This is a genomic window from Pseudonocardia sp. EV170527-09 (assembly GCF_008369905.1).
Lineage (GTDB): Bacteria > Actinomycetota > Actinomycetes > Mycobacteriales > Pseudonocardiaceae > Pseudonocardia.
The window spans coordinates 1-45,733 of sequence record NZ_VRMC01000048.1; the positions used below are offsets into that span (position 1 = coordinate 1).

Genomic DNA, 45,733 nt, shown 5'->3' on the forward strand with positions numbered 1-45,733 from the left:
GAGCTATTTACACCGCGTCCACCGCCGATGCCGCTGCAGCCGCGCTGGATGATCTCGATGACGAGTGGGGGCGAGCCTATCCGGCGATGATACGTTTGTGGCGTAACGCCTGGACCGAGTTCATGCCGTTCCTCGACTACGACATCGAGGTCCGGAGGGTGATCTGTACGACGAACGCGATCGAATCGTTGAACGCCCGCTACCGGCGAGCGGTCCGAGCGCGAGGGCATTTCCCCAGCGAGCAGGCCGCGATGAAATGTCTGTACCTTGTCACCCGCAGCCTCGACCCGACCGGACGAGGCCACACCCGATGGATGATGCGCTGGAAGCCAGTCCTCAACGCCTTCGCCATCACTTTCGGTGACCGCTGGCCGGGCGCCGAGCACTACTGACAACATCGCCGGAACCACCGTTCTCGTTACAGACCCCAAGAACTGAAGCCCGACTACGTCAAGGCCTGGTGGAACGTCGTGAACTGGGCCGACGCCGCGGAGCGCTTCGCCCTGGCGCGGGCGTGACCGTCGCGGATCCGGCGGGGGGCCTGCGGACGGCGTTCCGCGGGCACCCCGCCGGGATCGCGGTGCTCACCGCGACCGGGCCCGACGGGCCGGTCGGGATGACGGCCTCGTCGGTCGCCTCGGTCGGGGTGGACCCGCCGGCGGTGTCGTTCTCGACCGCCCGCGACTCACGGTTGGCCCGTGCGCTCGCCGGGGGCGGGACGGTCGTCGTGCACCTGCTCGACGACGCCGACACCGGGCTCGCCGCGGCGTTCGCCGTCCCGGGCGCGCAGCGTTTCGGAGCCGGTGTCCGGTGGGTGACCCTGCCGACCGGGGAGCCGTGGCTGGTCGAGGTGGGCACCGCACTGCGCTGCCGGGTCCTGTCGGTCACCGAGGTCGGCGCGTCGTTGCTGGTCGCGGCCGAGGTCGTCGAGCTGCTCGGGCTGCGCCGCCGCGGCCGTCCGCTGGTGTGGGTCGGGCGGTCCTACCGCGCCGTCCCCGTCGGGGACACCGACGCCGTCACAGTGGCTGCGGATGCACGTCCAGCGCCTGGTCGATCACCGTGCGCAGGCGGTTGAGCAGCTCGTCGGCCTCGCTCCAGGTGACCGCGCCGGTCGCGACGCCGTGACGCAGCTCCTCGGCGATGGTGCGGGCGAATCCGGTGGACCAGGTGTGACGGGGGTCGTTGCTCCGCATGGACGAATTTTGCCCTATGCGACCTGCGGTGTTCACCCCGGGTGCTCGAACTGTTCACAGCGCGTGTGCGAGCGGGTGGGCGAAACCGGTGACCTCTGACGATGCTCGACGCAACGATGTGGGCGGTCCGCGCACCGGCCGATGACCCAGCGGCGACGACGGTGGTCCGATCGGCCGGATCCGGCGCACCCGCGGGTGGTCCCGCCGCGTCGTCCCCGGAGGGTCGGATCGACGAGCGTCCCGGGGTGCGACACGATGATCGCCCGGCCCCCGGGCGAATCGATCCAGACGGAGCGTGCGCGTGACCACCTCGGAGTACGGCAGCATCACCCCCGGGGACCTGGCCATCGACACGCTCGGCCCGGCCCGCATCACCTCACCGCTGGCACCACTGCTCGACGCCCGCCGCACCACCGAGCACTACGTCGACGCCGGTGACCGGGTCCTGCTCGACGACACCGCCGCCGGGATCCGCGCCCGGGGCGTCGAACCGGAGGAGCTGCCGGGGCTGGAGCCGTGCGGGCCCCGCCGGCAGATCTACTTCGACCCGTCGAAGACCCGGGCCGGGATCGTCACCTGCGGTGGCCTGTGCCCGGGCCTGAACGACGTCATCTCCGGCCTGGTCCGCACCCTGACCTACCACTACGGCGTGCGCCGGGTGGTCGGGTTCCGCAACGGCTACCGCGGCTTCGTCTCCTCCTACGGCCACGACGTCGTCGAGCTGAGCCCGGAGTCGGTGCGCGACATCCCGGTCGACGGCGGCACCTTCCTCGGCACCTCGCGCGGCCCGCAGGACCCCGAGGAGATCGTCGACTGCCTCGAGCAGATGCACCTCAACGTGCTGTTCGTGATCGGCGGCGACGGCACCATGCGCGGCGCGATGGAGATCGCGCGCGTGGTGGGGGAGCGGGGGTTGCGGATCGCCGTCGTCGGGATCCCGAAGACGATCGACAACGACATCCCGTTCATCGACCAGTCCTTCGGCTTCCAGACGGCGTTCTCCCAGGCCAGCGAGGCCATCCGGTCGGTCACCGTGGAGGCCAAGTCCACCCCCGGCGGGGTCGGGCTGGTCAAGCTCATGGGCCGCCACTCCGGCTTCATCGCCTGCTACGCCTCGCTCGTGCGCTCCGACGCCGACGCCGTCCTGATCCCCGAGGTGCCCTTCGAGCTCGACGGCGAGACCGGCCTGCTCCACCACCTGCGACGACGGGTGTCCCAGCGCGGGCACGCGGTCGTCGTCGTCGCGGAGGGGGCGGGGCAGGAGATGCTGCCGCCGGTGGGGCGCACCGACGCCTCCGGCAACGCCAAGCTCTCCGACATCGGACCGTGGCTCAAGGAGCGCATCGCCGACTCCTTCGCCGAGGCCGGGATGGAGACCACCGTCCGCTACGTCGACCCCAGCTACATCATCCGCAGCGTCCCCGCGAACCCCTACGACAGCGTCTACACCGTCCGGCTGTCCCAGGCCGCGGTGCACGCCGCCATGTCCGGGCGCACCGCGATGGTCGTCGGACGGGTGCGACGCCGGTTCGTGCACATCCCGATGAGCCTGGCCGTCAGCCGTCGCAACCAGGTCGACCCGCACGGCGACCTGTGGATGGCCGTGCTGGAGTCGACCGGGCAGCCGTGGCGCTTCGGCGAGGACTCCGGCGCGCCGACCCGGGCCCCGCACACCTGATCAGTTCAGGTGGGCCCGGTGCCGCATCGCCTCGGTGCGCACCTCGTCCAGCACCTCGGCGCCCGAGCGCGACCCGCGCCCCGGACCGTCCACCCAGGACTCCATCAGCCGGGCCGCCTCGTCCCACCTGGCCTGCGCGGCGAGCACCTCGCCGAGCTCGCGGATGAGCTCCGGGCCCTGGTGCCGCAGGCCCAGCCGCATCCGGAGCACCCACTCCAGGCCGTCGTGGTCACGGGCACGGCCGTAGGTCGCCCGCAGGTTCTCCAGCATCCGGGCGAGGATCTGGCGGGTCGAGCTGCGCGGCAGCATGCCGGCGTCGAAGGGCACCTCCGGGCCGGCACCCGTCGTCGCGCGGAAGAGCTCCTCGCAGCCCGCCGGGTCCAGGCGCCTGCCGCCGTCGAAGGCGTCGACGAGGCGTTGGGTGCCAGGGACCCGCACGAGGAAGTGCCCGGGCATGCCGACGCCCTCCAGCGGCACCCCGGCCCGGCGGCCGACCTCGATCGCGACGACCGACAGCGTGATCGGGATGCCGGTGCGGCGTTCGAGGACGTCGGGCAGGAAGGAGTTGCGCGGGTCGGCGTAGTCGGCGGAGTTGCCGCGGAACCCTGCCTCGGTGAACAGTCGGTGCAGCAGCGACTCGAACCCGGTCACGCCGTCGGCGAGCTCGTCGAGCGTCGCGCGGGCCCGCGCGGTGGACAGCGCCGCGACCTCCGGGTCCGGGGCGCCGCCGGCGGCGATCGCCAGTGCGGCCTCGTCGAGCGGCGGTTCGGGCCCGGTCACCATCCGCAGGAAGCGGGACACCGGGTCGGCGCGGTCGTGCCGGGTCACCCCGGGACCGTACCGGGATTCACGGGGGCGACATCGTGACGCGCACGACCGTGCCCGTCACCTGACCGGGATCGTCCTCCGCGGTCCACACCTGCAGCACGTCCGACAGCTCCGAGGCCAGCCACATCCCGCGGCCACGGTCCCCGGAGACCGGCGGCGCGGCCAGCCCGGGGAACGCGAGCCGGCACGTCGCGGCGTCGCTCATCTCCGAGACCAGCCCCGCCTCGGTGCGCCACATCCGCAGGACCGGGTGGCCCGACCCGTGCTCGACGCCGTTGCTGATCAGCTCGTTGACCGCCAGCACGAGGTCGGAGACCCGGGTGGGCCCCAGCCCGGACAGCTCGGCCTGCCGCTCGACGATGCGCCGCATCGACCCGAGGTCGTCCAGGGTCACCGGGAGCGTCATGATCGGCGGCCCCAGCTCGTCCGGCGGGCGCTGCGGGTTCTCCGCCAGCAGCTCGTGGTCGTCGCGCCGGCAGTCGCTCGGGACCGGGACGCCGTCGACGAGGAACTCGTCGTGCAGGGCCCCTGCGCGCGCCCGGTCGGCCTCGGCGTCGGGGAAGCAGCACAGCAGCTCGACGGGCAGCGCGCGCAGGGCGTGGGAGAGGGCGAGGTCGAGGCGGGTCCAGTAGGCGGGGTCCGCATGGGGCAGCTCGACCGGCTGGCCGACCGTGCAGACCCCGGACGCGCCGTCGGCCAGTGCCTCGCGCACCGCGCGGCTCCAGCGCCCCGCGACCGTGAACGGCGGGGCCGAGTGCATCCGGTCCGGCGAGCGGAACTCCACCCCGGCGTCGTGGCCGAGGGAGCGGCGCAGCACCGCCGCGCACCGCGGGTCGACGATCACCAGCGCACGGCGCCCCGTCTCCAGCGCCTCGGTCACCGGCCCGGCGATCGCGACGGCCTGGTCCTCGGGGTCCCGGTACGGCACGGCCCGGTGGACGAGGCCGTCCGGGCCGGGAGGTGGGGCGGTGGTGCTGGTCATCGGCGGCGGGCGGTCGGGGTCATGGGGCGTCGGCCTTCCACGTCGAAGCGGTGCCCGTCTGCTCAAGGCGGCTCCTGACGAGGTGACCATAACCAAGCTGCACCGGTCGTGTGGTGCGGGGCATGTGTGTTCGACGACGTGGCGCACCCCGGACGGCCCCCGGTGCGGTAGGGAGAGCGGGAGACAGATCACCGACCACGCACCACGAACGGAGTGACAGATGCGCGTCTTCGACGGAGTGGACGAGCTGCGGGCGGCCAAGGGGACCGAGATCGGGACCTCGCCCTGGCTGACCGTCACGCAGGAGCGGATCGACGGCTTCGCCGACGCCACGGACGACCACCAGTGGATCCACGTCGACGCCGAGCGGGCCGCGTCCGGCCCCTTCGGCACCACGATCGCCCACGGCTTCCTGTCCCTGTCGCTGCTGCCCACGCTGGTCCAGTCCGTCTACAAGGTGGACGGGGTCAAGATGGGCGTGAACTACGGCCTGAACAAGGTCCGGTTCACCAGCCCGCTGCCGGTGGGCAGCCGGATCCGCGCCAGGGTCGAGCTGACCGACGTCAGCGACGTCCCCGGCGGTGTCCAGCTCACCATCGGCGTGACCGTCGAGGTCGAGGGATCCGAGAAGCCCGCCCTGGTCGCCGAGTGGCTGACCCGGCAGTTCGTCTAGAAGGAGAGACCCCATGCGTGATGCGGTGATCTGTGAACCGCTGCGGACCCCGGTCGGCGGGTTCGGGGGGTCGCTGCGCGACGTCCCGGCGCACACCCTGGCCGCGACGGTGATCCGCGCGGTGATGGACCGGACCGGGCTGGACCCCGACCTGGTCGAGGACGTCGTGCTGGGCCACTGCTACCCGACGATGGACGCCCCGGCGATCGGCCGGGTCGCCGCGCTCGACGCGGGCCTGCCGGTGACCGCGGGCGGCATCCAGATCGACCGTCGCTGCGGCTCGGGTCTGCAGGCGGTGCTCTACGCGGCGGCCCAGGTGCGGACCGGCGCGGCGGAGGTCGTGCTGGCCGGCGGCGCCGAGTCCATGTCGGGCGCGTCGTTCTACTCCACCGGGATGCGGTGGGGGGTCAAGGGCGGCGGGGTCATGCTGAACGACTCGCTGGCCCGCGGCCGCGTCACCGCGGGCGGGAAGAACTTCCCGGTGCCGGGCGGGATGCTGGAGACCGCGGAGAACCTGCGCCGGGAGTACGCGATCCCGCGCGCCGAGCAGGACGAGTACGCCGTCCGCTCGCACCGGCGGGCTGCCGCGGCCCAGGAGTCCGGGGTGTTCGGCGAGGAGATCGTCCCGGTGACCGTGCCGGGCCGCAAGGGCGACACCGTCGTGGAGCGCGACGAGCACGTCCGCCCCGACTCGACGGTCGAGAAGCTGGCGACGCTGCGCCCGATCCTGGGCAAGGACGACCCGGACGCCACGGTGACCGCGGGCAACGCCTCGGGCCAGAACGACGGCGCCGCGATCTGCGTGGTGACCAGCCCGGAGAAGGCCGCCGAGCTGGGGCTGCGCCCGCTGGCGAGGGTCGTGTCCTGGGGGCTGGGCGGTGTCCCGCCCAAGACGATGGGCATCGGCCCGGTCCCGGCGACGGCCAAGGCCCTGGACGCGGCCGGGCTGACCCTGGCCGACATCGACCTGATCGAGCTGAACGAGGCGTTCGCGGCGCAGGTGCTCGCCTGCACGCGGGAGTGGAAGTTCACCGACGCCGACTTCGAGCGCACCAACGTGCACGGTTCGGGGATCTCGATGGGCCACCCGGTCGGTGCGACCGGCGGCCGCATCCTGGCGACCCTCACCCGCGAGATGCAGCGCCGCGACGCCCGCTACGGGCTCGAGACGATGTGCATCGGCGGTGGCCAGGGCCTCGCCGCGGTGTTCGAGAAGGTGTGACCCGGTGTCCGGGGCGGCCGGTGACGGCCGCCCCGGCGACCGATCAGTGCCCGGCGCTCTTCGCGCGCTCGTAGGACGCCTTGATCTCGCGCTCGGCGTCGGCCCGGCCGACCCAGGACGCGCCCTCGACGCTCTTGCCCGGCTCCAGGGTCTTGTAGATCTCGAAGAAGTGCTGGATCTCCGCCCGGTCGAACTCGGCCAGGTGGTGGATGTCGCGCAGGTGCTCCTGGCGGGGGTCGTCCGAGGGAACGCAGAGGACCTTGTCGTCGCCGCCCTTCTCGTCCTTCATCCGGAACATGCCGATCGCGCGGGAGCGGATGACGCACCCCGGGAAGGTCGGCTCCTGGACCAGGACCAGGGCGTCCAGCGGATCCCCGTCCTCGCCCAGGGTGTCGTCGATGAACCCGTAGTCGGCGGGGTACTGGGTGGCGGTGAACAGGGTGCGGTCGAGCCGGATGCGTCCGGTCTCGTGATCGACCTCGTACTTGTTCCGGCCGCCCTTGGGGATTTCGATGGTGACGTCGAAGTCCACGGTTCGTTGCTCCTTGAAGAGGGTCAGCGGTCTTGTGTCACGGCTCCACCGGATCCGGGGCGGGGCCGCTGGCCCGCCCGCTCCGGCGGTGTCGGTGCTGCCCCCTAGTGTGAGGGACCGGGTGGGCACGGGTGCACGCCGGTGAGGGCGGAGCGGGCCGATGTGGCCCGCGTCGCACCCCCGTGCGGGCAGGTCGGCCGCCGGACGAGCAGGTACAGGAGGGTCCGTGGGACGCAGGCATCGCCGGCCGGAGCGCAGCTACCGGCGGTTCGCCGTGGTCGCCGTCGCGGTGATGGCACTGGCCTCGCTGTTCGGTGCCGTCGCACTCGCGGGGCCGGACGCCCGCAGCTCGTTCGGGCTCGGCACCACCGCCGCCCAGTACCCGCCGGTCCCGATGCCCGCCCTGCGCCCGCTCACGCCGACGGCGCCGGTGCCGAGCGCCGCCGGGATCACCCAGGCCCTGTCCTCCCAGCTCGACGCGCCCGAGCTCGGCGAGGTCACCGGGGTCGTCATGGACTCCGCGGCCCCGCGCGGGGTGAAGCCGATCTGGGAGCGCGACGGCAACCGCGGGATGGTCCCCGGCTCGACGACGAAGCTGCTCACCGCCGCGGCCGCGCTGCTGTCGCTGAACCCGACCGACCGGCTCGCGACCCGGGTCGTGCCCGGCCCGACCCCGGACTCGGTCGTCCTCGTCGGGTCCGGCGACCCGTCGCTGACCGCGCTGCCCGACGGTCAGGACGGGCTCTACCCCGAGCCCGCACGGATCGCCGACCTCGCCGAGCAGGTGAAGAAGGCCGTCGGCCGGCCGATCACCACGGTCTACACCGACGCGAGCCTCTGGAAGGGCCCGGCCGAGTCCCCGGGCTGGGGGCCCACCGACGTCGCGGACGGCTACGTCGCCCCGATGTCGGCGCTGATGCTCGACGGCGGCCGCACCGACCCGCTGCAGCAGGACGGCCCGCGCAGCACCGACCCCGCCGCGGCCGCCGGGAGGGCGCTGGCCCGCGCGCTCGGCGCCTCCGACGTCCGCGAGGGCGTCGCCGCGGCGAACGCGCCGGTGCTCGGCAGCGTGTCCTCCCCACCGGTTGCGAGCCTCATCGAGTACATGCTCACCGCCTCGGACAACGTCACCGCCGAGGCGATGGCCCGCCAGGTCGCGGTGTCCAAGGACGCCGAGGCCTCCTTCGACGGCGCCTCGAAGGCGGTCACCGAGGCCCTGGTCCAGGCCGGCTACGACGTGTCCGGGCTCCGGCTCGCCGACGGCAGCGGCCTGTCCCGGGACAACCTGATCCCGGCCCGGCTGCTCGGCGCGGTGCTGGCCTCGGCCGCGGCCCAGTCCGACAGCCCCACCGACGTGCAGTTCCTGCGCCCGATCCTCACCGGGCTCCCGGTCGCCGGTGGTGGCGGCACACTCGCCGACCGCTTCGGCGACCCGCGGACGGTCGCCGGGCGCGGCGTCGTGCGCGCGAAGACCGGCACCCTGTCCGGCGCCTCCAGCCTCGCCGGGGTCGTCACCGACGTCGACGGCAGGCTGCTGGTGTTCGCGTTGCTGTCCAACGGCACCTCGCCGGCCGACGCCCGGCCTGCGCTGGACCGCATCGCGGCGACGTTGTCGCGCTGCGGCTGCCGCGGCTGACCCGGTCTCACGCACCCGGCGTCGCGGGTAGCGTGGGCCGCATGGAGACCGAGACGACCGGCCCGGTCACCGGCCGCAGCCCCGCCCGTCCCGGCGCCGGGCTGCCGGTGAACTGGTCCCTGGCCGCGTCGACGGCGGCCTCGCTGATGCCCGCCGGGCCCCGCACCACCCCCGCGGTGGCGGGTGCGCTGGTGGAGCGCCTGCGCGCCGACTCCGCCCGCGCCGAGGGGCACGTCCGCGAGGTCACCGGCCTGGGGGCGGACCTGCCGCTGCTGCCCGCCGACGTGCTGGACCGGCCCGCCTGGGCGCGTGCCGCCGTCGGAGGGATGGAGGCGCTGACCTCCGGCGCCCGGCTGCCCGACTCACCGTGGCCGCTGCGCACGGTCACCGCCGCCGGCTCCGGGGTCCAGCTCGGCGCGCTGCTCGCCTACATGGGCGCCCGCGTGCTCGGCCAGTACGACCCGTTCGGCGGGCCCGGCGGGGCGGGCCGGCTCGTCGTCGTCGCCCCGAACGTCTACGCCGCCTCCCGATCGCTCGACGTCGACGGCGACCAGTTCGGCCTCTGGGTCTGCCTGCACGAGGCCACCCACCGGCTCCAGTTCACCGCGGTGCCCTGGCTGCGCGACCACTTCGCCGGGCTGGTCACCGAGCTGCTGTCGCTGCAGGAGCCCGACACCGCGCGGCTCGCCCGGCTGCCCGACGCGATCCGCGCGCTGCGCGGCGAGGACGGCCGCAAGGCCGATGTGCTCGCCCTGGTCGAGCTGCTGCAGGGCCCCGAGCAGCGGGCCGTGCTCGACCGCCTGCTGGCTCTGTCGACACTGCTGGAGGGGCACGCGGACCACGTCATGGACGCCGTCGGGCCGGACGTGGTCCCCGACGTCGCGCTCATCCGGCGCCGGTTCACCGAGCGCCGCCGCGGTGGCGGGCTGATCGACCGGATCCTGCGCGCGCTGCTCGGGGTCGAGGCGAAGATGCGCCAGTACGCCGTCGGCGCCGCGTTCTGCCGGGCCGTCGAGCGCGAGGCCGGGATGGCCGGGATCAACCGGGCCTGGGAGTCGCCGGAGACGCTGCCGACCCGCGCCGAGCTGGACGACCCGCCCGCGTGGCTGCGCCGCGTCGCCTGACGGGTGATGAGTCCGCCGCGGCGGCCCGGGTCCGGCGGGCGGTGCGGGCGGCACTGACCCGGCTGCCCGCCGTCGCGGCCGCCGCCCCGCCGCTGGTCGGCTGCTCCGGTGGCGCCGACTCCACCGCGTTGCTGCTCGCGGTCCGGGAGGTCGTCGCGGGGCCGGTGCACGCCGTCGTCGTCGACCACGGTCTGCAGGACGGGTCCGCCGGGCGGTCGGCCGCACTCGCGGCGTGGCTGCGCGGGCTCGGCGTGACGGCGTCGGTGCGCCCGGTCGTCGTCGGTGAGGCGGGCGGCCCCGAGGGCGCGGCCCGGACCGCCCGGTACGTGGCGTTGCGGGCGGCGCGGCCGTCGCCGTCGTCCCCGGTACTGCTCGGGCACACCCTCGACGACCAGGCCGAGACCGTGCTGCTGGGCCTCGGCCGGGGCTCCGGGGCCCGGTCGCTGTCCGGGATGCGCGCGTGGTCCGAGCCGTGGCTGCGCCCGCTGCTCGGGGTGCGCCGGGCGGACACGGTCGCGGCCTGTGCGGCCGCGGGCGTCGAGGTGTGGGCCGACCCGCACAACGCCGACCCCCGCTTCGCCCGCTCCCGGCTGCGGCACGAGGTGCTGCCGCTGCTGGAGGACGTCCTGGGCGGCGGGGTCGCGGCCGCGCTGGCGCGCACCGCGGACCAGCTCCACGACGACGACGCCGCTCTCTCCGCCGCCGCTGCCCGGTTGCTGTCCGCGGCCCTTGTGGCCACGGACGGTGAGAGGGCCGCACGGGCGGGGGGGGCCGGGCCGGGTGATTCCGGTGACAACGGGCCACCGCCGGGTGCCGCCGTGACGGAGTCGGCCGGGCCCGGGCCGGGGGCCGGTGAGGTCGTCGGCACCCCGCTCGACGCCGGGGTCCTGGCCGGTGCCGAGCCCGCCGTACGACGCCGGGTCCTGCGGGAATGGCTCGCCGGGGCGGGCGCGCGGGCACTCACCGACGCGCAGCTGCGCGCCGCCGACGACCTCGTCGGGGCCTGGCGCGGACAGGGCGGACCGGCGCTGGGCGGCGGCTTGGTGCTGACCCGCGCCCGTGGCAGGCTCGTGCTGCGCCGCCACAGTCGGCCGCGTGACCGGGCGTGACCGCGGACCCGGTGGAGGCGTCGACCGGACCGGCACACGGTCCGTGCGAGGGGGTCGGGTGTACGACGGGGACATCTCCTCGGTGCTGGTCACCGAGGAGCAGGTGCGCGAGAAGACCGCGGAGCTGGCGCAGCAGATCGCCGGTGACTACGCCGACCTCGTGCGCGACGGCCGCGAGTCCGACCTCGTGCTGATCGGCGTCCTCAAGGGCGCCGTCATGTTCATGACCGACTTCGCCCGCGCGCTGCCCATCCCGGCCCAGCTGGAGTTCATGGCGGTCAGCTCCTACGGCTCGTCGACGTCGTCGTCGGGCGTCGTGCGGATCCTCAAGGACCTCGACCGCGACATCGCCGGACGGCACGTGCTGATCGTCGAGGACATCATCGACTCGGGGCTGACCCTGAACTGGCTGCTGGGCAACCTGCAGACCCGCTCGCCCGCGTCGCTGGAGGTCGTGACGCTGCTGCGCAAGCCGGACGCGGTGAAGGTCGACGTCCCGGTCCGCTACGTCGGCTTCGACATCCCGAACGAGTTCGTCGTCGGCTACGGCCTCGACTACGCCGAGCGCTACCGCGACCTGCCCTACATCGGGACGCTCGACCCGTCGGTCTACGCCTGAGGGCGGCTCAGCCGAGCCCGGGCCCGGCTGGGGTGGCCAGCGCCCGCGGGTCCACCCCGGGCGGGGCGGCGGTGAACGCGTGCCCGCCGGCGAGCGCGAGACCGGCCGGGCCGTCGGTGCGGGCGGCGTAGTCCAGCGCCTTCGCCAGGTCGGTGTACTCGATGCTGGGCAGGTCGTCGGTGGTGGTGAGGCTGGACAGCACGCCGACCGCGCGGCCCTGCGCGTCGAGCAGCGGGCTGCCCGACTCCCCGGCCACACCGTCCTGCACGGCGAAGATCGCGTGCCCCCAGCCGCCGCCGACCTCGGCGGCGGCCGCACCGGCGCGCACCCCGACCGTGCGGACGCCGTCGGCGTCGGGCGGGTTGGTGAGGCCGAAGACCGGGGTGCCTGCGGGCAGCGGCGCGGTGCGGACCGCGCCGGGGCCGCCGAAGAACGGCACCGCGGCACCCACCGAGGGGCCGGCGCCCGCGGGCAGCTCGACGAGCGCGAGGTCGTTGTAGGCGCAGACGTCGGGGTTGCGCTCGCCCCGGGCCTGCATGGTGTTCCACGAGCTCCAGGCCAGCGTCCCGGTGACGGTCCCGCCGCGGCCGTGCACCAGCACCGGGGTGCCCAGCGGCACCGCGGCGGAGGTGCAGCCGTCGGTCTCGGTCTCGTCGCCGGTCCCGCCGCAGTGCGCGGCCTGGCCGAGGAAGGTGCGCTCGCCCGCGGTGAACACGAACCCGGCGGTGCACAGGCCCGCGCCGGTGGTCTCGGTGACGGTGCCCGGCCCGATCGATCCCGGCCCCGCGACGACGGCCGGGCGCGACGCGAGCGGGCCGGCGTCGGCCCGGGCGGTGGTCGCCGGCGGCGCGGTGACCACCGGCGGCGCCGGTGCGGCGGCCGCGGGCGGCGCGGTCACGGGCACGGCGACGGCCGCCCCCGCCGGCGCGGTGAAGACCGCCAGTGCCGCCGCGGCGGCGAGTCCGGTGGCGAGCAGCGACACCGTCCGCCGAGGTCCGGCCACCGTGTCGAGCGCCATCCGATCGTCCCTCCCGGCCCGCAGATCGTCGCCGCTGGTCCGGACGGAGCAGGGCGCCGCTGCCCTCCGCCGCCGTCCGGGTACCGAGCGTGTTGCACAGTTGTCCCACACGACGGTGCCGACGTGTGCGTCGGGACACCCCTGTGGGGGAACCGGGCAGCTCGCCGGTTCGTTCACCGGACGTCCGCCCGCACACCGGGCGGTCCGGCCAGGTCCGTCCGGAGCACTCCACCCACCGTGGGGCTATCCTGACGGGTCAGGGCCCTCCGGCGGGGCGGTACACCGTCCGCCGCCGCTGCCGAGAACCACTCCCGGGAAGGTGAAGGCCACCCAGGCCGACGTTGCATGGACCGCAAGCGCCTGCTCCGCAACCCGCTGATCTGGATCCTCGTCGCGCTCCTGATCTATCTCGGGTTCAGTCAGCTGTTCGACGACACCCGTGGATACACCGAGGTCACGACGTCGGTCGCGCTCTCCCAGGTGCAGTCGGGCAATGTCAAGGACGCCCTCGTCGAGGACCGTGAGCAACAGCTCCGTCTCACGCTGGACCGCCCGATCGAGGTCAACGGCAACGAGACCACCCAGATCCTCACCCAGTACCCGGCGCAGATCTCCGGCCAGATCTTCGACCAGATCCGCCAGGTCCCGGGGATCGCCGAGTACGACACCGTCGTGCGCCAGGACTCCTTCCTGTCCACGCTGCTGATCACGATGATCCCGCTGGCGCTGGTGCTGATCCTGCTGTTCTGGTTCCTGAACAACGCCCAGGGCGGCGGGAACCGGGTCATGAGCTTCGGCAAGTCCAAGGCCAAGCAGCTGAACAAGGACATGCCGAAGAACACGTTCGCGGACGTGGCGGGCGCCGACGAGGCGGTCGAGGAGCTCTACGAGATCAAGGACTTCCTGCAGAACCCGGGCCGCTACCAGGCCCTGGGCGCGAAGATCCCCAAGGGCGTCCTGCTCTACGGCCCGCCCGGCACCGGCAAGACGCTGCTGGCCCGTGCGGTCGCCGGCGAAGCGGGCGTGCCGTTCTACACGATCTCGGGCTCCGACTTCGTCGAGATGTTCGTCGGTGTCGGTGCCTCCCGTGTGCGTGACCTGTTCGAGCAGGCCAAGCAGAACGCGCCCTGCATCATCTTCGTCGACGAGATCGACGCGGTCGGCCGCCAGCGCGGTGCCGGCCTCGGCGGCGGTCACGACGAGCGCGAGCAGACCCTGAACCAGCTGCTCGTCGAGATGGACGGCTTCGACGCCCGCGGCGGCATCATCCTGATCGCCGCGACGAACCGGCCCGACATCCTGGACCCGGCGCTGCTGCGTCCCGGCCGGTTCGACCGGCAGATCCCGGTCGGTGCCCCCGACCTGGCGGGCCGTCGCGCGATCCTGGCCGTGCACTCCAAGGGCAAGCCCTTCGCCGACGACGTCGACCTCGAGTCGCTGGCGAAGCGCACCGTGGGCATGTCCGGCGCCGACCTGGCCAACGTGATCAACGAGGCCGCCCTGCTGACCGCGCGCGAGCACGGGACGCTGATCAACGGCGCCGCGCTGGAGGAGTCGGTCGACCGGGTCGTCGGCGGCCCCCGGCGCAAGTCGAAGATCGTCTCCGAGCGCGAGAAGAAGATCACCGCCTACCACGAGGGCGGGCACGCGCTGGCCGCGTGGGCGATGCCGGACCTGGAGCCGGTCTACAAGCTCACGATCCTGCCGCGCGGTCGCACCGGTGGGCACGCGCTCGTCGTCCCCGAGGACGACAAGGGCCTCATGACCCGCGCCGAGATGATCGCGCGGCTGGTGTTCGCGATGGGCGGCCGCTCGGCCGAGGAGCTCGTCTTCCACGAGCCCACGACCGGTGCGTCCTCCGACATCGACCAGGCCACCAAGATCGCCCGCGCGATGGTCACCGAGTACGGCATGAGCGCCAAGCTCGGTGCCGTCCGTTACGGCCGGGAGCAGGGTGACCCGTTCCTCGGCCGCTCGATGGGCAACCAGGCCGACTACTCGCTCGAGGTCGCCCACGAGATCGACGAGGAGGTGCGCAAGCTCATCGAGGCCGCGCACACCGAGGCGTGGGAGATCCTCAACACCTACCGCGACGTGCTCGACGACCTGGTGCTGGAGCTCCTGGACAAGGAGACGCTGAACCGCAAGGACCTCGAGCGGATCTTCGGGTCGGTGGAGAAGCGGCCGCGGATCACCGCGTTCGACGACTTCGGCGTGCGCACGCCGTCGGAGAAGCCGCCGATCAAGACCCGGCGCGAGCTGGCGTACGAGCGCGGCGAGGTGCTGCCTCCCGAGGAGGAGGAGCGCACCCCGGCCGAGGTCGGCTCGGGCTCCGCGAACGGCTACGGCGACGCGCCCGGCACGCCCGGCGCCTCCCCGTTCCCGGCCGGCGGCCCGGTCCCGAGCCGCCCGGACGCCCCGAACGACGGCGGGTACGGCTCCGGCAATGGTGCCGGCAACGGCAACGGCAACGGCAACGGCTACGGCGCGCCCGGCAACGGGCACGGTGCCCCGGCACACGGCTACGGCCGGGCCGGCTCCTACGGCGGCCCGGGGCAGCCCCCGCCGCCCGCCGTCGCCCCGAACTACGGTGCCCCGCCGGACTGGCGGCCCGCGACGACCCCGCAGGGGCAGAGCTGGCCGCCGCCGAACTGGGCGCAGCCGCCGCAGCAGGGCGGCCCGCAGGGGCCGGCCCAGGGCGGCCCGTGGTCCGGGTCCGGACCGGGTACCGGCGGCAACGGCAGTGGCAGCAGCAGTGGCAACGGTGCGCACGGCAACGGCGCGCCGGGTGGTGCGGACGACTCCGGCGCCGGCGAGCAGCGGCGCGGACACGACCCGGAGGCAGGACACTGAGCACGTCGACGACGGACGGACGCCTCGGTCCGGTGGAGTCCGCCGCGGTGGCGGCCGGGGTGACCCAGGCCGTGCCCGGCGGGATCGACCTGGACCGTGCGGAGCGCGCCGTCCGCGAGCTGCTGATCGCGGTCGGGGAGGACCCGGACCGCGAGGGCCTCAAGGAGACCCCGGCCCGGGTCGCGCGTGCCTACGGCGAGATCTTCGCCGGGCTGTTCGTCGACCCGGACTCGGTGCTGGAGAAGACGTTCGACGAGGGCCACGGCGAGCTCGTGCTGGTCAAGGACATCCCGATGTTCTCCACCTGCGAGCACCACCTGGTGCCCTTCCACGGGGTGGCCCACGTCGGCTACATCCCGGCCGTCGACGGGCAGGTCACCGGCCTGTCCAAGCTGGCCCGGGTGGTCGACCTGTACGCCAAGCGCCCGCAGGTGCAGGAGCGGCTGACCGCGCAGATCGCCGACGCCCTGGTGCGCAAGCTGAACCCGCGCGCGGTGATCGTCGTGCTGGAGGCCGAGCACCTGTGCATGGCCATGCGCGGCATCCGCAAGCCGGGGTCGCGCACCACCACCTCGGCGGTGCGCGGGCTGTTCAAGAGCTCGGCGTCCTCCCGCGCGGAGGCGTTGTCGCTGATCAGGGGGCGCTGACGTGGTCGCCCCGGGCGGGGCGCTGCCCGAGCTCGGCCGCTGCGCGGTCATGGGGATCCTGAACGTCACCCCCGACTCGTTCTCCGACGGCGGCCGCTACGTCGACCGGTCGCACGCCGTCGCGCACGGCGTCGCGATGCGCGACGCCGGTGCCGACCTCGTCGACGTCGGCGGGGAGTCGACCCGGCCCGGCGCGCAGCGGATCGACGCGGAGACCGAGCGGGAGCGCGTGCTGCCGGTGGTGCGCGAGCTCGTCGCCGCGGGCGTGCGGGTCAGCGTCGACACGACCCGGTCCGAGGTCGCCCTGGCCTGCGTCGAGGCCGGTGCGGCGATGGTCAACGACGTCTCCGGCGGCCTTGCCGACCCGCGGATGGCCGCGGTCGTCGCCGAGTCCCGGACGCCCTGGGTGATCATGCATTGGCGCGGGCACAGCGCCGGGATGGCGCAGCTCGCGGGCTACGAGGACGTGATCGGCGAGGTCCGGTCCGAGCTCGTCGCCCGGGTCGACCACGCCGTGATGGCCGGGGTCGACCCCGGCCGGATCGTGCTCGACCCCGGCCTCGGGTTCGCCAAGAACGCCTCGCACAACTGGGCGCTGCTGCGGCGGCTGGACGTGTTCGTCGACCTGGGCTTCCCGGTGCTGGTCGGGGCCTCGCGCAAGCGGTTCCTCGGCGAGCTGCTGGCCTCGGCCGACGGCGAGCCGCGCACGCCGGCGGGCCGCGACGTCGCGACCGCCGCGATCAGCGCGCTCGCGGCGAACGCGGGCGCCTGGGGCGTGCGGGTGCACGACGTCGAGTCCACGATGGACGCCATCGCGGTCGCGGCGGCCTGCCGGCTCGGCGCCTCGCGTGCCCGCTCCCCGCGGGAGACCGGGCGGTGAGCGACCGGATCGAGCTGCGGGGGCTGCGGGTCCGCGGCCATCACGGCGTGTTCGACCACGAGCGCCGCGACGGCCAGGAGTTCGTCGTCGACCTGGTGGTGCACGCCGACCTCGCGCCCGCCGCGGCCTCGGACGACCTGGCCGACACGCTGCACTACGGCGAGCTCGCCGAGCTGGCCGCGGGCATCGTCGGCGGCCCGGCCCGCGACCTGATCGAGGCCGTCGCCGGGGAGATCGCGCAGGCGGTGCTGGACTTCGACGCCCGGATCGCCGCCGTCGAGGTGACGCTGCACAAGCCGTCGGCGCCGATCCCGCTGACCTTCGACGACGTCGCGGTGGTCCTGACCCGGAGCCGGGCGTGACCCGCGCGGTCCTGTCCCTCGGCTCCAACCTGGGCGACCGGGCCGCGCACCTGCGCACGGTCGTCGCGGACCTGGGGTCGGCCGTCGTGGCGGTGTCGCCGGTGTTCGAGACGGCGCCGTGGGGCGTGACCGACCAACCGGACTTCCTCAACGCGGTGCTCGTCGCCGACGACCCGGCACTCGACGCCCGGGGCTGGCTGCGCCGCGGGCAGGCCCTCGAGGACGCCTCGGGCCGGGTCCGCGAGCAGCGGTGGGGGCCGCGCACCCTCGACGTCGACATCGTGCAGGTGACCGACGACGGCGCCCCGGTGACCTCGGACGACCCGGAGCTGCTCCTGCCGCACCCCGGCACCCCCGACCGGGCCACCGTGCTGCTGCCGTGGCTGCTCGCCGAGCCCGGCGCCGTCCTGCACGGGCACGGCCCGGTCGCCGACCTGCTGGACCGGCTCGGCCCGGACGGCTGCGCGGGCGTGCACCGCCGCGACGACGTCGTGCTGCGGGACCCGGCATGACCGCGCCCGGACCGGGCGGTCGGCGCCCCGGGCGCGGCCCGGACGACGACCCGCGCCCGACCGTGCGCCCGACCCGGGTCCGCGACGTCGCCGCGATCGCGGTGGTCGCGGCCCTGCTCGGCAACATTCTCGTCCAGCTGACCTACGGGATGCTGCCGACGTTGCCGGTCGCCGCGGCGGTCGTCGTCGCGGTGCTCGCCGCCGCCGAGGCCGCGGGCGGGGTCGTGCTGCGGCGCCGGATCGACCGCCGGAACGGGGCCGCGCCGGTGCCGCCGCTCGTCGCGGCCCGGGCGGTGCTGCTCGCGAAGGCCTCCGCGGTCGGGGGTGCGGTGGTCGCCGGGTTGTGGGTGGGCGTGCTGATGCACACGCTGCCGCGGGCCGCGGTCGTGGTGGCCGCATTCCGGGACAGCGTCGTCGCCGGGGTCGGCGTGGTCAGCGCGCTGCTGCTGGTCGGCGCCGCGTTCTGGCTGGAGTACTGCTGTCGTTCCCCCGACGAGCCGGACGACACCGACGGTGGGATCCGTGCCGGCTGAGGCGCGTCCCCCCGCGCAGCGGGGGGCGGTTCTCTACGCTGGAGGGTCATGACGTCCCCGACGCTCGGCCGCCCGTACGCCCCGGTGCCGGCGCCGTCGGCCAAGCGACGGGGCGTGCTCCTGCCGGTCGTGGGCCTGGTGGTGCTGGCCCTGCTCGCGGTGATCACGCTCGGGGTGCTGCAACGCGCGATCGGGACGCCGGGAGTGGTCGTCGGGACCCTGGCCGCGCTGCTGCCGGTCGTGCCGGTGGTGGCGGCGTTCCTCTGGGTGGACCGCTGGGAGCCCGAGCCGCCGCGGATGCTGATGGGTGCGTTCCTCTGGGGCGCCGGGTTCGCCGCACTGGTCGCCCTGCTGATCAACACGAGCGCCTCGGCGGTGCTCGACGCGGCCGCCGGGCGTGGCGCGGGTGACCTGTTCGGCCCGGTCGTGGTCGCCCCGGTCGTCGAGGAGTTCACCAAGGGGCTGTTCCTGATCGGGCTGCTGCTGTTCCGGCGCCGTGAGTTCGACGGGATCGTCGACGGCGTCGTCTACGCCGGGATCGTCGCCGCCGGGTTCGCGTTCAGCGAGAACATCCTCTACCTGGGCCGCGCGGTGTCCGAGCCGGAGTCGGCCGGGGTCCTCGCGACGCTGTTCGTCCGCGGCGTCGCCTCGCCGTTCGCGCACCCGCTGTTCACCTGCATGATCGGCATCGCCGCCGGGATCGCGGCGGCCAGCCGCAGCATCGGGGTCCGGGTGCTGGCGATGATCGCCGGCTACGTCGCCGCGGTGGTGCTGCACGCGCTCTGGAACGGCGCGTCGGTGCTGGCCGCGACGCCCGGCGGCTTCTACCAGATCTACCTGTTCGTGATGGTCCCGATCTTCGTGGGGCTGATCCTGCTCGTGGTGTTCGCCCGTCGCCGCGAGGCGCGGATCGTCGCCGCACAGCTGCCCGGGTTCGCCGCCGCGGGGTGGATCGCGCCCAGCGAGGTGCCCCTGCTGGCCCGGCTGTCCCGGCGGAGGGGCTGGCGCACGCTGGTGCGGCGCCGCTCCGGCCCGGCCGCGGCGAAGGCCGTCGCCGACTACCAGTCCGCGGTCACCGAGCTGGCGTTCATGCGGAACCGGATCGCGCGCGGCGCGGTGCGGGAGAGCGCCCACGCCCTGCACGACGAGAAGCTGGCCGCGCTGCTGCGGGCCCGCGCCGTCGCCGTCGGGGTGCCGGAGGCGCTGGTCGCGGCCTGGGCACGGCAGCGTCCGTCGGACTGGGAGCCGCCGCCCCCGGCCGCGGCGGACGGCAGCTTCTCGGGCCAGTTCCGCATCCCGACCTTCCCCGACGGCGGCGGCTCGGCCGCCGCCGGCCCGCCCGTACCGCCGCTCCCGCCCGGCCCCGTCACGCTGGCGGCCGCCGCGCCGTGGGGGCGGCCCGACGAGCTGCGCCCGCCCCGGTGGGCGGAAGCCCATCGGAGCACCACCCCGCCGGCGCCGGATGTCAGGCCCGCCGGGGGCCCGGGGGCTCCCGGTCGCCCACAGGACCCGACCGCGCGCCCCGGCCTCGGCAGCGGCCCCGGCACCGGCTCCCGGGCCCCCGGCTCTCCGGGCGCTCGGTCCGCGCAGTCCGGCTCCCCGGCCCCGGCTTCCCCGGCGTCGGGCTCCGGAGGGCCCGGCTCGGGAGGGCCTGGCTCAGGGGAACCCGGCTCGGGAGGATCCGGTTCCACCACGGCCCGGTCCGCCGGGCACGACGGCGCTGCCCGTGGGTTCCGCCCCGGCACGTCCGGGCCTCCCGTCCCCGGTCCGGGGCCAGGGACCGGGCCGGGTCCGGCGAGCCCAGGTCCGGGCCCGGGAGAGGACGTCACCCGGCCCGTCGGCCGCCCCGAGTCCCCGGCCACGGAGCACCGGGGCCGCCACCACGACGACCCGTCCGACCCCGGCCCGACCCGCCCGATGCGCCGCCCGGACGACGAGCCGGACCGCCCCCGCTGACCGGCCGTCGGTGACCACCACCCGGTGATCACCGGTTGTGGAGCCCTGCGCCCGCCTTGCGAACGCTCCGCTCCACAACCGTCGATCACGGGCGGGGCCGGGGTGAGGCCGGTCTCAGGAGCGCGCCCCGGACCCGGGGCCCGTCTACCCTCGCGTCCGGCGCGCGGCCACCGGAGGTCGCGCCGACCGCGGATTGCCCGACCGGTACCCCACCAGGACCGGAACGGGAGGAAACGGATTCTCGTGATGGACTCTGCGATCGATGGCGGTCGCCCCGCGCGGCTCGCGGTCGGGGTGGTCTCGGCCGGTCGGGTCGGTGCGGTGCTCGGTGCGGCGCTCGCCCGCGCGGGCCACGTCGTCGTCGCGGCCTCGGGGGTCTCGCAGGCCTCGGTGCGCCGAGCGGAGACCCTGCTCCCCGACGTGCCCCTGCTCCCGCCCGACGAGGTCTGCTCCCGTGCCGACCTGGTCCTGCTCGCCGTCCCCGACGACGTCCTGCCCGGCCTGGTCCGCGGCCTCGCCGCCGCCGGCTGCTTCCGCCCGGGCCAGATCGCCGTCCACACGGCGGGGTCGCGCGGCGTCGCGGTGCTGGACCCGGCGACGGAGCAGGGCGTACTGCCGCTGGCGCTGCACCCGGCGATGACCGTGACCGGCCGCCCCGAGGACGTCGAGCGGCTCGCCGCCTGCTGCATCGGTGTCACCGCACCCGGCGACCCGGAGCACGGCGACCCGCGCGACGCCGTCGGCTGGAGCGTCGCCGAGGCGCTCGTGCTGGAGATGTCGGCCGAGCCCGTCCGCATCCCGGAGGCGATGCGTCCGCTGTACCACGCCGCACTCGCCCACGGCGCCAACCACCTGACCACGCTGGTCGGGGACTGCGTGCAGCTGCTGGAGACCGCGGGCATCGCGCCCGCGGAGCGTCTGGTCGCGCCGCTGCTGTCGGCCGCGCTGGACAACGCGCTGCGCCACGGCGACCGCGCGCTGACCGGACCGGTCGCCCGCGGCGACGCCGGCACCGTCCGGACCCATCTGGCCCGCATCGGCGACGCCGACCCCGACCTGGCCGCCGTCTACCGCGCGCTGGCCGGGCGGACCGCCCACCGCGCCGCCGCCGCCGGGCTCCTCGGCCCCGACGGTGTCCGCGACATCGAGACCGCACTGGAGGAGAAGTGAGCACCCCCGGCTCCACCCGGAACGGGTACGGCACCGGCCGGCTGACCGTGCACAGCGACCCGGCGAAGCTCGCCGCGGTCACCCGTGCGCTGCGCGGGGCCGGCCGCAAGGTCGTCCTCGTCCCCACCATGGGCGCGCTGCACGAGGGCCACCGCGAGCTGATCCGGCACGCCAAGCGGATCCCCGGCGCCGTCGTCCCGGTCGTGTCGATCTTCGTGAACCCGCTGCAGTTCGGCGCGGACGAGGACCTCGACCGCTACCCGCGCCCGATCGAGGCCGACCTCGACGTCTGCCGCGACGAGGGCGTCGAGCTGGTGTTCACCCCGCAGGTCGAGCACATGTACCCGCCGGGCTCGCAGACCCGGGTCACCGCCGGACCGCTCGGCGACGAGCTGGAGGGCGCCTCCCGCACGGGCCACTTCGACGGCGTCCTCACCGTCGTGTCGAAGCTGTTCCACATCGTCGGCCCGGACGTCGCGCTGTTCGGCGAGAAGGACTACCAGCAGCTCACGCTGATCCGGCGGATGGTGCGCGACCTGGACTTCCCGACCCGGATCGTCGGCGTCCCGACCGTCCGGGAGGACGACGGACTGGCCCTGTCCTCGCGCAACGTCTACCTCGACCCCGGTCAGCGTCGCGCCGCCGCCGTGCTGTCGCGCGCGCTGGCCGCTGGTGCCGCGGTGTCGGTCCGCGGGCACGACGCGGTGCTGGAGGCCGCCCGCGCCGAGCTGGCGACCGAGCCGGAGGTCGACGTCGACTACCTGGAGCTGCGCGACGCCGACCTCGGCCCCGCTCCCGCTCCGGGCGGCGGGGACGGCCGACTGCTCGTCGCCGCCCGGGTCGGCACCACCCGGCTCATCGACAACGCCCCCATCGCGTTCTGACCGCCGCCTCCCGAGGAGAACCGCCGTGAACCGCACGATGATGAAGTCCAAGATCCACCGCGCCACCGTGACGCAGGCCGACCTGCACTACGTCGGCTCGGTCACCGTCGACGCCGATCTGATGGCGGCCGCCGATCTCCTCGAGGGCGAGCAGGTCAGCATCGTCGACATCACCAACGGCGCCCGCCTGGAGACCTACGTGATCACCGGTGAGCCCGGCTCCGGGGTGATCGGCATCAACGGCGCCGCCGCGCACCTGGTGCACCCCGGTGACCTGGTCATCCTGATCTCCTACGGCTCCTACGACGAGGCCGAGCTGCGCGACTACAGCCCGCGCGTCGTCTTCGTCGACGCCGACAACCGGATCGCGGACCTGGGCGCCGACCCGGGGCACGCCCCGGCGGGCTCGGGTCTGCTGACCAGCGCGGCCCGGTAGGGACGACGCGGTGCTGCTCTGCATCGACGTCGGGAACACCCACGTCTCGCTGGGGCTCTACCCCGACACCGGGACCGATGCGGAGGGGCTCGACCCGGTGCCGGAGCGGCGCTGGCGGCTGCGTACCGACACCTCCGCCACCGCCGACGAGCTGGACCTCACCGTCTCCGGGATGCTCGGCGCGCGCTTCCCCGAGGTCACCGCGGTCGCCGCGCTGTCCACGGTGCCCGGCCCGTCGCGGGAGCTGCGCACCCTGCTCGCGCGCTGGTCGGACCGGATGCGGACGCTCGTCGTCGGGCCGGGGGTGCGGACCGGCGTGCCGCTGCTGGTGGACCACCCGCGCGAGGTGGGCGCGGACCGGGTGGTGAACTCGCTCGCCGCGCACCACCTGTTCGGCACCACCTGCATCTGCGTCGACCTCGGGACCTGCACGAACATCGACGTGGTCACCGCGAAGGGCGAGTTCCTCGGCGGCGCGCTGGCCCCGGGCGTCGACATCGCGATGCAGGCGCTGGCCGAGCGCGCGTCGTCGCTGCGGCCGGTGGACCTGGTCGAGCCGCGCTCGGTGATCGGCCGCACGACGGTCGAGGCGGTCCAGGCCGGGGTGCTCTACGGGGCGGCAGGACAGGTCGACGGGCTGGTCCGCCGGATCCTGGCCGAGCTGGGGCCGGACGCGCTGCCGGTCAGCGTGATCGTCACCGGCGGGCTCGCGGAGCTGGTCCACGGGCGCGCCGACACCGTTACCCACCACGTCCCGGACCTGACCCTGCACGGGCTGCGGCTGACCCACCTGCGCCACCACCGGACCCGCTGACGGGCTGCCGACGGGGCTCAGGCGCGCCGGGCCCGCCAGACGATGGTGCGCATCGGCATCGTGAACCGGCCGTCGGCGTCGGCGACCCGCTCACGTAGGAAGCCGCGCACGGCGGCGAACACCGCGTCGCGCTCGTCGGGGGTGCTCAGGAGCGCCCAGGAGTGGGTGGCGATGTCGGCGACGTGCTCCTCGACGCCGGTCGCCCGCGACCAGGTGACCCGCTCCTGGTGCGCGTCGGTGAACCAGGGCGCGCCAGGTAGTCGGGTGGGGCTGCCACCTCCGGCCGGGTTGTCGGGCACCCGCCGTCCGTGCACGCTCAGCTCGCCGAGGTCGCGGATCCATGCGACCCCGTCGTCACCACCGTTCCACAGCCCGGCCAGCACCCCGCCGGGGCGCAGCACCCTGGCGATCTCCGGTACGGCCCGGTCCAGGTCGAACCAGTGCAGGGCCTGCCCGACCAGCACGGCGTCGACGTCGCCGTCGGGCAGCGGGATCGTCTCCGCGGACCCGGCCCTGGCGTCGGCGCCGGGGGTGCGTGCCCGCAGCACCGCGAGCATCTCCGGGTCCGGTTCCACCGCCACGACGTCGAGCCCGCGCGCCACCAGTGACCGGGTCAGCTTCCCGGTCCCCGCGCCCAGGTCGAGGACCCGCACCCGCCCCGGGCCGGTCCCGGCCAGCGCCAGGTCGACGGCGGCGTCGGGGTAGGAGGGCCGGTGGTCGTCGTAGGCAGGGGCGACGGCGCCGAACGTGCGGCCGTGGTCCACCTCGTCGTCGGGCACCGTCCCACGGTAGGCCGGTGATCGGCCGCCGCGCGAGGTCCCGACGCCCCGCCGCGTGCGCCGGTCGCCGGGCAGGGGGGTGACGACGGGCGCTCCCGGGTACCGCCGATAGCCTGACCTGCCGTGAACACTCCCGGCACCCCGACCGACCCGGCGACCGAGGCCGACCTCCCCGAGCAGATGCGGGTGCGCCGGGCCAAGCGCGCGGAGCTGATCGCCGCGGGCACCGACCCGTACCCCGTCGAGGTCCCCCGCACGCACTCGCTGCGCCAGGTCCGCGAGGCCCACCCGGACCTGCCCGCGGACACCGCGACGGGCGAGACCGTGGCCGTCGCCGGCCGGGTGATCTTCGTGCGGAACACCGGCAAGCTCTGCTTCGCGACGCTGCGCGAGGGCGACGGCACCGAGCTGCAGGCCATGCTCTCCCTCGACCGGGTCGGCGCCGACGCGCTGGCCGGCTGGAAGGCCGTCGTGGACATGGGTGACTTCGTCGCGGTGCGCGGCGAGGTCATCACTTCGCGGCGGGGCGAGCTCTCGGTGATGGTCGACGAGTGGTCGGTCGCCGCGAAGTCGGTCCGGCCGCTGCCGACCGTGCACAAGGAGCTCTCCGAGGAGAACCGGGTCCGGCAGCGCTACGTCGACCTCATCCTGCGTCCGCAGGCCCGCGAGACCGTGCGCGCGCGGTCCACCGTGCTGCGGACCGTCCGCGAGTCGCTCACCGGCCGCGACTTCATCGAGGTCGAGACGCCGATGCTGCAGAACCTGCACGGCGGCGCCACCGCGCGCCCGTTCGTCACGCACGCGAACGCACTCGACTCCGATCTGTATCTGCGGATCGCCCCGGAGCTGTTCCTGAAGCGTTGCGTGGTCGGCGGTATCGAGCGCGTCTTCGAGCTGAACCGGGTGTTCCGGAACGAGGGCATCGACTCCACGCATTCCCCGGAGTTCGCGATGCTGGAGGCCTACCAGGCCTACGCGACCTACGACGACATGGCGGTCCTGACCCGTGAGCTGATCCAGGCCTCGGCACGGGCGCTGTTCGGTTCCACCACGGTGCGCCACCACGACGGCACGGAGCACGATCTCGGTGGCGAGTGGCGTTCGGTGACCATCTACGGATCGGTGTCCGAGGCCGTCGGCCAGGATGTGACGCCGGACACCGAACTGACTGAACTGCAACGGATCGCGCACGAGCACGACGTCGACATCACCGATTATCCGACGGCCGCCCAGATCGTGCTCGAGTTGTTCGAGAAGCTGGTCGAGCACACCCTGCTCGAGCCCACCTTCGTGCGGGACTTCCCGGTCGAGGTGCGGCCGCTGACCCGTGCGCACCGCGACGACCCCCGGCTGTCGGAGTCCTGGGACCTGATCGTCTTCGGGGTGGAGCTGGCCACGGCCTACTCCGAGCTGGTGGACCCCGTTGAGCAGCGGGAACGCCTGTACGCCCAGTCGCTCAAGGCCGCGGCGGGCGACCCGGAGGCCATGCAGCTCGACGAGGACTTCCTGCGTGCCATGGAGTACGGCATGCCGCCCACCGGCGGCATGGGAATGGGTATCGACCGTCTGCTGATGACACTGACCGGCCTCGGAATCCGCGAGACGATCCTGTTCCCGCTGGTCCGCGGGGAGTCCTGAACCGGTTCCGAACGCACATCCGACGACGTCCCCGGCCGCGAACAGCGACCGGGGACGTCGTGTTTGTCGGACCCGTACGAGTGGTGTGGGGCTCGTTTCGCCGCATTCTCCCGACCCGGGTCGACGCCACGATCATTTCTCGGATACTCTCTGATTCGAGTCGGAACCGGTACCCGGTGGTGTCGTATTGCGTCCTGCTATTGCGTCGCGCAGTCGCCGATGTCGGCCCCGGTCCCTCATCATGAACGTGTTCGGCCATTCAAGGAGGCTGCGGAGATGGCGCAGATCAAGGAAGTCCGGCTCGTCGACGATCTGACCGGTGACGCGGCGGACGAGACGATCGAGTTCGGTATCGACGGGCGCAACTACGAGATCGACCTGTCCGACGGGAACGCGAAGAAGCTGCGCGACGTGCTCGCCGACTACGTCGCCGCGGCCCGCCGGGCCGGGGGCGCGACCCGGCGTCGCGGCAGCGGCTCGGCGAGCACGGCGGCCCGCCGCCCGTCGGTCGACCGCGAGCAGAACCAGGCGATCCGCGAGTGGGCCCGCAACCGCGGGATGAAGGTCTCCGACCGCGGCCGCATCCCGGCCGAGGTCCTCGAGGCCTACCACCAGGAGAACTAAGGTCTACCTCACCGAACGGGTCGGGGGAGGGGTACCGTCGCGACGGCCCCTTCCCCTTCGTCGTTGGGAGGCAGCCCGATGGCCCGCCCCGTCACCGATCTCCGGGTGCTCCGCACCGAACGCCTGAGCCCGCACATGGTGCGCGTCGTCGCCGGTGGCGACGGCCTGGCGGCGTTCCCCGACACGGAGTACACCGACCGCTACGTCAAGATCCTCTTCCCGCTCCCCGGCGTCGAGTACCCCGAGCCGCTGGACATGGACCGGGTGCACGCCGAGCTGCCGCGTGACCAGTGGCCCGCCCAGCGGACCTACACCGTCCGCTCGCTCGACCGCGCCGCCGGCGAGCTCGTCATCGACTTCGTCCACCACGGCGACACCGGCCTCGCCGGACCGTGGGCGGCCGCCGCCCGCCCGGGCGACCGGCTGCGGATGGTCGGCCCGGGCGGTGCCTACGCCCCAGACCCGGACGCCGACTGGCACCTGCTCGTGGGCGACGAGGCCGCACTGCCCGCGATCTGCGCCGCGCTCGAGCGGATCCCGGCCGACCGGCCGGTCGTCGCCGTCCTGCAGGTGGAGGCCCCCGGCGACGAGATCGCCGTGCCGGCCGGCCCCGGGGTGGACGTGCGGTGGCTGTACCGCAGCGACGCCGGGGGCGACCCGGACTCGGAGCAGCTGCCCGCCGTCGTCGCGGATCTGGAGTTCCTCCCCGGCCGTGTCCACGCCTTCGTGCACGGCGAGGCGATCGCCGTGCGCGAACTCCGCAGGCATCTCACCCGCGAGCGCGGCGTCGCCAAGGACGATCTGTCGATCTCCGGCTACTGGCGTCGTGGGCGCGACGAGGAGGGGTTCCGGCAGTTCAAGGCGGCCGAGCGGGAACGCGAGGAGGCCGCCGCCACGACCGGCTGACCGTCGCCGGGAACACGGCAGGTGTCCCCCGTGTTACCGCCGGCACGTACCCCGGTGCACGTCAGGTGGAGGCGCCGGGGCCCCTTCGACCGATACAGTGGTATGAGGTCTCCCGCGAGGGTGGCCTGGCGCGGTGTCACGCGAGGGCGCAGTGTCGGTTCGGGCGAGCCCCGGACCGTACGACAGATGCTGGTCGCGCCGTCAGTGAGGCGCAGCAGGCAAGGAGTGCGAATTGTTCGAGAGGTTCACCGACCGAGCGCGACGTGTTGTCGTCCTGGCCCAAGAAGAGGCCCGGATGCTCAACCACAACTACATCGGGACCGAGCACATCCTCCTTGGCCTGATCCACGAGGGAGAGGGCGTCGCCGCGAAGGCGCTCGAGTCCCTCGGTATCGCTCTGGAGGGCGTGCGACAGCAGGTCGAGGAGATCATCGGCCAGGGGCAGCAGGCCCCGTCCGGCCACATCCCCTTCACGCCCCGGGCGAAGAAGGTGCTGGAGCTGTCGCTGCGCGAGGCGCTGCAGCTCGGCCACAACTACATCGGGACCGAGCACATCCTGCTCGGGCTCATCCGTGAGGGCGAGGGCGTCGCGGCCCAGGTGCTGGTCAAGCTGGGCGCCGACCTCAACCGTGTCCGTCAGCAGGTGCTCCAGCTGCTGTCCGGCTACCAGGGCAAGGAGCCGCAGGAGAGCGGCACCGGTGGCCGTGGCGAGGGCACCCCGTCCTCGTCGCTGGTGCTGGACCAGTTCGGTCGCAACCTCACCCAGCAGGCCCGTGAGGGCAAGCTGGACCCGGTCATCGGCCGGGAGAAGGAGATCGAGCGGATCATGCAGGTCCTCTCGCGGAGGACCAAGAACAACCCGGTGCTGATCGGTGAGGCCGGCGTCGGCAAGACCGCCGCCGTCGAGGGCCTCGGCCAGGCGATCGTCAAGGGCGAGGTCCCGGAGACGCTGAAGGACAAGCAGCTCTACACCCTCGACCTGGGCTCGCTGGTCGCCGGTTCCCGCTACCGCGGTGACTTCGAGGAGCGCCTCAAGAAGGTGCTCAAGGAGATCCGCACCCGCGGCGACATCATCCTGTTCATCGACGAGATCCACACCCTGGTGGGTGCGGGTGCCGCCGAGGGCGCGATCGACGCCGCCTCGATCCTCAAGCCGATGCTGGCCCGCGGCGAGCTGCAGACCATCGGTGCGACGACGCTCGACGAGTACCGCAAGTACGTCGAGAAGGACCCCGCGCTGGAGCGCCGCTTCCAGCCGATCCAGGTGTCCGAGCCGTCGGTCGAGCACACGATCGAGATCCTGCGCGGGCTGCGTGACCGGTACGAGGCGCACCACCGCGTCACGATCACCGACGACGCGCTGACCTCGGCGGCGACGCTGGCCGACCGCTACATCAACGACCGCTTCCTGCCGGACAAGGCGATCGACCTGATCGACGAGGCCGGCGCCCGGATGCGCATCCGCCGGATGACCGCTCCGCCGGACCTGCGGGAGTTCGACGAGAAGATCGCGAACGTCCGCCGGGACAAGGAGTCGGCGATCGACGCGCAGGACTTCGAGCGGGCCGCGCACCTGCGCGACCAGGAGAAGACCCTGCTCGGCGAGAAGGCCGAGCGCGAGAAGCAGTGGAAGTCGGGCGACCTCGACGTCGTCGCGGAGGTCGACGGCGAGCAGATCGCCGAGGTGCTGGGGAACTGGACCGGCATCCCGGTGTTCAAGCTGACCGAGGAGGAGACGACCCGTCTGCTCAAGATGGAGGACGAGGTCCACAAGCGGATCATCGGCCAGGAGGACGCGGTCCGCTCCGTCTCGCAGGCGATCCGTCGTACCCGCGCCGGTCTGAAGGACCCGAAGCGCCCGTCCGGCTCGTTCATCTTCGCCGGCCCGTCCGGTGTCGGTAAGACCGAGCTGTCCAAGGCGCTCGCGAACTTCCTGTTCGGCGAGGACGACGCGCTCATCCAGATCGACATGGGTGAGTTCCACGACCGCTACACCGCCTCGCGGCTGTTCGGTGCCCCTCCCGGGTACGTCGGCTACGAGGAGGGCGGCCAGCTCACCGAGAAGGTGCGGCGCAAGCCGTTCTCGGTGGTGCTGTTCGACGAGATCGAGAAGGCGCACCAGGAGATCTACAACACGCTCCTGCAGGTGCTCGAGGACGGCCGTCTCACCGACGGCCAGGGCCGCACGGTCGACTTCAAGAACACCGTGCTGATCTTCACCTCGAACCTGGGCACCCAGGACATCTCGAAGGCCGTGGGGCTGGGCTTCTCCTCCGGCGGCGACGAGAAGTCGAACTACGAGCGGATGAAGACGAAGGTCAACGACGAGCTGAAGAAGCACTTCAGGCCGGAGTTCCTCAACCGCATCGACGACATCATCGTCTTCCACCAGCTCAACCAGGAACAGATCATCCAGATGGTCGACCTGATGATCGGGCGGGTGGAGAAGCAGCTGGCGAACAAGGACATGGGCATCGAGCTCACCGACAACGCCAAGAAGCTGCTGGCCCACCGCGGGTTCGACCCCGTCCTCGGCGCCCGGCCGCTGCGCCGGACGATCCAGCGGGAGATCGAGGACCAGCTGTCGGAGAAGATCCTGTTCGGCGAGATCGAGGCCGGACAGATCGTCATCGTCGACGTCGAGGGCCTCGACACCTCCGCGGAGGAGGGCTCCAACGCCTGGTCGGACAAGGCCAAGTTCACCTTCCGCGGTGAGCGCAAGCCGTCCGAGCCGGTGCCGGACTCCCCGCCGACCGCGCTGGCCGGCGAGGAGTAGCAGGACCCACGCACGACGACGGCGGGCCGTCCCGGGAGTTCCCGGGGCGGCCCGCCGTCGTGTGCGGGGTCTACGCCGAGCGCAGCGCGACGACCAGGTCGGCCCGGTCCCGGGAGGCCTCGACCAGGCGGGCGTTCGGCTCGTCGGTCCGTTCCACCCAGGTCCGCGCCGCCTCCGGGGTCTTGCCGAAGTGCACGTGCCGGGCGACCAGGCGTTCCAGCCGGAGCGCCTCGTCGGTCTCGTGGAACCACACCGCGTCGAACCCGGCCCGCACCGCCCGCCAGGTGGGGGTGTCGAGCAGCAGGTAGTTGCCCTCGCTGACCACGAGGCGGCACTCCGGGTGCACCGGGATGGACCCGGCCACGGGCTGCTCGATCTCCCGGTCGAACGCCGGGGCGTACACGGGGCCCGCGTCGTCGGTGGGGGTGGCCCGCAGGCGGGCGAGCAGTGCGGCGTAGCCGTCGGCGTCGAAGGTGTCCGGGGCGCCCTTGCGGTAACGGCGGCCCAGCCGGTCCAGCTCGACGTCGGCGAGGTGGTAGCCGTCCATCGGGACGTGGGCGACCCGGCCCGGGCCGAGCCCGGCCGGGGGCGTGGCGGCAAGCGCGCGGACCAGGGCCAGCGCGACGGTCGTCTTCCCGGCCCCGGGCGAGCCCGCGATGCCCAGCAGCGCCCGTCGTCGTCCGGCGGTGAGCGCCCGCGCGCGCTCCACCAGCTCGTCGAAGCGGTCGATCCGTGCCGGGGTGTCCACGGCCGTCATTCTCGCCCCCCTGCGGCCGGGTTCCGCCCATGGCAACACCTCCTCCGAGGAGTACGCCTGACCGGCTGACCGCTCATCCGGCCGGCGTTCTCGGGCAGGACCCACAGCCGGGTGACGGTGGGGGCGAGGATCCCGGCGTTCGCACCCGATCGACGCGCTCGACGCCCGGGTGGACGCGCTCCTCGCGACGGCCTGGGGCCGAGCCCGCCACGACGCGGGGTGACGGCGTCCCTAAGGTCTGCTCCATGCGCTCCCTCGCCGTCCTCGGCCTGCTCGTCGCTCTGGCGGGCTGTTCCTCCCCGGCCCCCGCACCGGCGGCCGCCCCCGCGCCACCGCCCGTCTGCACGGTGGACGACATCGGGGTGGCGGGGGACCCCGGCAGCAAGCCGACGATCACCGTGCCGGACACCTGCACCCCGCCCGCGCAGCTCCTGAGCAAGGACCTCGTGGTCGGCACCGGGCCCGAGGTCGTCCTCGGCTCCACCGTGCAGACCCACTACGACCTCGTGACCTGGTCGGACAAGCGGGAGCTCGACGCCTCCTGGTTCCGCGGCGAGACCTTCCCCCTGGAGAACGTGGGCGACGCCCCGGTCATCGACGGCTGGAACGAGGGCGTGGTCGGCATGTGCGAGGGCGGCCGCCGACTGCTGGTGATCCCGCCGGACAAGGCGTACGGGCCGGGCGGCCGCGGTATCGCGCCCAACGAGACCCTCGTCTTCGTCGTGGACGCCGTCCAGGTGTCCTGAGCTCCGTCCGGGCGGTCCGCCGGCACTCGTCGTCGCGGTCACGGGCCTGCTCCGGTTCGACCCGCACCGCCGGGGCCTCCGAGGGGGCAGGAGCTCGCCGCGGTGCAGGGTGGCGGCGTCCTCCTGCGGCTAGGTTCTGCGCATGAGCTCGGTGCGCCCGGTCCCCGAGACCCGGCTGATGACCGGCGAGGAGCTCTCCGCCGACGACGCCGCCCACACCCTGCGCCGTTACGGCCTGGGGCACCTGCTGTCCGCGGGTTTCCTGCGCTTCCGCTACGGCGACGGCTTCTCCCACGCCCGCGCGTTCGGCCTGCAGCTCGCGCTCGCCGCCGTCCCGCTGATCATCGCCGGGGTCGGACTGTCCGCCGCGGCGGGCGCCCAGGGGGCCTCGGAGGTCGTCGCCCGGACGGTGCTGGCGCTGTCCCCGGGCACCAGCGACGAGCTGGTCGCGGACGCGGTCGGCGGCTCGGGCGCGACGGGCACCGGCGCCGGCGCCGCCGATCCGGAGGACCCCGGTGAGCAGCTCGAACGCGACGACACCCCCACCGGGGAACGCGGTGAGCTGGTGCTCGTGCTCGGCCCGCTCACCGCGTTCGCCGCGGCCACCTCGGCGTTCGCGCAGCTGGAGCGGGGCGCGAACCGGATCTACGGCACCGAGCGGGACCGGCCCGCGCTCGCCAAGTACGCGCGTGCCGCGGCGCTCACCGCCACGGCGGGCGTCGCGATGGCGGGCGTCGCGATGGCGGCCGGGTTGCTGCTGCGGTTCGCGCCACGCCGCCGTCAGCCGGGGTTGTCCTGGCTCGGCGTCGGGGCGGCGGCGACGGTCCTGATGTGGCTGGTCGCGTCCGGGCTGCTGGGGCTCTACGTCGCGGTCGCCGACACCTTCGGCGAGACCTACGGCCCGCTGACGGCGGTGATGGCCCTGCTGATCTGGGCGAACATCACCGGGGTCGCGTTGCTGGCCGGGGTGGCGCTGTCCGCGCAGCTGGAGGCGGTGCGGGCCGGCGAGGAGGACCCGCGACTGCCCGACTCCGACGACGACGGCATCCCCGACCACACCGACCCGGGCTGAGGCCCTCAGCCGAGCTCGTCGCGCCGCGGGTCCGACGACGGCAGCAGGCCCCGCAGCCGGTGGCGCAGCTCCTCGTCGTCGGTGCCCGCGGTCCGACCGGCCCGGACCAGGGTCCACAGCGCGTCCGGGTCGTCGGCCCGCAGCAGCGCCGACCGGACCGCGACGGCGAGCTGCTCGCGGGCCCGGCGGATCTCCGGTGCGTCGGAGGTCGGCAGCAGCGGCCCGCGGGCGGCCTCGGCCGCGGCGTCGCGGACCCGGCCCTCCCGCAGCGCCGCGCGCAGCCGGAGGAAGTCGGCGTCGACGTCGGCGACGAGCCGGTAGGGCTGGGTCCGCACCGTGTCCTCACCGACGGCGCGCCGCAGCCGGTGCACCTCGGCGCGCACGGTGATCGCGCGGCCGCCGTCGCCGTAGAGGGCGGCGGCGAGCTGGTCGGCGGTCAGTCCCTCCGGGTGCAGTGCCAGCAGCGCGAGGACCTCGGCGTGGCGCAGGCCCAGACGCACCGGGCGCCCGTCCCGGCGGGCGACGACGGGGGTCCGCGCCCCGAGCAGCGGCAGGGTCAGCGCCGTCCGCGCGGGCCCGCCCGCGGCCAGCCGCAGCAGCCAGCCCTCGCCCAGCGGCTCCAGCACCCCCGCGACGGACCCGCCGCCCGCCGGCGCCCCGCCCACCACGACGCCGTCGACGACGACCCGGTCCCCGCCGTCGGGCAGGGCGATCCGCTCCGGGAACTCACTGCCCGGCGACGCGGCCAGCACCCGCCCGTGCGCGGACAGCAGCGCGCCCGGGGTGCTCCCGAGCCGGGTCAGGTGCGGCCAGTACTCCTCGCGCAGCCGCCGGTCGTGGGCCTCGGCGATGGCCAGCAACCGGTGCTCGGCCAGCCGCGCGGCCGCGGTGACCAGCGCCAGCGTCGTCGGGTGGAAGCTATCCTCCGGACCGGTGACGTCGACGGTGCCCACCACCTGCCCGGTCGCGGGGTCGCGCACCGGCGCGGCCGCGCAGGTCCACGGGTGGTAGGCGCTGACCAGGTGCTCGGCGGAGTGGATGCGGACCGGGGCGGCGCCGGCCAGCGCGGTGCCCATCGCGTTGGTGCCGACGGCGTCCTCGCTCCACCGGGTGCCCTCCACCAGGTCGACCCGCTCGGCGCGGGTCAGCACCGCGCGGGCGCCCTCGCGCCACAGGATCCGCCCGCGCCCGTCGGTCACGACCATCATGTGCCGGGCCTGTTCGGCGGCGTCGGTCAGCGTGTCGCGCAGCACCGGCAGCACGGACGCGAGGGGGTGCGCCGCCCGCCGGTCGGTGAGTTCGGCGCGGTCGTAGTCGTGCGGGGGACGGGCGCGTTCCGGGTCGACCGCCGCGGCCAGCGAGCGGGCCCAGGAGGCGCGGACCTCGGGCCGGACCCCGGCGGGGTGCGCGCCGGGGGAGCCGCCGAGCAGGGCGTCGCGCGCCCGCTCGTACACCCGGCGATCCGCGTGCTCCGCTGCCACGTCCTCACCTTACGGTCAGCTTTGCCTTACCTGAATCGAATCCGCGTGATCGGCACTCACCGGAGGGTGAGGTTCCGCATCTGCGTGCAACTTCTGTGCAACCCCCACCTTCCTAGTGTCGGCGGTCACGCGCAACGTGCGTTCCGCACCGCGCCCTCGGTTCGACGAAGCACCTCAGGGAAGGACCATTCATGGCCGTCTACGCCAACCCCGGTCAGCCGGGCAGCGTCGTCTCCTTCAAGCCGCGCTACGAGCACTTCATCGGCGGCGAGTACGTCGCTCCGGTGAAGGGCCAGTACTTCGAGAACCCGACCCCGATCACCGGTGAGAACTTCACCGAGGTCGCCCGGGGCACCGCCGAGGACATCGAGAAGGCACTCGACGCCGCGCACGGCGCCGCCCCGGCGTGGGGGAAGACCTCCGCCGGTGAGCGGGCGAACATCCTGAACAAGATCGCCGACCGGGTCGAGGCCAACCTCGAGCTGATCGCGATCGCCGAGTCCTGGGACAACGGCAAGGCCTGCCGCGAGACCCTGGCCGCCGACATCCCGCTCGCCGTCGACCACCTGCGCTACTTCGCCGGTGCGATCCGGGCGCAGGAGGGCACGTCGTCGGAGATCGACGCCGACACCATCGCCTACCACTTCCACGAGCCGCTGGGCGTCGTCGGCCAGATCATCCCGTGGAACTTCCCGATCCTGATGGCGATCTGGAAGCTGGCCCCCGCGCTCGCCGCCGGCAACGCGATCGTCCTGAAGCCGGCCGAGCAGACCCCGGTCTCGATCCACGTGCTGCTCGAGCTGGTCGCCGACCTGCTCCCGCCGGGCGTGCTGAACGTCGTCAACGGCTTCGGGGTCGAGGCGGGCAAGCCGCTGGCGTCGAACAAGCGCATCCGCAAGATCGCCTTCACCGGTGAGACCACCACCGGCCGGCTGATCATGCAGTACGCCTCGGAGAACCTGATCCCGGTCACCCTGGAGCTCGGCGGCAAGAGCCCCAACATCTTCTTCGACGACGTCGCCTCGCAGCAGGACGCCTTCTACGACAAGGCGCTCGAGGGCTTCGCCATGTTCGCCCTCAACCAGGGCGAGGTCTGCACCTGCCCGTCGCGCGCGCTCATCCAGGGCGGCATCTACGACGAGTTCCTCCAGCAGGCCGTCAAGCGGGTCGAGCAGATCAAGCAGGGCAACCCGCTCGACACCGAGACCATGATCGGTGCGCAGGCCTCGAACGACCAGTTCGAGAAGATCCTGTCCTACATCGACATCGGCCGGCAGGAGGGCGCCAAGGTCCTCGCCGGTGGCGAGAAGGCCGAGATGGGCGGTGACCTCGCGGGCGGCTACTACATCAAGCCGACCGTGTTCGAGGGCAACAACCAGATGCGGATCTTCCAGGAGGAGATCTTCGGCCCGGTCGTCTCGGTGGCCCGCTTCACCGACTACGACGACGCCATGAAGATCGCCAACGACACGCTCTACGGCCTCGGCGCCGGCGTGTGGAGCCGCGACGCGAACACCGCCTACCGGGCGGGCCGCGAGATCCAGGCCGGCCGGGTGTGGGTGAACAACTACCACGCCTACCCGGCGCACGCGGCCTTCGGCGGCTACAAGCAGTCCGGCATCGGGCGCGAGAACCACAAGATGATGCTGGACCACTACCAGCAGACCAAGAACATCCTGCAGAGCTACTCGCCGAACGCGCTGGGCTTCTTCTGATGGGTGAGCCGGACGTCGGTGTCACCTCGACCGAGCGGGTGACGCTGACGCCGGCCGCCGCCGATCTGCTGGTCAGACTCACCGACCTGCACGGCCCGCTGATGTTCCACCAGTCCGGTGGGTGCTGCGACGGCAGCGCCCCGATGTGCTATCCGGACGGTGACTTCAAGACCGGCAACTCGGACGTCCACCTGGGCGACCTGCGGGTCGAGGGACTGGAGAAGCCGATCGGCTTCTGGATGTCGGCGTCGCAGTACGAGTACTGGAAGCACACGCATCTCACCGTCGACGTCGTGAAGGGACGCGGCAGCGGGTTCTCGGTCGAGGCGCCGGAGGGCGTCCGGTTCCTGATCCGCTCGCGGCTGTTCACCGACGACGAGTGGCGGGCGATGCAGGACTGATCCACCACGGCCCGGGGCATCCGCCCCGGGCCGTGGCCGTACCCGGGGCGAGGAGCACCGATGACGCACACCCTGCGCGGACTGATGGGCCTGCCGGCGGACCCGGCGCCGCTGTCCCGCTCCGCACTCATCATGATCGACCTGCAGAACACCTACACCGAGGGCGTGCTGCGGCTCGAGAACGTCGAGCCGGCCCTCGGCGAGGCGGCCGAGCTGCTCGACCGCGCCCGCTCCGCCGGGTCCCGGATCATCCACGTCCGGCACGACGCCGGTGCGGGCAGCCCGTACGACGTCACCGCGCCGATCGGTGCCATCCACGACTCGGTGGCCCCGCGCGACGGCGAGGCGGTGGTGACCAAGAACTTCCCCAGCGCGTTCGTCCACACCGGGCTGGCGGAGCTGCTGGAGGGCTACCAGGACCTCGTGCTCGCCGGGTTCATGACGCACATGTGCGTGAACTCCACCGCGCGCAGCGCGTTCTCCGGCGGCTACGTGCCGACCGTCGTCGCGGCGGCCACGGCCACCCGCGCCCTGCCCGGCGTGCACGGCACCGTCGCGGCGGCCGAGGTCCACGACGCGGCGTTGGCCGGCCTCGCCGACCTGCCCGCGATCGTCGTCCCGGACCAGAAGGCCGTCCCCTCCTGAGCCGCACCCCGCCCGGGCCCGGGCGGGCCGGTCAGAGGGCGGAGTCGATCGCGGCGAGGGTCGCGGCGGCGGGGGCCGGGATGCCGACACCGCGGCCGTGGCGCACCTGCGGCTCGCGGACGTTGATCCGTACCAGCGCGCCGGTCGCGGCCGAGGCCAGCTCCGAGCGGCGACGCACCGTGGGCAGGGCCCCGCCCGCCCCCAGCTCGACGACGACCACTCCGGCCCGGTGCGCCGCCAGCCAGTCCACGTGACGCTGCAGCGCCGTCGCCGCGTGGGAGTCGTCCCAGCCGCCGTCGCCGAACATCAGGATCGCCGGACGGGCGAGCCCGCCGCATCCCGGGCAGCGGGGCAGCTCACCGACGGCGCGCATGGTGGCCTCGTCGACCGGCACCTCGACGCCGTCGGCCGGCCACACGCCGTGGCCGCACAGGTGCAGGCACTGCAGGTGGTGGATGGAGCCGTGGACCTCGGCGACGTCCTCCGGGGCGAAGCCAGCCCGCTGGAACTGGCCGTCGACGTTCGAGGTGAACACGTTCGACGGCATCCGGTCGGCCCAGCGGCGCAGCACGGCGAACCCGGGGTGCGGCACGGTGTCCCGGTAGAGGTGCAGGCGGTGGCCGTAGAAGCCCCAGGCCAGCTCCGGGTCGTCGGCGAAGTGCTCCGGGTCGGCCAGCTCCTCGAAACGCAGCCCGAGGCGCGCATAGGGCGGGTAGGCCCGCCAGAAGCCCTCGCCGCCGCGGAAGTCCGGCAGCCCGGAGTCCACGCCCATCCCCGCGCCCGCGGTGATCAGCAGGGCGTCCGCGGCACGGACCAGGCGCGCCGCCGCGGCGATCTCGGTGGAGAAGGCCGCGGCGACCTCGCCGGGGTCGGGGCGCGGGTCGATCAGGACCCCGCCGCGATCTGCTGCAGGTCGACGACCTCGAACTCCAGCAGTGACGCGCCCTTGGCGACCGGCTGCGGCGAGCGCTCACCGGCGTGCGCCTCGGCGGCCGGCCCCGCGCGCCAGGCCTGGAAGTCCTCCTCGGTCTCCCAGCGGGTCACGACGAAGTACCGGTCGTCGCCGGACACCGGGCGTAGCAGCTCGAACCCGAGGAAGCCGGGCTGCCCGTCGACGGCGTGCAGGCGGTTCGCGAACCGCTTCTCCAGCTCGGGGCCCGCGTTCTCCGGGACCTCGATCGCGTTGATCTTCACAATGGCCATGCCCGCCACGTTATCCCCGCCCGGCCTCGTCGACGCGCATGCGCCACGCGTCACCGATCAGCTCGGCCAGCCGGCCGGTGTCCACCTGCTCCAGGCGGACGAGCACCAGCGGCCACGGTGCGTGCCCGGGGTCGGTGAAGAACAGGTCGGGCTCGCCGAGCAGCAGGGCCTGCTTCTCCGCCTCGTCGCCGACGTACAGCACCGCGACGTCGGTCCTGATCACCCGTCGTCTGCCGGGCACCCGCTCCGGCCACGACCACACGAAGCCCTTGCCGCGCACCCGGAAGTCGAACCCCTCGCTCGGGTTCTCGACGACGCCGTCGAGGGCGAGCGCGATCCGCCGCACGTCCTGTTCGTCCCCCACGGGGCAAGCCTAGGGGCGACGGGCGGGGCCCTCCGGCCGTGCTCCGAGGACCGCCGTCTCCCCGGTGCGTGAGTCGTGCAGCTCGACGGCGGTGATCCGCGCCCGCACCGGGGAGACCGGGTGCAGCAGTGCGAAGGCCTCGGCGGGCCGCCCGGTCGCCAGCACCACGTGCGGCAGCCAGGAGCCCGGCAGGTGCGCGGCGTGCGCGGCGTGCGCTCCCCGCACCCGTCCGGCCAGCGCGTCGTGCACGGCGGTGTGCACCGCCAGCACCTCGGGGTCGGTGACGGCGGTCAGCGCCAGCACCTCTGGTGCGTCCGGGCCGACCGAACCGAGGCCGGCCAGCCACAGCACCGGCAGCGCGACCAGCCGCAGCTGGGCGGACAGCTCGCGCACGGCGGTCGGCGGGATCGTGCCCGCCGCGGCGACGGTCACGTGCGGCGTCCCGGCCGGGACCGGGATCCCGGCAGCGGCGAGCCGGTCGCGCAGCGCGGTGAGCGCGGCGGCGCCGTCGTCGTCGAGCCGGAACCGGACGGTGCTGGGCATCGGGGCCGCCGCTCAGACGGGGAGGGCGAAGCGGCCGTCGTCGGTCTGCTCGGCCAGCCCGTCGACCAGCAGCGAGTGCAGGCACCGGTCGCGCTGGCCCGCATCCGACCAGACGGCGTCCAGCGCGGCCCGCTCGACCGGCCCGTGCGCGGTGCGCAGCACGTCCATGAGCCTGCCGCGCACCTGCCGGTCGGTGCCGGCGAAGCCCTGGACCGGCTTGCGCGGGCCGTCGTAGGCGGGGCGGCCTGCCGCCACCCAGGCGCAGCGGGCCGCGACCGGGCAGTCCGCGCAGCGCGGCGAGCGGGCGGTGCAGACCACCGCGCCCAGCTCCATCAGGCCGGCGGAGACGACGGCGGCCTCGGCGTCGTCGTCGGGCAGCAGCGCGTCGACGTCGGCCAGGTCGGCCCGGGTGCGGGCCGGCCCGGCGTCGCCCTGCCCGTGCACCGCGCGGGCCACCACCCGCCGGACGTTGGTGTCGACGACGGCGGCACGCAGGCCGAAGCCGAACGCCGCCACCGCCCGCGCGGTGTAGGAGCCGACGCCCGGGAGGGCCTCGAGGGCCTCGACGTCGGAGGGGACGGCGTCGCCGTGCTGCTCCGCGATCGACGCGGCCGCGTCGTGCAGCCGGATCGCGCGGCGCGGGTAGCCGAGCTTGCCCCAGGCCCGCAGCACGTCCGCGCGCGGCGCGGCCGCCAACGACGACGGCGCGGGCCAGCGCTCCATCCAGTCCCGCCAGACCGGCTCGACCCGAGCGACCGGGGTCTGCTGGAGCATGAACTCGCTGACGAGCACACCCCACGGGGTGGTCTCGGGGCGCCGCCACGGCAGGTCGCGGGCGTGCGCCCGGAACCACGGGGAGATCAGATCGGCCACCACCGCCCCAGTGTCGCGCGCCCCGGGCCGGGCCTCGGCGACGACCCCACCGGGGGAACGGGTCGGGCGCGGCGGCGTCGCGGGAAGCCGCCGCGGTCCCGGCATGTGGATCACGTCCCCTACCGCCTCCGCCACCGGGGCGCGCGCCACGACCGGGGCGGTTCCCCGCCGCCGGGGACCGGTCGGGACGGTGTCGCCGGACGACGGTGGTCACCCGAGGTCGACGAGTCACCTGCACGGGGGTCGGGCGATCCGGTTCGGCGACCCCGTCCGGGCCGGTCCGAGGAGCGCGCGGGCGACCGTTCCGCTGGTGCGCTCACCCGGTCGGGACGCGCGGGTCGCCCCCCCGGGTGGACCTCGCCGGGCATGTCCGGTCCCGGCGCGGCGTTGGCGACTTCGCGTAACCGGAGATCTACCGTCGGTGACATGCACCCGGTGGGTCCCCTGCCGGCGTCGGTCTACTGGCGTCGGCGCGCGTGCGCGGTCGGCGTCACGCTGCTCGCGCTCTTCGCGCTGCTGTGGCTGACCACCTGGGTGCTGGTCCCGCGGGGTTCCGACGAGCCCGCCGGGACGGCCGCACAGACGACCCCCCAGTCGTCGCAGACCACATCGGACACCGGGACGGCGGCCCCCGCGCCGTCCGCGGCGTCCCCGTCCCCGGCATCCCCAGCCCCGGGGACGGGGACGCCCCCGTCCGTGCCGCTCCCCGCCCCCGCCGCGCCCGGAACGCCTCCGGCCGCCGCGGCGGGGACGTCCGCCCCGACGACACACCACGCCCGTCCGTGCAGGTGCCGCAGGCGGCACCGTCCCCGCCGACCGGCCCGGTGCCCTGCACCGACGCCATGATCGAGGTGCGCGCCGAGACGGGGCAGCCCACCTATCCCGCCGGCGCGCGACCCGAGCTCCGGCTGGTCGTCACCAACGTCTCCGGTCAGCCCTGCGTGCGCGACCTCGACGGTGCCCAGCAGGAGATCGCGGTGTGGAGCGGCGACGGGGCGACCAAGCTCTGGTCGTCCAACGACTGCTCCAACCCGTCGTCGGACGATCTGCGGACCCTGGTGCCCGGCCAGCCGGTGGCCTTCGCCGTGACCTGGACCGGGCTCGGCTCCGAGCCCGGCTGCGCGGGCGAGCGCACCCGGGTGGGCCCCGGCGGCTACCGGGTCCTGGCCCGGCTCGACCAGGTCGTGAGCGAGCCCGTGCCGCTGCTCATGAGCTGAGGCTCAGCGGATGCGGGCCATGATCTCGCGCAGCGACGAGGCCTCGGTGATCTGCATGCCGGTGCGGCCGACCTCGGCCCCGGTCGGGACGATCGCCCGGGTGAAGCCCAGCCGCGCGGCCTCCGCGAGGCGCCGGTCCACCCCGTGCACCCGGCGCAGCTCGCCGGCCAGCCCGAGCTCGCCCAGCACGACGAGGTCCGCGGGCAGGGCCGCGTCCCGCTTCGCCGAGACGACCGCGAGCGCGATCGCGAGGTCGGCCGCGGGCTCGGTGATCCGCATCCCGCCGACGGTCGCGGTGTAGACCTCGGCGTCGTGCAGCTTGAGCCCGCCCCGCCGCTCCACGACGGCGAGCAGCATCGGCACCCGCGACGAGTCCAGCCCGGTCACCGCTCGGCGCGGGCTCGGGATGTTCGCACCCGCCACCAGCGCCTGCACCTCGGCCAGCAGCGGCCGTCGCCCGTCCATCACGACGGTCACCGCGGTCCCCGGCTGCACCGCGTCGGCGCCCTGGCCGAACCGGCCGAGGAACAGCCCCGAGGGGTCGGCGAGGCCGACGATGCCCGAGTCGCGCAGCTCGAAGCAGCCGACCTCGTCGGCCGGGCCGAACCGGTTCTTCACCCCGCGGACCATCCGCAGCGCCGAGTGCTTGTCGCCCTCGAAGTGCAGCACCACGTCGACCAGGTGCTCCAGCACCCGCGGGCCCGCGATGCCGCCGTCCTTGGTGACGTGGCCGACGAGCAGCACGGCCAGGCCGCGTTCCTTTGCCAGCGCGGTCAGTCCCACGGTCACCGCGCGGGTCTGGGTCACCCCGCCGGGGCTGCCGTCGACGGAGGCGGTGGACATGGTCTGGATCGAGTCCACGACCAGCAGCGACGGCCGCAGCGTGTCGACGTGGCCGAGCACCGACTCCAGATCGGACTCGGCGGCGAGGTAGAGCTCGTCGTGGACGCCGCCGGTGCGCTCGGCGCGCAGCCGCACCTGGCCCGCGGACTCCTCACCCGAGACGTACAGGACCCGGGACCGGGCCGCGGCCTGCGCGGCGACCTCCAGGAGCAGCGTCGACTTGCCGACGCCCGGCTCACCGGCCAGCAGGACCACCGCGCCCGGGACGAGCCCGCCACCGAGCACCCGGTCCAGCTCGTCGACGCCGGTCGGCCGGGCCCTGGCGGAATCCAGCTCCACCTCGGCGATCCGCCTGGCCGGGGTGCTGGGCGCCCCGGCGACGACGGTCCGGCCGCCCCCGCCGGTGCGCACCGGCTCGATCTGCTCCAGCGAGCCCCAGGCCTGGCAGCCCGGACAACGCCCCACCCACTGCGCCGTGCGGTGGTCGCACTCGGTGCAGCGGTAGCCGCCCGAGCGGGCGGCGCGGGACCGGGGGGTCAGTTGCCGGCGGCGCCGCCGGCGCCGCTGCCCTCGTTGCCGGGCGCGACGGGGGCGCCCTCACCGGCCGGGACCGGGTTCGGCCGGTCGACCGGCGGGGCCTCGGCCTGGCCGCCGGTCTCGGAGTTCACGCCGGTCTCGGCGCCGTTGGTGCCGGACTCCTCGGAGTCGAACGACGCCCGCTCCGGGGCGTGCCCCGACGAGCCCGCGGTGTGCGGCACGCCGGTCGGGACGGTGACGGTCACCGAGCCGGCCTTCTCGAACACGAAGGTCATCGGGATCTGCGCCCCGGCCGGGACCGGACGGGTCAGACCCTCGGCGACGAGCTGGACCCGCTTGGCGTTGGTCGGGGAGAGCTGCAGGTTGCCCGGCGAGACCAGCGCGATGTCCTGCGGCATGGTCGGGTCGCCCTGGATCTGCACCGACGCCGCGGCGGGGGAGGTGACCGACAGCAGGCGGTCGGCGACCGGAGCGGTGTTGACCAGGGTGGCGACGAGCGGTGCGGCGCCGCCCTGGCGGTACAGCGCGTCCGGACCGGCGGGCGCGGTCGGGTAGGCGACCTGCACGTCGCGCAGGTCGACCGAGCCGACCGTGGCGTTGGCGCCGTTCACGGCGGCGACCTGGCGGGAGGTCTGTGAGATCTGCCCGGTCCCGCAGCCGCTGAGCAGCAGGCCGGTCAGGGCGGCGGCGCCGGCGACCCCGGCCAGGGTCCGGGCGGAACGGCGGGTGCGGCTCACGGTCGTCGTGTCCTTCCTTGCCGGTGCCCCGAAGTGCTCCCGGCGCACGTGCTGGGTCTGTCGGGGAGCAGCCTAGTCGCGCGCTCCGACACGTCGCGCGGTCGGGCACCCGGGTGTGACGACCGCGTCCCCGCCGGACGGCGGGGACGGAAGACCCGGTGGTCCGGGACGTGACGCGGCGGCGACCGGCACGTGGCCGGGCGGCCCCGGACGGGCGCCACGCCCGCGGGGAACACGTTCCTCCGCCATTGTCAACCCCCTGACCTGCGACGACGGTGAAAGCCGGTCGCCGTCCCGCTCTGACGACGTGTTAATCTGGACGCAGCGAAAGGGGCCAGAGGACACATGGTTTTCAAGGTCGGAGAGACCGTCGTCTACCCGCACCACGGTGCCGCGCTCATCGAGGCGATCGAGACCCGGACGATCAAGGGCGAGGAAGTGCAGTACCTCGTCCTGAAGGTCCAGCAGGGTGATCTGACGGTGCGCATCCCCGCCGACAACGTCGAGGTGGTCGGTGTTCGTGACGTCGTGGGCCAGGAGGGACTGGATCGGGTCTTCGAGGTGTTGCGCGCGCCGCACACCGAGGAGCCCACGAACTGGTCGCGCCGGTACAAGGCGAACTGGGAGAAGCTCACGTCCGGCGACGTGAACAAGGTCGCCGAGGTCGTCCGCGACCTGTGGCGGCGAGAGAAGGACCGGGGCCTGTCCGCCGGTGAGAAGCGGATGCTGGCCAAGGCGAGGCAGATACTGGTCAGTGAGCTCGCACTGGCCGAGGGCACCGACGAGGAGCGGGCCGAGGTCCTGCTCGACGAGGTGCTCGCCACCGCGAACGCCTGACCGGCGTGCACGGACCGTCCTCCGGGGCGGGTGTCGTCGCGGTGCTTCCCGCGGCCGGTTCCGGAGTGCGGCTGGGCGCAGGTGTGCCCAAGGCGTTCGTCGGACTGGCCGGGGTTCCCATGCTGGTACGCGCGGTCGACGGCCTTCTCGCGTCCGACGTCGTCGGGCACGTGGTGGTCGTCGTCCCCGCGGACCAGGTGGACGGCGCCACGTCGATGCTGCCCGGACGCCCGGCGACCGTCGTCGCCGGCGGTGCCGACCGCACCGCCTCCGTCGCGGCGGGTCTCGCCGCGACCGGGCCGGACGCCGAGGTCGTGCTGGTGCACGACGCCGCGCGCCCGCTCACACCACCCGACGTCGTTCGCCGGGTGGTCGACGCCGTGCGCGCGGGCGCACCCGCCGTCATCCCGGTGCTCCCCGTGACCGACACGGTCAAGCGGGTCGACGCCGACGGCACAGTCGTGTCCACCGTGGACCGCTCGGAGCTGCGCGCGGTGCAGACCCCGCAGGGATTCCGCGCGGCCGACCTGCGTCGCGCGCACGCGGGCACGCCCGACCCCCGCACCGACGACGCCGGGCTGGTCGAGGCGCTCGGCGACCCGGTCGCCACCGTCGCCGGGGACCCGCTCGCGTTCAAGGTCACCACCGCGTGGGACCTGCGCATCGCCGAACTGCTGCTCGCCGGGGCGGGCCGCGTCACCGAGCACGAGGAACACGCATGAGGGTCGGGATCGGAACCGACGTGCACCCGGTCGAGCCGGGCCGCGACTGCTGGGTCGCGGGTCTGCTGTGGACCGGCACCGACGGGTGCGCCGGACACTCCGACGGCGACGTCGCCGCGCACGCCCTGTGCGACGCCCTGCTGTCCGCGGCCGGGCTGGGCGACCTGGGCGCGGTGTTCGGCACCGGCCGTCCGGAGTGGACGGGCGCGAGCGGGGCGACCCTGCTCGCCGAGGTCCGCCGCCTGCTCGCCCGCGACGGCTGGACCGTCGGCAACGCCGCGGTCCAGGTGATCGGGAACGACCCGAAGATCGGCACACGCCGGACCGAGGCCGAACGGGTGCTGTCGGAGGTGGTCGGCGGCCCGGTGTCGGTGTCCGGCACGACCACCGACGGGCTGGGGCTGACCGGACGCGGTGAGGGGCGCGCCGCCGTCGCGACGGCGCTGCTGCTCGCCGCGGACTAGAGCTCCGGGCCAGGGCTGCGGGCTAGGTGTGATGTCCAGGGAGGTTGGTCAGCCTGGTGACTGGTGGCTGGCCGCCGATGGCGGAGTGAGCGCGGTGGTGATTGTAGAAGTGCAGCCAGCCGGGTAGGGCGTCGTTGCGTTGGCGGGTCGACTCATAGAGTCGGGCGTAGGCCCAGCCGTCGGCCAGGGTCC

50 protein-coding genes are annotated in these 45,733 nt (G+C 74.2%); 34 read left to right on the plus strand and 16 right to left on the minus strand.

Annotated elements, in window-relative coordinates; all coding sequences use genetic code 11:
* The 3 genes from FVA95_RS16165 to FVA95_RS16175 form a co-directional block, all read left to right on the plus strand.
* Positions 1–392: transposase (locus FVA95_RS16165; RefSeq protein ID WP_193564307.1), on the plus strand; the 392-nt coding region annotated here is incomplete at its 5' end.
* 42 nt (positions 393–434) lie between these two features.
* Complete coding sequence (locus FVA95_RS16170) at positions 435–518, plus strand: Fe-Mn family superoxide dismutase (RefSeq protein ID WP_240051541.1); 84 nt, start codon at positions 435–437, stop codon at positions 516–518.
* Positions 515–1,075 carry a flavin reductase family protein gene (locus FVA95_RS16175; RefSeq protein ID WP_149664975.1) on the plus strand — a complete coding sequence of 187 codons (561 nt, stop codon included), beginning with the start codon at positions 515–517 and terminating at the stop codon, positions 1,073–1,075. The genes FVA95_RS16170 and FVA95_RS16175 overlap by 4 nt, the downstream gene beginning before the upstream one ends.
* Here FVA95_RS16175 and FVA95_RS30870 read toward each other — a convergent pair.
* Positions 1,017–1,193, minus strand: a complete 177-nt coding sequence (locus FVA95_RS30870; RefSeq protein WP_020624792.1) for a hypothetical protein — start codon at positions 1,191–1,193, stop codon at positions 1,017–1,019. The two genes, FVA95_RS16175 and FVA95_RS30870, sit on opposite strands and share 59 nt — an antisense overlap.
* 301 nt (positions 1,194–1,494) lie before the next feature.
* On the opposite strand from FVA95_RS30870, the gene FVA95_RS16180 reads away from it, so the two are divergent.
* Positions 1,495–2,871 carry an ATP-dependent 6-phosphofructokinase gene (locus tag FVA95_RS16180; RefSeq protein WP_149664976.1) on the plus strand — a complete coding sequence of 459 codons (1,377 nt, stop codon included), beginning with the start codon at positions 1,495–1,497 and terminating at the stop codon, positions 2,869–2,871.
* Here FVA95_RS16180 and FVA95_RS16185 read toward each other — a convergent pair whose 3' ends face one another.
* Positions 2,872–3,699, minus strand: a complete 828-nt coding sequence (locus tag FVA95_RS16185; protein WP_205015877.1) for a SirB1 family protein — start codon at positions 3,697–3,699, stop codon at positions 2,872–2,874.
* 19 nt (positions 3,700–3,718) lie between these two features.
* Positions 3,719–4,681 (minus strand): ATP-binding protein, encoded by a 963-nt coding sequence (locus tag FVA95_RS16190; RefSeq protein WP_161992329.1) that lies wholly within the window; start codon positions 4,679–4,681, stop codon positions 3,719–3,721.
* A 220-nt stretch (positions 4,682–4,901) separates the two neighbouring features.
* Between FVA95_RS16190 and FVA95_RS16195 the strand changes: the two genes are divergently transcribed.
* A complete protein-coding gene (locus FVA95_RS16195) occupies positions 4,902–5,354 on the plus strand; it encodes a MaoC family dehydratase (protein WP_149664978.1) in 453 nt (150 codons plus the stop codon).
* Between the two features lie 13 nt (positions 5,355–5,367).
* A complete protein-coding gene (locus FVA95_RS16200) occupies positions 5,368–6,576 on the plus strand; it encodes an acetyl-CoA C-acetyltransferase (protein WP_043282922.1) in 1,209 nt (402 codons plus the stop codon).
* 43 nt (positions 6,577–6,619) lie between these two features.
* Here the strand turns inward: FVA95_RS16200 and FVA95_RS16205 are convergent, their stop codons facing one another.
* Positions 6,620–7,108, minus strand: coding sequence for an inorganic diphosphatase (locus FVA95_RS16205; RefSeq protein ID WP_020628413.1), 489 nt, complete (start codon positions 7,106–7,108; stop codon positions 6,620–6,622).
* Between the two features lie 226 nt (positions 7,109–7,334).
* On the opposite strand from FVA95_RS16205, the gene dacB reads away from it, so the two are divergent.
* The 4 genes from dacB to hpt are packed head-to-tail and all read left to right on the plus strand — an operon-like array spanning position 7,335 to position 11,596.
* Positions 7,335–8,744: a D-alanyl-D-alanine carboxypeptidase/D-alanyl-D-alanine-endopeptidase gene (dacB, locus tag FVA95_RS16210; RefSeq protein ID WP_161992330.1), complete on the plus strand. Its 1,410-nt coding sequence runs from the start codon at positions 7,335–7,337 to the stop codon at positions 8,742–8,744.
* A 41-nt stretch (positions 8,745–8,785) separates the two neighbouring features.
* Positions 8,786–9,868, plus strand: a complete 1,083-nt coding sequence (locus tag FVA95_RS16215; protein WP_149664980.1) for a zinc-dependent metalloprotease — start codon at positions 8,786–8,788, stop codon at positions 9,866–9,868.
* Complete coding sequence (gene tilS, locus FVA95_RS32970; protein WP_149665001.1) at positions 9,865–10,977, plus strand: tRNA lysidine(34) synthetase TilS; 1,113 nt, start codon at positions 9,865–9,867, stop codon at positions 10,975–10,977. Before FVA95_RS16215 ends, tilS begins: the two co-directional genes overlap by 4 nt.
* A 58-nt stretch (positions 10,978–11,035) precedes the next feature.
* Positions 11,036–11,596, plus strand: coding sequence for a hypoxanthine phosphoribosyltransferase (gene hpt, locus FVA95_RS16225; RefSeq protein WP_020623080.1), 561 nt, complete (start codon positions 11,036–11,038; stop codon positions 11,594–11,596).
* Between the two features lie 7 nt (positions 11,597–11,603).
* Here hpt and FVA95_RS16230 read toward each other — a convergent pair whose 3' ends face one another.
* Positions 11,604–12,614, minus strand: a complete 1,011-nt coding sequence (locus tag FVA95_RS16230; RefSeq protein ID WP_149664981.1) for a S1 family peptidase — start codon at positions 12,612–12,614, stop codon at positions 11,604–11,606.
* 345 nt (positions 12,615–12,959) lie between these two features.
* Here FVA95_RS16230 and ftsH point away from each other — a divergent pair, with 345 nt between their 5' ends.
* From ftsH to FVA95_RS16285, 11 genes are all read left to right on the plus strand, one after another.
* The gene (gene ftsH, locus FVA95_RS16235) at positions 12,960–15,467 is read left to right on the plus strand and encodes an ATP-dependent zinc metalloprotease FtsH (RefSeq protein WP_240051539.1); all 2,508 of its coding nucleotides are present in this window, start codon (positions 12,960–12,962) and stop codon (positions 15,465–15,467) included.
* Positions 15,468–15,499: 32 nt separating this feature from the next.
* Complete coding sequence (gene folE, locus FVA95_RS16240) at positions 15,500–16,114, plus strand: GTP cyclohydrolase I FolE (RefSeq protein ID WP_020626238.1); 615 nt, start codon at positions 15,500–15,502, stop codon at positions 16,112–16,114.
* A gap of 49 nt (positions 16,115–16,163) precedes the next feature.
* Complete coding sequence (folP, locus tag FVA95_RS16245; RefSeq protein ID WP_149665002.1) at positions 16,164–16,994, plus strand: dihydropteroate synthase; 831 nt, start codon at positions 16,164–16,166, stop codon at positions 16,992–16,994.
* Positions 16,991–17,356 (plus strand): dihydroneopterin aldolase, encoded by a 366-nt coding sequence (gene folB / locus FVA95_RS16250; RefSeq protein ID WP_020626240.1) that lies wholly within the window; start codon positions 16,991–16,993, stop codon positions 17,354–17,356. The genes folP and folB overlap by 4 nt, the downstream gene beginning before the upstream one ends.
* Positions 17,353–17,868 (plus strand): 2-amino-4-hydroxy-6-hydroxymethyldihydropteridine diphosphokinase, encoded by a 516-nt coding sequence (folK, locus tag FVA95_RS16255; RefSeq protein WP_075309657.1) that lies wholly within the window; start codon positions 17,353–17,355, stop codon positions 17,866–17,868. The genes folB and folK overlap by 4 nt, the downstream gene beginning before the upstream one ends.
* Positions 17,865–18,401, plus strand: a complete 537-nt coding sequence (locus FVA95_RS16260; RefSeq protein ID WP_149664982.1) for a DUF3180 domain-containing protein — start codon at positions 17,865–17,867, stop codon at positions 18,399–18,401. The genes folK and FVA95_RS16260 overlap by 4 nt, the downstream gene beginning before the upstream one ends.
* Positions 18,402–18,449: 48 nt before the next feature.
* Entirely contained in the window at positions 18,450–20,357 is a 1,908-nt protein-coding gene (locus tag FVA95_RS16265) for a PrsW family intramembrane metalloprotease (RefSeq protein ID WP_149664983.1), read from the plus strand.
* Positions 20,358–20,603: 246 nt separating this feature from the next.
* Entirely contained in the window at positions 20,604–21,527 is a 924-nt protein-coding gene (locus FVA95_RS16270) for a Rossmann-like and DUF2520 domain-containing protein (protein WP_020622273.1), read from the plus strand.
* On the plus strand, positions 21,524–22,411 hold the full coding sequence (panC, locus tag FVA95_RS16275; RefSeq protein ID WP_149664984.1) for a pantoate--beta-alanine ligase: 888 nt from the start codon (positions 21,524–21,526) through the stop codon (positions 22,409–22,411). Before FVA95_RS16270 ends, panC begins: the two co-directional genes overlap by 4 nt.
* Positions 22,412–22,436: 25 nt before the next feature.
* Positions 22,437–22,847: an aspartate 1-decarboxylase gene (gene panD, locus FVA95_RS16280; RefSeq protein WP_020622271.1), complete on the plus strand. Its 411-nt coding sequence runs from the start codon at positions 22,437–22,439 to the stop codon at positions 22,845–22,847.
* A 10-nt stretch (positions 22,848–22,857) separates the two neighbouring features.
* Positions 22,858–23,661: a type III pantothenate kinase gene (locus FVA95_RS16285; RefSeq protein WP_020622270.1), complete on the plus strand. Its 804-nt coding sequence runs from the start codon at positions 22,858–22,860 to the stop codon at positions 23,659–23,661.
* Positions 23,662–23,678: 17 nt separating this feature from the next.
* Here the strand turns inward: FVA95_RS16285 and FVA95_RS16290 are convergent, their stop codons facing one another.
* On the minus strand, positions 23,679–24,440 hold the full coding sequence (locus FVA95_RS16290) for a class I SAM-dependent methyltransferase (RefSeq protein ID WP_149664985.1): 762 nt from the start codon (positions 24,438–24,440) through the stop codon (positions 23,679–23,681).
* Between the two features lie 180 nt (positions 24,441–24,620).
* Here FVA95_RS16290 and lysS point away from each other — a divergent pair, with 180 nt between their 5' ends.
* The 4 genes from lysS to FVA95_RS16310 all read left to right on the plus strand — a co-directional run bounded on the left by lysS (position 24,621) and on the right by FVA95_RS16310 (position 30,384).
* Positions 24,621–26,078 carry a lysine--tRNA ligase gene (lysS, locus tag FVA95_RS16295; protein ID WP_149665003.1) on the plus strand — a complete coding sequence of 486 codons (1,458 nt, stop codon included), beginning with the start codon at positions 24,621–24,623 and terminating at the stop codon, positions 26,076–26,078.
* A gap of 276 nt (positions 26,079–26,354) precedes the next feature.
* The gene (locus tag FVA95_RS16300) at positions 26,355–26,702 is read left to right on the plus strand and encodes an Lsr2 family protein (RefSeq protein WP_020622267.1); all 348 of its coding nucleotides are present in this window, start codon (positions 26,355–26,357) and stop codon (positions 26,700–26,702) included.
* Between the two features lie 78 nt (positions 26,703–26,780).
* Positions 26,781–27,608: a siderophore-interacting protein gene (locus tag FVA95_RS16305; protein WP_149664986.1), complete on the plus strand. Its 828-nt coding sequence runs from the start codon at positions 26,781–26,783 to the stop codon at positions 27,606–27,608.
* Between the two features lie 232 nt (positions 27,609–27,840).
* Positions 27,841–30,384, plus strand: coding sequence for an ATP-dependent Clp protease ATP-binding subunit (locus FVA95_RS16310; RefSeq protein ID WP_060714044.1), 2,544 nt, complete (start codon positions 27,841–27,843; stop codon positions 30,382–30,384).
* Between the two features lie 70 nt (positions 30,385–30,454).
* Here FVA95_RS16310 and FVA95_RS16315 read toward each other — a convergent pair whose 3' ends face one another.
* Positions 30,455–31,132: a nucleoside/nucleotide kinase family protein gene (locus tag FVA95_RS16315; protein ID WP_370460870.1), complete on the minus strand. Its 678-nt coding sequence runs from the start codon at positions 31,130–31,132 to the stop codon at positions 30,455–30,457.
* A 254-nt stretch (positions 31,133–31,386) separates the two neighbouring features.
* Here FVA95_RS16315 and FVA95_RS16320 point away from each other — a divergent pair, with 254 nt between their 5' ends.
* Both FVA95_RS16320 and FVA95_RS16325 read left to right on the plus strand, forming a co-directional pair.
* Positions 31,387–31,887 (plus strand): FKBP-type peptidyl-prolyl cis-trans isomerase, encoded by a 501-nt coding sequence (locus FVA95_RS16320; protein ID WP_149664988.1) that lies wholly within the window; start codon positions 31,387–31,389, stop codon positions 31,885–31,887.
* A gap of 142 nt (positions 31,888–32,029) precedes the next feature.
* A complete protein-coding gene (locus FVA95_RS16325; protein ID WP_149664989.1) occupies positions 32,030–32,959 on the plus strand; it encodes a YihY/virulence factor BrkB family protein in 930 nt (309 codons plus the stop codon).
* 5 nt (positions 32,960–32,964) lie between these two features.
* Here the strand turns inward: FVA95_RS16325 and FVA95_RS16330 are convergent, their stop codons facing one another.
* Positions 32,965–34,440 carry a helix-turn-helix domain-containing protein gene (locus FVA95_RS16330; RefSeq protein WP_149664990.1) on the minus strand — a complete coding sequence of 492 codons (1,476 nt, stop codon included), beginning with the start codon at positions 34,438–34,440 and terminating at the stop codon, positions 32,965–32,967.
* Between the two features lie 191 nt (positions 34,441–34,631).
* Here FVA95_RS16330 and FVA95_RS16335 point away from each other — a divergent pair, with 191 nt between their 5' ends.
* From FVA95_RS16335 to FVA95_RS16345, 3 genes are read left to right on the plus strand one after another with little or no spacing between them, the layout of a single operon-like run.
* Complete coding sequence (locus FVA95_RS16335; RefSeq protein ID WP_020626792.1) at positions 34,632–36,155, plus strand: aldehyde dehydrogenase family protein; 1,524 nt, start codon at positions 34,632–34,634, stop codon at positions 36,153–36,155.
* On the plus strand, positions 36,155–36,556 hold the full coding sequence (locus FVA95_RS16340; RefSeq protein WP_060714052.1) for a DUF779 domain-containing protein: 402 nt from the start codon (positions 36,155–36,157) through the stop codon (positions 36,554–36,556). The genes FVA95_RS16335 and FVA95_RS16340 overlap by 1 nt, the downstream gene beginning before the upstream one ends.
* A gap of 60 nt (positions 36,557–36,616) precedes the next feature.
* The gene (locus FVA95_RS16345) at positions 36,617–37,201 is read left to right on the plus strand and encodes a cysteine hydrolase family protein (RefSeq protein WP_149664991.1); all 585 of its coding nucleotides are present in this window, start codon (positions 36,617–36,619) and stop codon (positions 37,199–37,201) included.
* A 31-nt stretch (positions 37,202–37,232) separates the two neighbouring features.
* Here the strand turns inward: FVA95_RS16345 and FVA95_RS16350 are convergent, their stop codons facing one another.
* The 5 genes from FVA95_RS16350 to FVA95_RS16370 form a co-directional block, all read right to left on the minus strand.
* The gene (locus tag FVA95_RS16350; RefSeq protein WP_149664992.1) at positions 37,233–37,973 is read right to left on the minus strand and encodes a Sir2 family NAD-dependent protein deacetylase; all 741 of its coding nucleotides are present in this window, start codon (positions 37,971–37,973) and stop codon (positions 37,233–37,235) included.
* Positions 37,974–38,086: 113 nt separating this feature from the next.
* The gene (locus FVA95_RS16355) at positions 38,087–38,404 is read right to left on the minus strand and encodes an antibiotic biosynthesis monooxygenase (protein ID WP_075312689.1); all 318 of its coding nucleotides are present in this window, start codon (positions 38,402–38,404) and stop codon (positions 38,087–38,089) included.
* 10 nt (positions 38,405–38,414) lie between these two features.
* The gene (locus FVA95_RS16360; protein ID WP_075309687.1) at positions 38,415–38,768 is read right to left on the minus strand and encodes an MmcQ/YjbR family DNA-binding protein; all 354 of its coding nucleotides are present in this window, start codon (positions 38,766–38,768) and stop codon (positions 38,415–38,417) included.
* 9 nt (positions 38,769–38,777) lie between these two features.
* Positions 38,778–39,311 (minus strand): 2'-5' RNA ligase family protein, encoded by a 534-nt coding sequence (locus FVA95_RS16365; protein WP_149664993.1) that lies wholly within the window; start codon positions 39,309–39,311, stop codon positions 38,778–38,780.
* Positions 39,312–39,323: 12 nt separating this feature from the next.
* Positions 39,324–40,187, minus strand: coding sequence for an A/G-specific adenine glycosylase (locus tag FVA95_RS16370; RefSeq protein ID WP_149664994.1), 864 nt, complete (start codon positions 40,185–40,187; stop codon positions 39,324–39,326).
* 779 nt (positions 40,188–40,966) lie between these two features.
* Here FVA95_RS16370 and FVA95_RS16375 point away from each other — a divergent pair.
* Entirely contained in the window at positions 40,967–41,401 is a 435-nt protein-coding gene (locus tag FVA95_RS16375; RefSeq protein ID WP_149664995.1) for a hypothetical protein, read from the plus strand.
* A 3-nt stretch (positions 41,402–41,404) separates the two neighbouring features.
* On the opposite strand, the gene radA is transcribed toward FVA95_RS16375, so the two are convergent.
* Both radA and FVA95_RS16385 read right to left on the minus strand, forming a co-directional pair.
* Positions 41,405–42,709, minus strand: a complete 1,305-nt coding sequence (gene radA, locus FVA95_RS16380) for a DNA repair protein RadA (protein ID WP_240051540.1) — start codon at positions 42,707–42,709, stop codon at positions 41,405–41,407.
* 71 nt (positions 42,710–42,780) lie between these two features.
* Positions 42,781–43,518 (minus strand): copper chaperone PCu(A)C, encoded by a 738-nt coding sequence (locus tag FVA95_RS16385; RefSeq protein ID WP_149664997.1) that lies wholly within the window; start codon positions 43,516–43,518, stop codon positions 42,781–42,783.
* Between the two features lie 345 nt (positions 43,519–43,863).
* On the opposite strand from FVA95_RS16385, the gene FVA95_RS16390 reads away from it, so the two are divergent.
* The 3 genes from FVA95_RS16390 to ispF are packed head-to-tail and all read left to right on the plus strand — an operon-like array spanning position 43,864 to position 45,541.
* Positions 43,864–44,355 (plus strand): CarD family transcriptional regulator, encoded by a 492-nt coding sequence (locus FVA95_RS16390; protein WP_020625956.1) that lies wholly within the window; start codon positions 43,864–43,866, stop codon positions 44,353–44,355.
* Between the two features lie 5 nt (positions 44,356–44,360).
* A complete protein-coding gene (ispD, locus tag FVA95_RS16395; RefSeq protein WP_149664998.1) occupies positions 44,361–45,077 on the plus strand; it encodes a 2-C-methyl-D-erythritol 4-phosphate cytidylyltransferase in 717 nt (238 codons plus the stop codon).
* Positions 45,074–45,541 (plus strand): 2-C-methyl-D-erythritol 2,4-cyclodiphosphate synthase, encoded by a 468-nt coding sequence (ispF, locus tag FVA95_RS16400; RefSeq protein WP_149664999.1) that lies wholly within the window; start codon positions 45,074–45,076, stop codon positions 45,539–45,541. Before ispD ends, ispF begins: the two co-directional genes overlap by 4 nt.
* Before the next feature lie 22 nt (positions 45,542–45,563).
* Here the strand turns inward: ispF and FVA95_RS16405 are convergent.
* Positions 45,564–45,733 (minus strand): integrase core domain-containing protein (locus FVA95_RS16405; protein WP_149662779.1); only part of this gene is annotated, 170 nt, incomplete at its 5' end.

What these genes read in the sequence shown, in the direction of transcription:
- ftsH (WP_240051539.1), top strand. Translation starts at nt 12,960, where the DNA reads ATGGACCGCAAGCGCCTGCTCCGCAACCCGCTGATCTGGATCCTCGTC.
- lysS (WP_149665003.1), top strand. Translation starts at nt 24,621, where the DNA reads ATGCGGGTGCGCCGGGCCAAGCGCGCGGAGCTGATCGCCGCGGGCACC.
- FVA95_RS16340 (WP_060714052.1), top strand. Translation starts at nt 36,155, where the DNA reads ATGGGTGAGCCGGACGTCGGTGTCACCTCGACCGAGCGGGTGACGCTG.
- FVA95_RS16320 (WP_149664988.1), top strand. Translation starts at nt 31,387, where the DNA reads ATGCGCTCCCTCGCCGTCCTCGGCCTGCTCGTCGCTCTGGCGGGCTGT.
- FVA95_RS16195 (WP_149664978.1), top strand. Translation starts at nt 4,902, where the DNA reads ATGCGCGTCTTCGACGGAGTGGACGAGCTGCGGGCGGCCAAGGGGACC.
- FVA95_RS16270 (WP_020622273.1), top strand. Translation starts at nt 20,604, where the DNA reads ATGGACTCTGCGATCGATGGCGGTCGCCCCGCGCGGCTCGCGGTCGGG.
- FVA95_RS16260 (WP_149664982.1), top strand. Translation starts at nt 17,865, where the DNA reads ATGACCGCGCCCGGACCGGGCGGTCGGCGCCCCGGGCGCGGCCCGGAC.
- FVA95_RS16350 (WP_149664992.1), bottom strand. Translation starts at nt 37,973, where the DNA reads ATGGGCGTGGACTCCGGGCTGCCGGACTTCCGCGGCGGCGAGGGCTTC.
- FVA95_RS16190 (WP_161992329.1), bottom strand. Translation starts at nt 4,681, where the DNA reads ATGACCAGCACCACCGCCCCACCTCCCGGCCCGGACGGCCTCGTCCAC.
- ispF (WP_149664999.1), top strand. Translation starts at nt 45,074, where the DNA reads ATGAGGGTCGGGATCGGAACCGACGTGCACCCGGTCGAGCCGGGCCGC.
- FVA95_RS30870 (WP_020624792.1), bottom strand. Translation starts at nt 1,193, where the DNA reads ATGCGGAGCAACGACCCCCGTCACACCTGGTCCACCGGATTCGCCCGC.
- FVA95_RS16335 (WP_020626792.1), top strand. Translation starts at nt 34,632, where the DNA reads ATGGCCGTCTACGCCAACCCCGGTCAGCCGGGCAGCGTCGTCTCCTTC.
- FVA95_RS16345 (WP_149664991.1), top strand. Translation starts at nt 36,617, where the DNA reads ATGACGCACACCCTGCGCGGACTGATGGGCCTGCCGGCGGACCCGGCG.
- FVA95_RS16265 (WP_149664983.1), top strand. Translation starts at nt 18,450, where the DNA reads ATGACGTCCCCGACGCTCGGCCGCCCGTACGCCCCGGTGCCGGCGCCG.
- FVA95_RS16365 (WP_149664993.1), bottom strand. Translation starts at nt 39,311, where the DNA reads ATGCCCAGCACCGTCCGGTTCCGGCTCGACGACGACGGCGCCGCCGCG.
- FVA95_RS16390 (WP_020625956.1), top strand. Translation starts at nt 43,864, where the DNA reads ATGGTTTTCAAGGTCGGAGAGACCGTCGTCTACCCGCACCACGGTGCC.
- FVA95_RS16355 (WP_075312689.1), bottom strand. Translation starts at nt 38,404, where the DNA reads ATGGCCATTGTGAAGATCAACGCGATCGAGGTCCCGGAGAACGCGGGC.
- FVA95_RS16230 (WP_149664981.1), bottom strand. Translation starts at nt 12,614, where the DNA reads ATGGCGCTCGACACGGTGGCCGGACCTCGGCGGACGGTGTCGCTGCTC.
- FVA95_RS16215 (WP_149664980.1), top strand. Translation starts at nt 8,786, where the DNA reads ATGGAGACCGAGACGACCGGCCCGGTCACCGGCCGCAGCCCCGCCCGT.
- folP (WP_149665002.1), top strand. Translation starts at nt 16,164, where the DNA reads ATGGGGATCCTGAACGTCACCCCCGACTCGTTCTCCGACGGCGGCCGC.
- FVA95_RS16305 (WP_149664986.1), top strand. Translation starts at nt 26,781, where the DNA reads ATGGCCCGCCCCGTCACCGATCTCCGGGTGCTCCGCACCGAACGCCTG.
- FVA95_RS16200 (WP_043282922.1), top strand. Translation starts at nt 5,368, where the DNA reads ATGCGTGATGCGGTGATCTGTGAACCGCTGCGGACCCCGGTCGGCGGG.
- FVA95_RS16300 (WP_020622267.1), top strand. Translation starts at nt 26,355, where the DNA reads ATGGCGCAGATCAAGGAAGTCCGGCTCGTCGACGATCTGACCGGTGAC.
- FVA95_RS16325 (WP_149664989.1), top strand. Translation starts at nt 32,030, where the DNA reads ATGAGCTCGGTGCGCCCGGTCCCCGAGACCCGGCTGATGACCGGCGAG.